A 57,671-nucleotide genomic window follows, 5' to 3' on the forward strand; every position below is an offset into this window, starting at 1 on the left:
CTCATGAAATACGGTATTCTGATGTGACAAAACCTGAATCCTGGTCGTTAAAGTGTTTGTTTGCACTCATATTTTAACTGTTAGGACTCAGGTTTTTTTATTTAAAGCAAACTATGGGACAGCAGTGGCGTCATGCTCCCTTTTTATACTGCTGAATAGCATTATTTTCGCTTTCTACGATTTAAAAAATCTTCGACTTGATCGGTTTTTTTCTCCACGATGACGTGATAAACCCATACTATCAATAACACCAATCCAATAAACCAAAGATAGCGCATTACACCGTATTGGCCACCTTTGCCTTGCCAAATTTGTAATTCAATACTTTGAAACTCCACATTCCTCGACTCAAATAAACTTAGTTGACTGGTCATACTATTTGGATCATTGGCAGCATTGACTGAAAAAGGCGCACCGTCCATAACAAAAGTAAATTCTTGTCCTGCATCCAATGTTTCTAATCGTTCAACCTGATCAATACCTGCATCCATTTGCATGAGATTGCTTGAGGTTTGTTGAATAGCAGCATTGTAGTTATCAATTTGAAATTTTACAGATACCTCACCACTGGTCATTGCCCTACCTCTGACCAACAAGACTGCACGATATGGGTTTTGGCTCGATGTCGCCGTGTAATCCACTGCAAAATTTTTAGTGTTTAATGCATTTGTATCGCTTTGACTTTCACTGAGTAATTGTTGAATTTCTTCGGTACTTAACACTGCTTGTTGGAACAAAATCTGCCCATACTCACCCGGTTTAGGCGCTTGATCCTGCGAACCACAAGCGGCGATAAAAGTGACACAGCAGAACAATGCTATGCGCTTTAGATGACTTAATATCGAATTGATCATCATTTTTATTATTTCAACATTTTATTTTATGCAGCTGATTTTAAATTAATTTCTGTTTGAATAATGGTACAGCCTTGCTGAGAATGAATTTTGAAATTTCCGCCTATACGCTCCACACGCATTTTCATACTTCTCATACCGATACTCATGCCATGATTTGAAACACTCTCAACATCGAAACCTACGCCATCATCTTCAATAGTTAATAACAATGCACCATTCTCGAATTGTGACAGCGTGACATTGACATGATTTGCTTGGCTATGTTTCACAATATTGGTCAGGCTTTCTTCAATTACTCGTATTAAAGTCAGGCACTGAATTGCCGTTGGTTTGATCGCCCACTGCGAAGGAATGCACCATTTGGCATTCATTTCCACTTCATCCATTAACTGGCTAAAGCGATGTCGAACTGGTGCGATCCAGAGCAAAGGTGAATCTGGCACTTTGCTGTCCAAAGATGATCCACTATCAATAATTTGCCTTAAATCATCGCGCAGTAATTTCAACATCGACAAGAACTGTCTATTTGGAATATTACTTTCACATTGGTCAATCAAGATCATCGAGCGCACAATAGATGCGCCCAGACCATCATGCAGATCATGTGATAATTTAATCCGTTCCTGTAAGCGTACATTACTCAGTTCAAGCTGATGTTTATCATTCAAGCTACTGCATAATTCATCACTGACTTTCTGAACTTCAAATGCCAGATCATCATTATATTTTTCAATTTTCTGTATATTCCGATTGAGTCTCGCCCCCAAGATCACCACGATAAATAAGGTAATAATCGGTGAGGTAAATGGAAATAACGGTGTAAAACCATGTTTTGGAAAGAGGGCCAGTACTGTGATGTCTGCAATGACCATCACAATAATCGCAGTCAAACAAAGTGCTAATAAAGTATAATCCCTTCTTCTTTCTTTAAAACTAATCCAGCAAAGATAAATGTAAGTGATAAAAAAGAGGCTGCAATATAATAAGAAAATGAGGCTCGAAATTTCCGCATTTTGTTCAAATGGCCAAATACACACTACACCAATCAGTGCAGCTGTCAGCATGGTAAACGACAGTTCAATGCGTGGAAATTTACGCCCAAGAAAGCGCAAGATATAGATACTAAAACACTGAAAGTACAGCATTGCAAAAATCAGATTGGCTTTGGTGGAAAATATTGAATCTGGGTACGGAAAGGTTTCAGTGGTCAGTGCATTACTGAGAAATAAAATCCACAACACCGTTGAAAGCGCAAACCAGCCAAAGCTCGTATCACTGCGACGCATCAACCAAATAATGAAGCAAATTAGACCCAAGACCCCAGAAAGAAAAATATTTAATTGTAATATGGTTCGACGAGTCCAAGTGGCTTCTTCGGCCTGCTCTATTGTTGCCATGACATTGTTAAATTTCACCGGACCCAAGCCAGCATTTAGACTCGAGTAGCCATAAACATAGATCAAGGTTTCATTATGATCATGCTTGATTCCACTTATCGGTAAAATCCAATAGCGTGCAACATTCCAACTTTTAGAGACCGGTTCTTGAAGATTTTTATTGGTCCACAGCAAGTCGCCATTCAGAAAGACTGAACCCGTATTAATAATGTAATCAACATATAGTGCGATGGGTTCTGCCAAACGCGCATTATTTTTACAGTACCAAGACCAGTCTAATTTATACCAAGCACCACCTTGATAACCCTCCCAGTCTTTATCTTCTTTCCAACGGTCAGGTAATTGCGTGGTTTTCCATCCAGTTCTGGGTAATTCTTGATTGGATGGTGTCTTCACCCGTGAAATGCTATTCACAGTTACATTACATTGATCATTTACAGGGAAAACTTGCTCTGCATGACTCAAGCTCCCCCATACTAAACAGAGGATAAATAAGAAAAAATATCCTCCTTTACGCATTATAGAATACCCATAGATCTTGCTGTACTCACGGCTTTGGTTCGTTTCGTTACGGCTAATTTGCGATAAATATGTTTAATATGGCTTTCTACCGTATAGCGAGAAACAAAAAGCTGTTCAGCAATCTCACGGTTACTCAAACCTTGAGCAACCAAACATAAAATTTCTTTTTCACGACTGGTCAAGAGGTTCAAGTCTGCTTCATCGGCGACTGTTTGTTCTGGACTTGGCGCTTCGGCTTCGGATATTTGTTTAAGGATTTCTCGTGCAATAAATGGGTCAATCGGCGCCCCACCACGTAAAATACTCCGAATAGATAAAAGTACTTCAGCATCATCACGTTCTTTTAATACATAGCCCGTTGCACCTGCTTTAATTGCGGCAAATAAGCTTTCTTGTGTACTCCATGCAGAGACAACCAAGATCATGGTATTACTTTCGAGGGAACGTATTTTTTCAATAATTTCGATACCACTACCATCAGGCAAACCTAAGTCAACTAAGGCTAAGGATATCGGTTGGGTCTCTACGGCTTGAATAGATTCTTTAACATTTTTGGTGAAGATAAGCTCTTCCCGCTTATAACCCAGCTCTGTCAAAATTTGACGTAAACGTAATTGAATAATTTCCTCATCTTCAACGACGAGCACCGGTACGGGTAGTATGACTTCTTGTGGTGACATGATTTACTTCCCCCGAAAAAATGAAATGTCCTTTACATTAATGAGTTTAATCCTTTTAGGATATCCCTATAATTAAGTAAATTTCTTATTTTTTAACAATTTATTCTAATTCAATTGATGCAGCTATGATGCATTTTTCTTCTAATTTTAAATCCATTTAACATTACAATATGTGTATAGCCATCAGTCTGACTATACACTGCACTTAGCTTAAACTTGAGTGTGATTAGCTCAAATATTGCTTCTTCAGATATTTTACAATTTTTTCAGATTCAAAAAGTTCTACACCAGTATTAGGATCTTTCAAATATGGCACTTGAATATTGTTCCCCATGATTTTTAACACTTGTTCACGCTTGCCACCTTTCAGGGGTACATATTTACCAGGTCTTAAGCGCATTACCGCTAATCCCTGATCTTGCCAACGTTCCTTAGCCACATTATGAAAGATATATGCCAATTCCATTTCAGACAATGCGCTACGTACGATACGTGTATATGGACTCGCTTCAAAACCCCATAGTTCTAAGAGTTGAGTTGGAGCATCACGATGAATAACTTTACGCTGCACCCACACCCCTTGAGCCCCATTAATTAAAGTTCCAACATAGGCAACATACGGAATTTTAGGATAATTGGCATACTTCTTAGGAGTCTGACCTGTTTTGCCATAATGTTTAAATAAATGATGAATAATTTGCTGAGATTCGTACAAACGATCCCCAGTATTGTCATCCACCAAGAAAGGAAATTGTTGTTTTCCACCCAATTTTTGTACCTCTAAACGGTACTTTTTAGCCCCTTTGGGACATGGGTAGACCTCATAATCCAAATTGAGTGTGGTTAGTACTTCTCGTACACGACGACAATAGGGAGACCCTTCAAATTCGTACAGTTTAAGGGCTTTTTCAGGTTGTTTCGGATAAGGCGTCCCATTTGTACCTCGTCCGCCTTCTGCTACGCCTGAGAGCAACGCTTGCGCCACTTTTAATTGATGCAACAACATACTTTTTCCTTTCTTTTTTTATTTCGTATTTTTATACAACAGCCGAGAGTCCTCAGCTGATGTTTGTATTTTCTTTTTCACATTTATATCGTCGTGTATGAGCAAGAATTACGCTTTCATTCCACGACTAAAAATTTAAACACGCTTATAAAGCAACCAATTGCTCTTTTGAAACAACGATGCCGTTATTATCAGCATAGATGAAATCACCAGACTGAATGTTTACACCACCAAAACTTAATGGAATATCTGTTTCACCCACGCCTTTGCGGTTACTTTTTTGTGGAATCGCAGCCAAAGCATGCACACCTAAATCAAGTTCGGCAATCGCATCGACATCACGCACACAGCCGTAAATAATGACACCATTCCAATGATTATTGACTGCAGATTCAGCAATCATATCGCCCATCAAGGCACAGCGCATCGACGCGCCACCATCCACAACCAATACTTTACCCGTACCATCGGTTGCCAATAATTCTTTAACACGAGAGTTATCTTCAAAACATTTGACCGTCATCACCTGACCGCCAAAACTTTTTCGTGCACCATAACTTTGAAAGAATTTACCATCCAACGACGGGATCACCACTTGTAATTCTTTATCTGGATGATCATCAAGTAAATCACAAGTGACGAATGGAACTGTAGACACGGTATTTCCCTCATTTAATTGTTAGTATGCATAAATTATCATAAATCTCGAACTTTTCAGTCTGAGTTTGTGCCGCCTCGACCATAGTATGAGCCACTTGCTGTGCTGTCACTGGCTTAAATTTAAAACGGTCAGGTACAAAATGCGAAAAGCGCATATAAAGTTTCTGTGTCGCATCTTCTAAACGTCGCGATTCATGACGTTCACCAAGTAGCAGCGAAGGCTTTAATATCGAAAGTTGATTTAACTTTAAGGTTTTTAAATAATATTCTAATTCACCTTTGACTCGATTATAAAAAAACGCGGAATTGGCTTCTGCACCCATAGCACTAACTATGATCAAATGGGTTTCTGTATATTCTAATAATTCAGCGAAATGCGCATTGATGCTAAAATCGATCTGATAAAAATGATCTTTAGACCCTGCTTTTTTAATGGTCGAGCCTAAACAACTAAAGGCATGACTATAATCTCGCACATCATCCTGAGTCAGGGAAAGAAAGTCACTGATCACCAATTGTTGAACTTTTGCCAGTCCATTCAGTTCATGGTCACGTTGACGTACCACAGCTGTAATATTCTTACATCCTGTATTTTGACTGAGCTGACGAACCAGCTCCCGCCCGACCAATCCTGTTGCCCCAATGACAATTGCATTCTCTATACTTTTAGTCATTTTTCATACAATCTCAATAACTTTAGACTAATCTAACGTTTTCTTTAAAATTTTTCTGCATCTAAAATGTTGTCAAAGCATGTCAAGACTTGACTTAAGCGCTTAGTTTAATCACAATATGGCACTTGTTTACGGGCTGGTGATAGTTCTTCTGATGTTGGTTTTCAGATGTAATTTCAGCCCGCCCAGACCAATCTATTTCAAGGAGTGCACGAGTGGCAAACTCTGCTCAAGCAAAAAAACGTGCTCGTCAAAACGTTAAAGCACGTCAACACAACGCAAGCTTACGTTCTATGGTTCGTACTTATCTTAAACGCACAGTAGCTGCTATTGCTGCTGGTGATTACGCTGTCGCTACAGAAGCTTACAAAAAAGCTGTTCCTGTAATCGACCGTATGGCTGATAAAGGCATCATCCATAAAAACAAAGCTGCTCGTCATAAGAGCCGTTTAAATGCACAAGTTAAAGCTTTAGCTAACTAATTTGTTGCGATGAAAAAAGCCCTTTTTAGGGCTTTTTTTGTGCCTATAGATTTTTTTAATTATAGGCTATTTATTAATCAGTTTCATATTCGTCGCTGATAAATATGTCCATAATAAGTTTTGGCTTGCTGTCAAATTTGTCCAACGTTGATTGCCACCATTGGTACAGCTATATCGAATTAAATCCGCACGGTTATTTTGCAAACGTCCCGTATTTAAATCCATACATTGACCACTTTGACGAATCGTTGTAGTCGCAGGGTCCATGGTCCAAATTTGATTGGTTTGGTTTAACATGCAGCGTTCTAGCGTCACTTTAGCTGAACCACCGTTGCCTGTAATACATTGATCTGGATTTGACTTGCTGTGTATACGACCAATCGCATCATATACCCACTGTTCCGATTCGTCCGCAGTACATCCGCTTGGACCACTAATATATAAGTTTAATTTTCCATCGGTTAATGTTTCTGCTTTCAAACAGTTATTACCATTTTTGATCAATGTTGCCTGATCAAACAAACCTTCCTGAGATACTGAAAGCTTTGTCATAAATGCGTCGAGTGCGCTTTGTGCCTCAGGAACTTGATTGGTTAGGTCTTGAGCATACACATTCATCCATCGATTTAGTCGGTATGCGGTGTTTTGTTGCGATTCATAACGGGTTAATTGCTGACGCGCCACACTATTCATCAATGACTTGTCATTTTTATATGACTCATACAGCATTTTTTCAGTTGGATTAAGAGCAACAACAGCATTTGCAGCTTGCGCTTCCAAAGCACTTTCTAATTGAGGAAGTTCGATAGCACGCAAAGCACTATAACCATGCTGACGTCCAATTTTGACGGCCGGCTTGATCGCTGTGCTGTAAACTGGAATATCAATATTTGCTAATAATTTGGCTTCTTCACCTGCTTTTTTACAATATAAATTGACCTTCTGTGGTTGATCTGCCAAAGCTAAATTGACATGCAGTTTATTGGCATTACTACCTAGTCGTACAGCTGCTAAAGCAATATTGTTGACTTTATTCGTGTATTGCACATTCAACCAACATGCCGCTTGATCCAAAGCGGTATTGGCAGCATTTAAGTCATACACATTACCCCAGTTTGAACGTGCCGCAGGATACAACAAACCAACTTGATTGACTGGATCATAGCCCCCTAAAATGGTAATTACGGGCTGACCAAAGACCCGTGGTCGTGGATAATTTTGATCTGCGTTATACCAAACCGGAGCCGTAGAATTTGGCATCTTCGGTTGAGCGACTTCCATTTCACGAGTGGTTTTATTCCACTTTTTGTAGCCGGTAGGTGATGTTTCATCCCAGACATAACGGTCAAAGTGCGGTTGAATTTTCAGGAATGTGCTGTAACCCGTATAGTGTGTGTAGCGTGATACATTACTATCAGGATACCCGCCGGACATGGCATCTTTTCCGTACGGGAACAAATTTTTAAAATTTGGGATACCATTCGCTCCATCCCACTTCCATGTCGCCGTCCATGATAGATTTCCGCGCATTATATTGCGATTGGCAATATAACCCCATCCACTGTCCGCATGATGTGCAGCCCAAAATAGATTGTCACCTACCTGACCAGGGTAATGTCCTAAACCATAGTGATGGCCAATTTCATGGCTAAATTCATTCCCTACAGAATCATAAAGCGTGAGCATGCCATTACCACCACTCAGTCCATGAGTATGCACACCATTGGCATAGTTCCCCTTCGTATGATGGACAACTACTGTTTGGGTTAATTGTGGCTGACTTTGATTGGCCATAGATGCACTGGTAATACCCCAGTTAGCAAGGTTTATACCAACACTAAAGGTTGATTTACCGACATCCTCACGCATGTCTCCTGCATAAACACCACCATCTCCGGCACTTTTACTGTCATAAATAACACCTGAGGAAACCATTGCACGTGTTAACTGCATATCATCATATTGTGCAACGGTCATTTCTGCTGCAGGAATGGTTTGGAAATAATCGGTACCCGCTTTTTCAGGCTCAAGCAGCATATAGTGACCGGTAGAATTTGGCTTATCTGCCAACATACCAACACGGATATTATTTAAAACCAATTCACCTGGTGCAGCAAAATCGATTTTATCTTCAGCCAATTCACCGCTGACTTTATTTGCGTCAATAAATTTTAATCTTAGACCGGGTTTAACTTCATCCCAATTGAGTTTCGTGGTCCACGCGCGTTTACTGTACCAAACATCTGGACGACCTCTTTGCCCACTCTGGTCTGAAACAGGCATTTGCGTCGGATCATCCAATGTCGCGGTACGAACTAAGCGATTGTTTTGATAGATTTCTACTTTGAGTTGCTTGATGTTTTGCATATCAAGTGTTGGCGTCACGATAAGCAGCGCTTCTTTTTCACTGGTTAACCGTGGCATTTTCTTGGCTTCGTTCGCATTCGGGTCAACGACATGACTTTGACCAAATTGAACTTGCGCGGAAAAGCTACCGACTAAATCATTACGTATTTCACGAACAGCATCATTGGCATCGTAGTCATAAAAACCAATGCTTGTTTCATCGACTATATCTTGGGTCGGTTCTGGATAACTGGCAGATGATGCAGTGCCACTTGAACTATCACCACCACCTCCGCCACCACAAGCAACTAACATTAATGACACAATACAAATTGATAATTTGTTATATGAAAAACCTATCACACTTTTCACTACTATTCCCCAATTAGCCACAAAAAAATCCAATTAAGAGACTTACATAAAATATATAAATCAATAAGTTACAACAAATATAATGCTATTTTCTTTTTATTAATCATTCAATTGCCGCGTTTTGTCACTTATTAACAATTCAAATTAAATCTAAATATTTAGTATTGGCTGAATCACGATTGCTGTGACAGGTACTTCACTTATCAACTAAAATTAAGGTGTAGTCCTTTAAATACAATCGTATATTCCCGACAAAAATTGTCAGGATATTTTTAGAAACTTTGTAAATAAAAATTTTTAGAAATGGTTTAATCCCATATATTTTTTATGGTATTTTAATTTTCATCCTAGGCAGCCATTGCTGTACAAATGAAAAGAGGGATAAAAATGTCGATTAACCAATTTTTGCCATCATTAGAGAAATTTGCAGAAGCAGAACATCAATATATTGAATATTTTACATCGAAAGGTGAAAAAGACATTTTAGGTAAAGTCATTTCAAATATGAAATCGACCGCTGAGATTCAAGCCTCTCAAGGTGTAGACTCATGGTTAGCATATGGCGTGTACTTACCAGCTGTAGAACGTATCTTTGCACTGCATCAAGGGGAAACAGAAGCTGAATTTTTTGAACGCACACAATATCCAGCTGAACTCGTGCAAGCGTATAGCATTAAAGATCATGACATTGCGACATTGATTGCCGCTGACAAATATAGTCGAATCCACCAACAACATCTCCCTGTCAATACTAGCCGCTGGCCTTATAGTGACGACGGTTCAAGTATTGATTTAAATCAATACCCTGCACGAATTAAAGCCAATATTTAATCTTTTATTTAATGAAATACTGAAACAGATAAAAAAGGCATCCGCACATGGATGTCTTTTATAAATTTTTTATTATTATCAAAATTTCTTAAAGTTGTTGTTCAGCTTGCTGAAATTCACGAATATTTAATTCATTTAGTTCACCACGCCAAATCCATTTCAGTTTTGACTCAAGGAATACATCTCCTTCAAACCAAACAAATAAACCTTCCATCATTTTCGGCCAGTCTTCGCGTGTCACGATATTTTTACCTGAAATAATGGCAAGAATTGCAGCCAAAATCGTATCATGACTCACCGCTAGACTCAGACCATAATCATTGGTTGGATGAGTGTTGTAAATCAACTCCAAAACATCTACCACCCCATGAATGGGCTGTTTCATACCCGGCAAAGCATTATTCACAAAACTATTGATAAAGCCTAAAGCACCTTGCTTTTGAAAGTATGGTCCTGCTTTTTTAATATCGAGCACAAAACTTCCCGGCTCGACCAATAATCCTTGTTCAATGATCTCGATATGGTGGGTATTCGGTTCAATCGTGACATTATCTGCACCTTGAATCATCAATGCCGCCGTATCCACACAGCGCTGAATTGGACTCGAAATACAGTGCTGAATAACACGATCGGTATTTTCAACCAAATAGCTGCCCCACGCTTCGGCTAAATCACGTCCTTGATGGGTCAGTTGCAAGTCATAACCGGCCAAGCCTTGTCCTTGTACAACTTCACGAATGGAATGACGTGTAAACAATGTTACAGGCGTCTTTTCATCCGGCAATAAGTCTATTGCTTTCAGCATACTAGGAGGGAGCAAATCTAGGGCCATAATTGACAGTTCTTAAATGCAGGAGATTTAACGGAGTGTGCTGACACTATAGCATGAACCCGATTTAGCTCAAGTTTTGTCAGGCATGTTTGCCAAAGCATTTAAGGCCAATTCTTTCATTTCGGCATTTTTAAATGCAATAAATCCACCATTTAATAAAGTCGTGCGTTGGTTATATAGAAATGCGCGACCTTTAAAATCAACCAAACCACCACCAATACGTTCGATTAAACATTGTCCAGCGCTGGTATCCCATTCACAAGTCGGATGAAAACGCGGATAAATATCCACTCGATCTTCTAACATCATACAAAACTTATATGCACTACCAGCATGGTAGGCCTGAAAATGAGTGAGTTTTTCTAAAGCGTCTAGATAGTCCGTATAAATCGGCTTATTTTTGGCACTTTGACTCAAGCCAACGTGTACGACACTCTCTGCAGAGGTTTGAACATATTCATACCATGCAGTGGACTGGCTATCATATTTCAGCGGCAGTCCCGCAAAGGGGCAAATATATACGCTATATTCCCCCGGGATCGCCAATATGGCAAAAGTGGTATTGGCCCCATCTACCAAACTCAGATTAATGGTAAATTCAGGTCTTTTATGTAAAAACTCTTTGGTACCATCCAAGGGATCAAGCAGCCAAAATTTTTGCCATTGCATACGCTCAGACTTATCACCTTCTTCTGACAATACAGGCAAGTTAGAAACTTTGGATAATGCTTGGGTAATATAGCTATTTGCACGATAGTCCGCCTGCGTTACCGGTGAATCATCACTTTTACGTTCCACATCAAAATTCGCTCCTGAGCAATAACGCTGATATTCTTCTCGCAAAATTTCGCAAGCTTGTGTCACAATGGGAACCAACTGCAAAATCAGTGGGTCTTGCGGTGCTGCTGTTGTTTTAAACATAGAATACCTTTATATGCCAAATTACTCAGAAAAGCCGACGATCATCTTTGATATGGACGGTACTTTACTCGATCTTGCTTATGATGATTTCATTTGGAATGAGCTGCTGCCAATTCGTTATGCTGAACAGCATCAATGCTCACTCGAACAAAGCAAGCAAACGCTATTTAGTTTTTATCAACAGCATAATCATACCCTAAAATGGTACTCATCTCGCTTTTGGACGTCACAAGTTGGCGTTGATGTTTTGGCAATGCAAATAGAACAAAAAGCCAAAGTGGCTAAACGCGAAGGCTGCATTAAGCTACTTACCTATCTAAAAGAAAATGGCTATCCTATTTGGCTTGCGACCAATGCCGACTTTGCAGGCTTACAATTCAAACTCAAAGAAACCGGTCTTCGTGATTTTTTCGATGTTATCGTCAGTTCAGAAACGCTCGGTCATGCCAAAGAGTTTATTGAGTTTTGGCAAATATTAGCAAGCAAACACCCCTTCGATGCAAAAAACTGTTATTTCATTGATGACACAGAAAAAGTGCTCAATGGTGCAAAACTTTTTGGGATTGAACAGCTCTATTCGATTCAGCAGCCTTCATCTGCCAAAGCGCCTCGCGAGACTTGTAATTATCCAATGCTGTCCGCATTAACAGATTTAATCCCTATTTTAGAAGCTCAAACGACTGAGCAAGCCGAGGAACAGAAAAAATATGCGTAAATCAAATCTAGCCGAAGATGCGGTTGGTATGCGTATAGACAAATGGTTGTGGGCTGCACGTTTTTTTAAAACACGCTCTATTGCCAAAAATGCGATTGAAGGCGGTAAAGTTCATCATAATGGCGAACGCGTTAAAGTTTCTCGTGAAGTTCGTGTAGGCATGGAATTAACCATTGCCCAAGGCCTTGAGAAAAAAACCGTGGTGGTGAAAGCACTGTCGGATGTTCGTGGGCCTGCCCCCACCGCTCAGCTGCTTTATGATGAAACTGAGGTCAGTATTGCAAAACGGGAATTGCTCGCATCCCAAAGAAAGTTGCATAATCTAGCTCGGCCAGATCATCGACCAAGTAAAAAAGATCGTCGAGATATTGGTAAATTTAAAAGAGAAAATGATCAACAGTTTGACCAGCAATGGTCTTATAATGATGATTAAGTTAAAGCGTCACAACATGTCGCACCTGTTGTGATTTTCATAGAACAAAAGGATGATTTCTGTCACTATACCCTCGTGGAACAGATCTAAACTGAATACATCCACTTGAGTATATTGTTTCGTGACATCGTATTGAGGTTGTAAGATGGATGATAATAAAAGCAAGGCGTTAAATGCGGCCTTAAGCCAAATTGAAAAGCAGTTTGGTAAAAACACCGTTATGCGTCTTGGTGATAATACTGTACAGGCAGTTGAAGCTGTCTCTACAGGTTCTTTAACATTAGATATCGCACTAGGTATTGGTGGTTTGCCTAAAGGTCGTATCGTAGAAATCTACGGTCCTGAATCTTCTGGTAAAACGACTATGACATTACAAGCTATTGCACAATGTCAGAAAGCTGGCGGTACTTGTGCATTCATCGATGCTGAACATGCATTAGACCCTCAATACGCACGTAAACTTGGCGTAGATATTGATAACTTACTTGTTTCACAGCCAGACAATGGTGAACAAGCACTTGAAATTGCAGACATGCTGGTACGTTCAGGTGCCATTGACCTGATCGTTGTCGACTCTGTAGCTGCACTTACCCCTCGCGCCGAAATTGAAGGCGAAATGGGTGACTCACACATGGGCTTACAAGCTCGTCTGATGAGCCAAGCACTGCGTAAAATTACCGGTAATGCGAAACGTTCGAACTGTATGGTGATCTTCATTAACCAAATCCGTATGAAGATTGGTGTAATGTTTGGTAGCCCAGAAACCACAACTGGTGGTAATGCACTTAAATTCTATGCATCTGTACGTTTAGATATCCGCCGTATTGGTCAAGTGAAAGAAGGCGACGAGATCATTGGTTCAGAAACCAAAGTGAAAGTTGTGAAAAACAAAATGGCTCCTCCATTCCGTGAAGCGATTTTCCAAATTCTTTATGGTAAAGGCGTGAACCATTTAGGTGAGCTTGTTGACCTCGCAGTACAACAAGAAATTGTTCAAAAAGCAGGTGCTTGGTATTCATACCAAGGTGACAAGATTGGGCAAGGTAAAAACAATACCATTCGCCACTTAGAAGAACACCCTGAACTTGTGCAAACTATCGAAAAACTGATTCGTGAACAACTTCTGACTACGGGTACAGCACCTGTAGAAGACAAAGACGAAGAAGAACCAGACTTTTTAGATGCTTAATTACAGCATACTTTAATAGCAGACGAAACGCCCTACGGGGCGTTTTGTTTTGCACTCAAAATTTGTATTAAAATGACCCCATGACTAAAGACCATTTTCCACTCTTGCTTGATTATGAAGCACTGAAACAACAGTTTGCAGAAGCTGAAGAAACTACCTGCGTAAATCATGCTGCACAAACTGACATTTCACATGACAATACTTCGGTGATCGATCACACTGCGTTGCATTTTGACACCAATGGTAAAGATGTTCATGCTGAAAAAAAATCGGGACTGCGCGGCTCTCGTCTACGCTCGTACGCTTTTGCAGTACTCACACGTAAAGAATACTCAAAAGCGGATTTAATCGAAAAATTAGCACTGTATGCGGATAGTCGTGAAGAAGTCATACACTTGGTGGAAGAACTCGCACGTGAGAACTATCAAAGCGATCAGCGTGTAGCAGAGATGGTGCTATCGAGTCAAAAACGTAAAGGTAAAGGCCCTAATCGCATAAAGCTCGCGTTAAAAAATAAAAAAGTAGACAGTGAATTAATTCTGGATGAATTAAAAGAAACAGATTGGGTCGCTGAAGCTTACCAGCTCAAAATAAAAAAATTTGGCAAAGCTGTTGAACGTGATCCAAAACAAAAAGCCAAACAAATACGTTTTTTGCAATATCGAGGCTTTGATCTCGATACGATTTTTAAAGTGATTGCACGTAAAGAATTTGATGACGAATAAAAAAGATATAAATCTAAATGAAAAATTAATAAAACTAAAATAAAGAAGAATATAGGATTGAAAAAATGAGAGGACGTTTAATTTATTATTATTGAAACTGGTGGCAACCCTACCAGCAAGACTTCGGCACATCATATTTCTACTACCGTTGCTACCTTCCGGTCCTGGCGGGGTTTATAGAGTACAATTGCGAAGTAACCAGCAGGGCTACCATTGCAAGAACAGAGTATAGTGATTTTTAATAAACATGCAAGCCTAAAACCAAGAATTCCTGAGTAGAAAACACTGTTTGATTATTTATAAATCAATATGATGGTCGATGATGTAGAAAACGTGAAACTTCATCACTATATTTTTACTTTAATACACAGCAAGATTGTAAAAGCTTATTGCAATTCAGATCTTTGGCGTTTTTAATGTGCTTATCGTTTTATCTAAAGCTGTCTGTAATAAAACTATTCTATACGGACATGCTTGTAACTACATGGAATTTTTATGATGTTTAAACAGCATGTATTGTGTGCCCTTACATTGACTTGCTCAGGTGCATTATTTGCCAATATTCCAATTGAATCTCGTGGTTTGAGTGGCGCTAATAATGGCACTGTGTATACAGCAAATAATACGGCCATTCAAACAGGTGCTGGCTCTACCTCTATTCCAACCAATTTGAATTGGCAGCTTATGCAGAAGAACCAACAGCTTGAAAATGAATTGCGTAGCTTACGCGGTAAAATGGAAGAGCAAGACAATATTATCGAACAATTAAAAAGTGAACTTACAAACCGCTATGCAGATTTAGATCAACGTTTAGAACTACTCCAACAAAAAGTAGATCCAAGTGAAGACACAGAGGCCGCGGAGGATAACCAACAAGGTACTGCACCCAGTAACAGCTAATACAGCGCCTACACCTGTTAAACAACCTACGACCCAATCAACATTAAGCTCATCTGCAAACCAACCTGTAAATGCAGGTGGTGACTCACTTGAGCTAGAGAAAGCAGCGTATACCGTTGCTTTAGACGCATACAAACAAGGTGGTGCAAAGAAAGCCATTGCACCAATGAAAAACTTTATTAAGAATAATCCTAACAGTGTTTATATTAGCAATGCATATTTTTGGTTAGCTGAGTTCAACCTTGCTGTTGAACCGACCAATTACGCAGAAGCGAAAAAGAACTATGGTATTGTAGTAGATCAATACCCTGAGTCGACTCGTGCACCTAGAGCGTTATATCAACTGTATAGCATTGCAAAAGACGTAGATCGAAACAGCAGTTTAGCAACGCAGCTCAAAACCAAGCTTACCCAAAAGTATCCAAAATCTGAAGAAGCAGGCTTTGTTAAAAAATAGGACTTTTTTAACGCAAAAAAAAGACACCTTATAAGGTGTCTTTTTTTATTCGCAGCATTTAGCGTACGATACCGCGCTTAGACTGCTCAAGTGAGTCAATCAACAATTGCGCTTCTGCCACTTCAGGCAAAATTTCAGTACGAATACGTTCAATCGCTTCATTCGTCGTTAATCCATCTTTATAGATCAATTTAAAGGATTCACGTAAACCTTGAATCACATTTTTAGACCAACCTTTACGACGCATTCCTTCAATGTTCATGGCAAAAGCATGGGCTGGATTACCAGATACCATGACATAAGCAGGTACATCTTTCAAAATAAGAGATGCACCACCAATCATACTGTAAGAATCGATTTTACAGAATTGATGAATACCAGAGTTACCACCTACGATGACATAATCACCAATGTGGACATGACCTGCAACGCCGACGTTATTAGCAAAGATATTATGATCACCTACCACACAGTCATGTGCAATATGTGTATTCACCATCAATAAATTGTGACTACCAACTTTAGTTAGACCCTGATCTTGAACAGTACCACGGTGTAAACTACAGTGTTCACGAATCGAGTTATGATCCCCGATTTCTAACCACGTTTCTTCACCAGCATATTTCAAGTCTTGGCAGACTTCACCAACACTGGCAAATTGAAAAATTTCGTTATGTTGACCAATACGGGTATAACCACCCACCACAACATGTGAATGCAGTTTAGTACCCGCTCCAATTGTGACTTGAGGACCAATAATACAATATGGTCCAATTTGCACATCCGGAGCAATTACTGCTGATGAGTCAATAATGGCGGTAGGATGAATTAATTCGTTATTGCTCATGCTGTCTCTGTTTTCTGATGCGAAACCATAATTTCCGCGGTTGCTGCGACTACGCCATCTACAGTGGCAACACAATTATATTTGTAAATGCCACGCTTTTGCATCACTAATTCTGATTTTAATACAAGTTGATCGCCTGCAACGACTTGTTTTTTAAATCGGACCTTTTCTGCACCAGCAAATAAGAACAACGAACCAGCTGAAGGTTTCTCATTATTCATAATGAAACCTAAGATACCCGATACTTGCGCCAATGCCTCAACAATCAGCACGCCCGGCATAATTGGGTATTCAGGGAAATGGCCTTGTAAAAATTCTTCGTTAATCGTTACATTTTTATAGCCTACAATCCCGTTGTCAGTCACTTCAACAACACGATCAACCAATAAAAACGGATAACGATGTGGCAAATATTCACGAATAGTCTGAATAGTCATTGGTAATTCAGGTTTTGTGAAAGCTGGGGTATTCGACTCTGTCATCATAATTATTTACGCAATTTAAATGTTGATTCAAGGGACTCAATTTGAGACTGCATATGATCAAGTCGTTTGACCAATTGGGTCAATGGCACATCTGCTAATTGTTTAAAGCGGATTGCTGCCTTTTTCCAAGAACCACTTTCAAGCATTGGCGTGCCTGAAGAATAACTTCCAGCAACGGAAATACTTTTTGTGACCATTGACATACCGGTAATTGTCACATTATCTGCAATATTAATGTGACCTACGATACCAACAGCCCCTGCTAGCACACAATTTTTGCCAATAGTTGTACTACCAGCAATGCCACATTTCGCAGCCATTGCTGTATTTGCACCAACTTTGACGTTATGCGCGATTTGCACAAGGTTATCAATAATGACACCATCTTCCAAAATTGTGTCATCTAAAGCACCACGGTCGATACTACAATTTGAACCAATACGCACATCATTCCCGATACGTACAGAACCTAATTGAGCAATACGATGCCATTTCCCTTGATAAGGTGCAAAACCAAATCCTTCACCACCGACCACCGTATTTGCATGGATACGTACACGATCACCTAACTTGGCTTCACCAGTAATCGTCACATGCGAATCGATAAAACAATCTTTACCAATTTCAACACCATGATCAATCTTCACTTGTGATTCAATGCGCGTTCCTTCACCCACCACACTATTCGCACCAATCACCACATAATGCCCAATATAAGCAGTATCAGAAATGATTGCGGAAGGATGAATTTGAGCAGTACTTTCAATACCTGTTTCTACAGATTTTTTTTCAAAAACATGCGTTAGAATAGCGAAAGCCAGATACGGATTGGGTACAACAATGAAGTTTTGCTGCGAAGAGATTTGTGACTGCATGTCTGCAGTCACAATCAGCGCACCAGCCTGAGACTGTTGAGCTTCATTCAGATATTTATCTGCGTTTAAAAATGCAAGCTGATGCGGTTGAGCACTCTCTAAACTTGCCATTCCGCTGAATTGCAAGTCTAGCTGGCCAATACATTGACCTTGAACAAGTTGAGCAAGCTTTTCTAAACTGAATTTTTGAGAATTCATTGATTATTTAATTGCATTAACCTTTTGAATCATTTTATCAGTTAAATCAAACTTAGGGTCATACGCAAGTGCTGAATTTTTATTCAAAACAACATCTAACTTATTTTCTGTGCGCAATTGTTCTGCAACTTGTTTGATTCGAGTATCCATTGTGCGATTTAAGGACTGAATATTCCCTTGAACCGAAGCTTGAACTTTTTGCTGTAAATCAGTCAGCTCTTTAAGTTTAGCTTGATACTGTTGACCCATTTGCTGCTTTTGCGCAGCAGTCAACTTATCACCACCCTGCTGAGCTTTTTGCTGCATTGCTTCCAGCTCTTTAGCCAGTGATTCAATTTTAGTGGTTTGTGGTTTTAACTGCTGTTGAATTTGAGCATTTTGTTGCTTTATATAAGAGCTTTGATCCACCACCTTTTCTAAATCAACCACACCGTAACCTGCTGCATGTACTGCAGCAGAACATGACATACCCAATACCGCCAAACCAGCAAATAATTTATTCATCTTATCAACCTGTAATTTTGTTATTCCCAGAAGGGTCGTACTTAGAACGTACGACCAATCTCGAATTGAATTTCTTTTGTTTCATCACCAGCTTTGTCATTAAGCGGGAATGCATAACTGAGTGAAATTGGACCAATCATCGTGATCCAAGTAAAGCCTGCACCAACGCTATAACGCATATTTTTCATATCAAAACCGAAGTTATCTTTACAGTATTTGCGATCTTCACTTGACTGAGATACATCACATTGGGTATCAAATACTTGCGCGCCTTCAGCAAACAATACTGGGCGTACTTGACGCGCCCAATCGCCTTTAAATGGCACAGGTAAAGCTAATTCAGTACCAAATTGAATTAAAGCATTACCACCAACTTCTTCCATATCATAATCAGTTTGATTGGTATCTTGGTAATAAACACCCGGATATTTTGGACCCAACGTACTGTTATCATAACCACGTACCGAACCAAAACCACCTGCATAGAAGTTTTTATAAAATGGTAAATCATTACCATAACCCAACTTACCATAGCCACGGAACACAAAGTCTTTACCTAATGGGAAGTAAGCCTGGGCATCATACGTAACTTTTTGATATTCAACATCACTACCAGGTAGCGCCACTTCGGCATTCACACGATGAGACATACCTGACGTTGGGAATACTGGACGGTTTAAGGTGTTATATGACCAACCTAAATTTAAATTATAAGTTAAAAAATCACCTTGATACTCAGCACCATATGGCAACGTATTAATCACATTACCTTTAGAGTCTACGCAACCTTTATCCACATCTGTTGTACCAGGACAATATTGACCTGTTTTTGTTTCCTTACCACCATGGCTCGTTAAATAATCAGCAACATATGTAGAAACATAAGGACCCGTAGTCACATCAGTTTTATCTACATTTAACCCCATACTGATACTTTGGTTTTCATCGATCGGATAACCAAAGTTAATACCACCACCAAAACTGTCAGTGACGTAGTTGTTAACGTTATAGTCGTCATCTAACTTGGTTTTACGGTAGTACATATTATAACCACGACGTACACCATCAATAGTGAAATACGGGTCAGTTACACTGAGGTTGTAGTAATCTTGAGTCTCAGAACGTGACAAATCGATAGAAACTGCATTACCTGTACCCAAGAAGTTGGTTTGACTCAAACCTGCTTGGAAAGTTACACCGCCACTTTGTGAGAAACCAACAGCCAAAGTACTTGTACCTGAATGCTGTTCTTCAACATTCACATTTAAATCAATTTGATCTGGCGTACCCGGAATACGTGCAGGTTTAACATCAACGGTTTTAAAGAAGCCTGTACGCTCTAAACGCACTTTAGACAAATCAATTTTTTCGTTACTTGCTAATGCGCCTTCCATTTGACGCATTTCACGACGTAGCACTTCATCAGCTGTTTTCGAGTTACCTGTAAAATTAATGCGGCGAACAGTGACTTGCTGACCCGGATTCACATAGTAATTTAAATCAACCAATTTGGTGTCTTTATTGATTTCAGGAACAATGTTCACTTCTGCAAAGTAGTAACCTGCGTTACCGTATTTACGAAGTAAAAGTTGTTTAACACCATTCACTTTTTCTTGTGAATATAAATCGCCATCTTTATAGAGTTTTAAAGCGTTTAAATCAGTTTGCGTATAAAGCGTATCACCTAAGAAATGGGTTTCACCAAACTTAAATTGTTCGCCTTCATCCACCGAAACTTCGATAAAGACATGTTTTTTATCTTCACTCAAATTCAGACTTGAGTTGGTAATGTTAAAGTTGATGTAACCTTTGTTGAGATACATCGCACGTAAAGCTTCTAAACTCGCAGCCATCTTTTCACGTGCGTAGCGGTCATTACGAGAAATGATCGAGTTCCAACCACTTTCTTTTAATGCAAAAATTTGTTTAATTTCGCTTTCTTTAAAAACCGTATTACCAATGATATTAATATCAAATACTTTGGCAGATTGACCTTCTTCAAACTCGATTAAGACATTTACACGGTTATTCGGTTGAGCGGTTGTAATAACTTTTACATCAGCATCGTAGCGACCTTGCTGCATATACTGTTGTTCTAATTCAGTTTCAACCGTTTGCAAAGATGATTTCTTTAAAACTTCACCTTCGGACAGACCCATTTTCTTTAAGCCTTCTTCCAAGGCTTCTTTAGGAATAAGTTTATTGCCTTTTAGCTCAACTTTAGAAATTACTGGGCGTTCAACCACTGTATATACAAGGGTATTACCGACTTGTGAAGACTTCACATCATCAAACAAACCCGACGCAAACATGCTACGAATTGAGTTTGAAATGATTTGATCATTGACACGATCACCAGCGGAGAATGGGATCATTCCGGCTACATTGTCAGGAGTTAAACGCACTAAGCCATCAACACGAATATCTTGTACTACAAAATCATCTGCTGCATATACTTGTTGTGCTACGGCCATAGCACTAACCAGTGCCAATGGCATAAATAAATGTTTGTGCTGCATGCCAGTCTTTTCCGCTGTTAATTTATTTCGTATAACGTTCTTATAAACGCATAATGTCATTGAATAGAGCCAGTAGCATCATGCTACCCAGCAATACCATACCAATTTTTAATCCAACCAATTGTATTTGTTCAGAAACAGGTTTACCACGAATTAATTCAATAAAATAGTAAATTAAATGACCGCCATCGAGCATAGGAATCGGTAGTAAATTTAAAATACCTAAACTCACACTCATCAGTGCCATAAATGAAATGAAGGTTTGCCACCCCATTTCGGCACTTTGTCCAGCCACTTTCGCAATGGTAATCGGACCAGATAAATTATCCAAACCCACCAAACCACGCACCATTTTTACAATAGAATTCAGGATCATACTAGATATCTGACCTGTTTTTTCTACCGCTTTTCCCATCGCCTCTACAGGCGTGTATTGAATGGTTTGTTTGTATTCGGCTGGAATATTGACTTTACCCGGATCGCTTTGTACACCTAAAAGCCCTGTGACTTTACCCATTTGATCATGCTTACCTTGCGGCATCACGTTTAAATGCACAATTTTATTTTGTCGTAAAACATCAATTTTAAGTAACTTTTCTGGAGAAGCTTGTACAACTTGTACAACATCAAACCAGTCTTTCATTTTTACGCCATCGATCGAAACAATTCGATCACCCACTTGCATCCCTTGGCGAATCGCTGCGCCATCTTCACTGAGTTTTGAAACCACTGCAGGAATTTCAGGACGATACGGTGTAAAACCAAGAACATCGAGTGGTGACTGAGTTTGATCGCGTAAGAAACTTTGAATCGGTAAACTGAAGTTTTGAATTTGCCCTGCTCGTTCAGCTTGAATTTGAATATTGCCAGTTTCACCTACACGATCAACCAAGGCATAATTCAAGCGCTCCCAAGTGGATACTTGAGTGCCATCTACGGCAGTAATTTTATCACCAGACTGCATTTGCGCAGCCGCTGCTGGCGTATTCGGTAAAATTTTACCTACGCGCGTATTGAGCTGTTCCTGAGCTGGTAAAAATAAAATCCAAAACAACACCACAGCAAAAGCCAAGTTGATGAGTGGCCCTGCAGCAACAATTGCAATACGTTTCCAAGGGTGTTGTCTGTTAAATGCTTTCGGTAAGTCTTCTGCTGCGACATCACCTTCTCGTTCATCCAACATTTTGACATAACCACCCAGTGGTAATGCAGACAGTTGATATTGAATACCCGACTTCTTTGACGTCCACTTAAGTAGTGTTGGGCCAAAACCAATCGAATACACCAAAACTTTTACGCCCAGTTTACGTGCAACGAAATAATGCCCAAATTCATGAATCGCTATCAGCGGTCCAAGTAGCAATATTGCTGCAATAATCATAAACAAGGCATTCATGTCTTAACTTCCTGAATTCAATACTGCTTTTTCAGCAACCATACGTGCCGATTTATCTGCATGCAAAATAACATCAATATTATTTGCAGCTGAGTTTTCAACTTGCCCCAACACATGTTCCACAATTTGAGGGATTTGAGTAAAGCCAATTTTCTCATGCAAAAATGCTGCCACGGCGATTTCATTGGCTGCATTTAAAATCGTAGGAGCTAAGCCCCCAGCCTTCATGGCTTGACGTGCTAATTTTAGTGCTGGGAATCGCTGTATATCAGGCTGTTCAAAGTTTAACTGTGAATGAACAAATAAATCTAATGGAGGCACATGTGTTTGAATACGCTTTGGCCACGCTAATGCATGAGCGATAGGCGTACACATATCAGGATTTCCCATTTGTGCCAAAGTCGAACCATCTACATATTGAACCATTGAATGAATGATACTCTGTGGATGGACAACAACTGTTACAAATTGTTCTTCAACTGCAAAAAGATGACAGGCTTCGATTAATTCCAAGCCTTTATTCATTAGCGTTGCAGAATCAACTGAAATTTTTTGCCCCATCGACCAATTTGGATGCTTACAGGCTTGGGCCGGCGTTACACTTTGCAATTGTTCTAAACTATGATGTAAAAATGGACCACCAGAAGCGGTAAGTAAAATTTGTTTGACACCTAGCTTTGGCTGACCATGACGCTCACCTTGTAGATAAGTTTCAGGTAAGCATTGGAAGATTGCATTGTGTTCAGAATCGACTGGCAGCAACAAAGCATTATTTTCACGTGCGGTCTGAATCATGATGTCACCCGACATCACCAGCGCTTCTTTATTTGCAAGCAACACGCGTTTACCTGCTTTCGCAGCAGCCAATGTAGGTAGCAACCCTGCCGCACCAACAATAGCTGCCATGACCACATCAACCTGTGGATGTTCTGCTACTGCGATTAATCCTTCTTCATCATGCAGGATTTCAATATCAGTTAATTTTTCAGCTACGAGTAATTGGCGCAGTTCATCCACTTTATTGAATGGAACAACTGCGATTTTCGGTCGATATTGTTTGCATATTTCGACAAGTTCTACAATTCGGCTATGTGCAGTGACTGCAAAAACTGAATACTCTTCGGGATGCTGTTGCAGAATCTTTAAAGTACTTTGACCAATGGATCCTGTTACACCCAATATACAAACAGATTGTGACATCTATAAATCTACGCCAATTAATTTTAAAACATACATACCTGCTGCAAAGATAGGTGCTGCAGCAAGCAACGAGTCAATACGATCCAGCACACCACCATGTCCGGGAAGAATACGACCAGAATCTTTGATCCCTGCACGACGCTTGATCATCGATTCAAATAAATCACCAAGTACTGAACTAAATACTGTTATTACTGAAAGTATTAAAAATAAAATATGTTCAGCGATGCTTAAATCAAGATAAATAATTTCAACAACAATAACTATTAGCATTGCAGTGAATAGACCGCCATATAAACCTTCGATCGATTTATTTGGGCTCACATCTGGTGCAAGTTTTTTCTTACCAAATTTACGTCCCACGAAGTATGCACCACTGTCTGCACCCCATACCAACAGGAACAGATACATGAGCCACCACGGTGAGTTCATCCACACAGAAAAAATAGCAGTTACCGCAGCAGGAACTAAGACTAAACCAATACCACTCAGACTCGGGTTATACCAGTTATCGTAATCAGGATAAGACTTCACCCAATAGACACTTAAGATCCAAGTAAAGATCGAAGCCGCCCAAAGCAGTAATGCAACATCTGTAAAATGCAATGCTAGTGCTGAAAGAATAGCAGTGACTAGACCATAGCCCCAAGCGAAAGGTTTAATCACATTTTGTGTATTCCGCGGCATGAGTTTGAACCACTCATAACCCGCGACAGCTGATGCAATAATCATCAGCACAAGCATTGGGTATTTAGACTCGGTTGCAAACATGCAACTCAGTACAACTGAAACCAGTACCAATGCGGTTATTATCCGCTCTAACATTTATTTATTCTCAAACTGCTCTTGTTGAATCTGCTCTGAAGTCTTACCAAAACGACGTTCACGACCACCAAATACCGCTAGTGCGTCGTCAAATTCTTCAATGGTAAATTCAGGCCATAATGTCTGGGTAAAATAAAGTTCTGCATACGCAGCTTGCCAAAGCAAGAAGTTCGAGAGACGGAAATCACCACCTGTACGAATTAACAAATCTACCGGAGGTAGATCACTTAAACTGACATATTGACCAAAGACTTCAGCATCCACTGCTTCAAGATCTATTTTGTTAGTTAAAACATCTGCTGCGATTTGTTTTGCAGCCTGTGCCATATCCCACATACCACCGTAACTAATTGCAATAGTTAAAGTCATGCTGTCGAAATTAGCAGTCCTTTGTTCGGCTTGCAACATTAAGTCACGTAAGTTAGGAGATAAACGAGAACGATCACCAATAAAACGTAGGGAAATGTTAAATTTTTCCATGCGTGGCAACTGCTCATGAATGGTTTCTTCGAGAAGAGCCATCAACAGATCAACCTCAAACTGAGGACGATTCCAATTTTCACTCGAAAAAGCAAAAACCGTCAGTGCTTGGATATTTCTTTTACGACAATGTTCAACGATGGGATCTAGGATGTCCTTTCCAGAACGATGCCCTTCACCTTTTTGCATTTGATTCTTTTTGGCAAAACGATTGTTGCCATCCATAATGATGGCAACATGTTTTGGAAGACGGGAAGTTTCTTCAGATGAGGTCATTAAAACTTAGACCTTCATCAATTCAGCTTCTTTTGCAGCCAGACGTTTTTCAACTTCAGCAACGAATTTGTCTGTGATTTTTTGAATGTCATCACCCGCACGACGCTCATCATCTTCAGAAATTTCTTTTTCTTTCAACAATGCTTTGATATCACCCAAAACATCACGGCGGATGTTACGGATCGCAACTTTTGCATTTTCAGCTTCGTTACGTGCAACTTTCTGCATGTCTTTACGTGTTTCTTCTGTTAATGCAGCCATAGGAACACGGATGGCATCAGCAGTAATCGGGTTTAAGCCTAAGTCAGATTCACGGATTGCTTTATCAATTGCAGCAACCATTGAACGTTCAAAAGGCTGAACAAGTAAAGTACGAGAGTCTTCTACACCCACGTTCGCTACTTGGTTTAATGGCACATCAGAGCCATAGTAAGGAACCATAACACCATTTAAAATTGATGGGTGCGCGCGCCCTGTACGAACTTTAGCAAAACCATGCTCTAGAGAATCTAGAGATTTGTTCATACGGTCTTCTGCGTCTTTTTTAAGATCGTTAATCATGTGATCTTCCTTACTTAATTCGAAAAGATGTAAATTCTAAAATAGCTTGTAGTATAAAGAGCTTTAGGGCCCACGTACATTAGTTCGTAACGTGAGTACCCTCTTTTTCACCCATTACCACTGAAAGTAATGAACCTGATTTGTTCATATCAAATACTTGAAGTGGAACGTTGTGGTCACGGCACAAGCAAATCGCTGTTAAATCCATCACACCCAGTTTTTCATCTAAAACTTGGTCAAATGTTAATGCATCGTATTTCACTGCATCTTCATATTTGCTTGGATCTTTGTTGTATACGCCATCAACCTTCGTTGCTTTAAGGATAAGATTGGCTTCAATCTCGATACCGCGTAAGCATGCTGCTGTATCTGTCGTAAAGAATGGGTTACCCGTACCTGCGACAAATACACATACTTCGCCACGTGTTAAATGACGAATTGCATCACGGCTAGAATATGATTCAACTACTGCACCAATGGGTAAAGCTGACATTAGACGAGTTTTGATATTACGACGTACCAAAGCATCACGCAGTGCCAAACCGTTCATCACAGTGGCCAACATACCCATTTGGTCACCTGTTACACGGCCAACCAAACCATCTTTTTGTAATTGGCTACCACGGTAAAGGTTACCACCACCGACAACGATACCCACTTGAACACCCAAACCAACAAGGTGCGCAATTGCGAGTGACATTTGATCGAGCACTTGTGCATCGATACCCATCTCTTTATTGCCCGCTAAAGCTTCACCTGAAAGCTTAAGCAGGATGCGACCAAAACGTGGTTTTTTAGAATCAAGCATCATCAACTCCGAATTATTTAATTTCAATTATTTTTAATGAATCGTTTAAGCAGACTTAACCGAGATCAGTTTTGCAAATAAGTCATATTCATCTGCATCTGTGATTTCCACTTCAAGTAAATCACCTGCTTTAATCACTGACTTATCGATATCTTCAACAAATACATTACCGTCAATTTCAGGTGCATCTGCATAAGAACGCGCAACAGCAACTGGGAACTCTTCTTCAAGATCATCCACCAGTACTGTCATTTTCTGACCGATACGGCTTTGCAATTTCGCAGCAGAGATTTCTTGCTGAACTTGCATGAAACGTTCATAACGCTCTTGTTTGATTTCTTCAGGCACATGATCTGGCAAATCATTTGCAGTCGCGCCTTCAATTGGTGAGTAAGTAAAACAACCCACACGATCAAGCTGCGCTTCTTTTAACCAATCAAGCAACATTTGGAAGTCTTCTTCAGTTTCACCCGGGAAGCCCACAACAAATGTAGAACGAATCACAAGATCAGGACATTTCTCACGCCAAACTTTTAAACGCTCTAGTGTATTTTCACTGTGCGCAGGACGTTTCATGAGTTTCAAAATCTTAGGACTTGCATGTTGGAATGGAATATCCAAATACGGCAGGATTTTGCCTTGTGCCATTAAGTCAATCACAGCATCCACATGTGGATATGGATATACATAGTGCAGACGCACCCAGATACCCAATTGACCCAATGCTTCACACATGTCATAGAATTTGGTTTTAACGGGCTGACCGTTCCAGAAGTCCAATTTGTATTTGGTGTCTACGCCATAAGCCGATGTATCTTGAGAAATCACAAGGACTTCTTTTACGCCTGCTTTTTTCAGCGCTTGAGCTTCAGTCAATACTGAACCTACTGGACGAGAAACCAAATCACCACGCATGCTTGGGATGATGCAGAATGTGCAACGGTGATTACAACCTTCTGAAATCTTCAAATAAGCATAATGTTTTGGTGTTAATCGAATACCTTGTTCAGGTACTAGATCAATAAACGGATTGTGTTTTGGTGGCTCAGGCACGTATTCGTGCACAGCTTCCATCACTTCTTGATATGCCGCAGCACCTGTTACTTTTAAGACATTTGGGTGCATTTGGCGAATTTTATCTTCGTCTTTACCTAAACAACCAGTCACAATTACGCGACCGTTTGAACTCATCGCTTCGCCAATGGCATCTAGCGACTCTTGTACTGCAGATTCAATAAAACCACAGGTATTTACAACTACTAAATCTGCACCATCATAATCTGATGCTACATCATAACCTTCAGTCTTTAACTGAGTTAAAATTCGTTCGGAATCTACCAATGCCTTAGGACAACCTAAAGAAACAAAACCGACTTTGGGGGATTTCATGAATCTGCGCTCCACTATAATCCGCGTATTGTATGTCTTTTCAAAACATAAAAACAGGTGAAAAGACCACTCTTTATATCACGCACCAAAATAATGCTATAAATTCATCCATATAATTTCATTTGCACCATTTTAATGCATTTTTGATTTACAGCCTGTTTTTAATCGGCTATACACTTTATTTAAAGTCTTAAATAAGCGCATTTATTCAAATAAGCATCAAAACTTAGCGTATTTCTGAAATAGTTGGCTTATATCTTGCATAACTTGCATCAATTCGAACCTTATTAGATTGAACGATTTGCTTTATGAAGATGCCATTGCGCCATTTTAAGACAGGAACCTCTCGCTAATGGATCAGACTATGACGATTGATTACCGGCTTTTAGTGGATAATTTAACCACTGCCATTTTATTGGTCGATAGCAACCTAAATATTTTTTATTTAAATTCATCTTGTGAAGCGCTTTTTGACATCAGCTTACTCCGTGCATCAGGTCAGCCTGTATTAAATTTACTCCATATGCCCGATGATGAGTTCAATACGCATGATGCATTAATGAATACACTAACTTCCGGTCAGCACTATACGCGCCGAGAAGCAACGATTAATGTCAACTTTAAAGACATTCATGTTGATTACACCGTGTCACAGCTCAACTCTGGCAAACCCTACCACCCGTTGCTATTGATTGAACTCAATCAAATCGACCGGATGTTGAAAATCTCTAAAGAAGAAAACCTGATTCAACAACATCAAGTTGCACGACAACTGATTCGTGGCGTTGCCCATGAAATTAAAAATCCACTTGGTGGTATCCGTGGGGCGACACAACTTTTAGCGCGTAGCTTAAATGATCCGAAGTACAGTGAATTCACCGACATTATTATTAGTGAAGTGGATCGATTAAGAAATCTTGCTGACACCATGCTGGGTTCAAGACAATTGCCAAGTTACGAGCCAGTCAATGTGCATGAACCACTTGAACGTGTCCGTTCACTGATCGTCAACCAAACTAAAAAGAAAATTAAGATCACCCGTGATTACGACCTTTCTTTACCGGATGTTCTGGCAGATCGTGATCAATTGATTCAGGTCATGCTGAATATCAGCGTCAATGCCGTTCAGGCGATGACTGAAAATAAAGAGTTCTTTGTTGAGCATCAACCAGAACTGACCTTGCGCACACGTATTCAACGCTTAGTCACCATCAATGGTGTATTAAAACGTTCTGCGGTACGCATTGACATTGAGGACAATGGACCGGGTGTCCCACAAGAAATATTAGAATCCGTATTTTATCCTTTAGTGACAGGACGAGCGAAAGGCACAGGTCTCGGCCTGAGCATTGCACAAAATATTATGCATCAACATAACGGAATGATTGAATGCCAATCAGTTCCTGGAAAAACAGTATTTAGCCTATATTTACCTTGGGAGTCAGATCATGTCGCGTAATAAGATTTGGGTCATCGATGATGATCGCGCCATGCGTTGGGTACTGGAAAAAACATTCAAAGAAGAAGGTTTTGATGTTACCAGTTTTGAAGAAGCACAATCCGCTTTAGATCAGTTAAGTGTCGATGCGCCAGATGTTATTTTGACAGACATCCGTATGCCGGGTATTGATGGACTGACCTTTTTAGGTAAAGTCAAAGGCAACTACCCTGACTTACCTGTGATCATTATGACTGCACATTCAGATTTAGAATCTGCTGTGTCGAGCTATCAAACGGGTGCTTTTGAATATCTACCAAAACCTTTTGATATTGATGAAGCCTTAGCACTTGTAAACCGTGCAATTTTGCATATTACCAAATTGCAACAACAAGAATCTGCTAAAACCGCTCAACCGATTCAATCTACAGAGATTATTGGTGAATCACCTGCTATGCAGGAAGTCTTCCGTGCCATTGGTCGTCTTTCTCAATCACACATTACTGTATTAATTAATGGTGAATCAGGCACGGGTAAAGAATTGGTTGCGCATGCGTTGCACAAACACTCACCACGTGGTAACAAACCTTTTATTGCGCTCAACATGGCGGCAATTCCAAAAGATTTGATCGAAACTGAATTATTTGGTCATGAAAAAGGCGCGTTCACCGGTGCCAATACGCAGCGTCAGGGTCGTTTCGAACAAGCCAATGGCGGGACTCTTTTCCTTGATGAAATTGGTGACATGCCATTTGAAACCCAAACACGTTTACTGCGTGTTTTAGCGGATGGCGAATTCTACCGCGTTGGTGGTCACATCCCAGTCAAGGTGGATGTCCGTATCGTTGCTGCAACACACCAAGACTTAGAAAAATTAGTACATGAAGGTCGCTTCCGTGAAGACTTGTACCACCGTCTAAACGTGATTCGTATTCATATTCCAAAACTTGCACATCGTAGTGAAGATATTCCGATGCTTGCACAGCACTTCCTAGCAAGTGCAGGCAAAGAGCTTGGGGTAAGCCCGAAAATTCTGCGTCCTGAAACGCAAGAATACATGCAAAAATTGCCGTGGCAAGGTAATGTGCGTCAGCTTGAAAATACCTGTCGCTGGCTCACCGTGATGATTACAGGACGTGAAGTTTATCCAGAAGATTTACCGTCTGAATTAAAACAGATTCCAATTCAAGGCACAGATGGCAACCCTGCTGCTCAAGGGATTGATCGTATTGGTGTGCATCATTGGGATGAATTACTTGGTCAATGGGCCGTACAAAAACTTAAAAATGGTGAGATGAAAATTCTCGACATTGCCACACCAATGTTTGAACGCACCCTCATCAATGCAGCACTACAGCAAACACGTGGGCGTAAGCGCCATGCAGCAGAACTTTTAGGTTGGGGTCGTAATACCTTAACCCGTAAACTTAAAGAACTCGGTATGGACAGTGCCGAAGATGATGTCGAAGAAGAATTAGAAAGTTAATTTTCTGATTTACATTAAAAAAGCCAGTCACTTGACTGGCTTTTTTATTTTGAGATTTTTTAGCAATATTTTATGCCGTAAAGCCGACATAGCGTGAATAACCTTCCACACCTAAATCAGACTTATAAATCAGAAACTCAGGGAAGCTCGAGGCGGTAATTTCAGTAAACATATGATACTGATCATCATTGGCATGCAAGTCATCGACTGTATGCTGCATGGTTTGCTCAAATTCATCTGTAATAAACTCAAAACCAATATCCATTGCAATAAACAGCACATGCTCACAAGGCTGCACATACTGCTCTTCTGACCAATCAATCACTTGCTGCTGACAATGTGGACACTGAATGTTATCCGAAGGAGAAATATCAAGTTCGATCAATTGATAAGACATAGAAGTAAATTTATTCATGAATATTAGATTCATTCTAACAAAACTTAGTTTCAGCTAAAGGTATTTATTCAATAAAAAAGGAGCCGTAGCTCCTTTAAATATGACTGATTTCGATTATTTCTTAAGGGATGACTTATAGGCCGACAATGCAGCCACTGCGATAGCCGACAAAGCAATACCCGGCGCACTTGCAATTAAAATACCTGTCGTTCCTAGACCTAGCGCCAAAATCTTACCTGTGAGTAATGGACCCGTCATTGCACCCAAACGACCCCATGAAATCGCACTCCCCACACCTGTTACTTTCCCAGCTGGTGTATAGAAAATTGGAGAGATCCCGTACAAAATCGATTGACCACCTGTAGAGAAAATTCCGCCCATGATGCCTGCTGCGATAAGTACAGGAATGGAATTTGTTGTAAACAGCACAAACAATGCCACAAACAAACCTGAATAGATAATCACTGCCATTTGCCATAATTTTAGCCGATCAAGCAAGTAGCCTAAACCCAGCGTACCAATCACTGCGCCCACTTGGAACATCAACATGATCATGAAAGCTTGTTGCTTTTCCAGCCCTTGCTCCATAAGCAAGTTAGGCAACCAACTGATCAGAATATAGTTCACCATTAAGGTAAAGAAGAAACTCAACCAAAGCGGCAATGTATATTTATAACGCTGCTCAGCAAAAAGGATTTGCCCCATCGCTGGAACAGCTTCTTTGGTTTCTGCCTGAACTTTTTCAGTACGCTTATCTTTTAAGATAATCGCCATGAATGGAATCAGGATTAAAGGCGTTAAACCACCAATTAAAAACAGTGTATGCCAAGAGATATCTTTAAAGATAATACCCAAGCCAGCAACAAAGATTGCACCTACAGGTAAGCCACAGTACATCAAACTATTTAAGCGTCCACGGTTAGCATCCGTCGCTTCATCACCCACCACCGAGATCATCGTTGGCATCGCAGCGCCCAAACCTAAACCTGTAAAGAATCGTGCGATATATAAAATTTCAATGCTTGGTGCAACTGCCGTGATCAACATAAATACACCGAAGATAAAAATCGACAACATCAGGACTTTCTTCTGTCCCAAATAGTCAGCGACACGCCCCCCAAAGAACGCGCCAAATAACATACCAAACACACCTAAGCTAAACACATAGCCCATTTGTACCTGATCTAAGGAAAATGTCGCTGCGATTCCTTTTGCTGCGATACCGGGTGCTTGTAGGTCAAAACCTTCAAAAAATGCCACCCAGAAACACAAAAATACTGTTAGAAATTTTTGCATTTTTCCCGATTGTTGATTTGCCATAATCGAACTCCATTCATGTAGCGTAAACCCACTTGTACGCCATGCCCTGAAGTTTCGGCTTTATTGGGTAGAATAAATACCACTACAAAGGTCGGAATTCACACGACCAAAAGCCCATCATTAAGACTTAAAACTTTGTATATCAATAGTTTTTAGATCTTATTTTTTGTATTTATAATTCATTATCAATCACTTAAGTTTATGAAAGGTTTTAATAATCAAACCATAGCTAAAACTAATGATGATCAAAATATTCATTTAATCCGATCAAATACCAACAGCCAATAATTTATTGGCAATAAAAAAACCCGCTCAGTTGCGGGTTTTTTATTTAACTCAAAATCTTATGCAGATTTTTTCGCTTGGTTATTCTTACGAATCGTAATCATCACCAATTGAACAGCCGCAGGTGTTACACCTGGAATACGACTTGCTTGTGCCAATGTTTCAGGCAATACATTTTTCAGCTTCATGGTGATTTCACGTGAAAGACCAGAAACGACATCATAATCAAAATCAGCAGGAATACGTGTATCTTCCAAACGCTTCATTTGCGCAACGTCTTCTTGCTGACGGTTAATATAACCCGCATATTTCACTGCAATTTCAATTTGCTCACCCACAAATGCTGAAACTTCTGAACCCGTCAATTCAGCAATTTGCGCAAAGTTGATATTTGGACGTTTTAACAAATCAATTGCATTGGTTTCTTTAGACAGGTCATCACCAGTCATTTCAACGAATTTTTTGCCTAGTGGATTGTTTGGCGCTGCCCAAAGGTGTTGTAAACGTCCTTTTTCAGTTTCAACTGCTTCCATTTTTTGGCAGAACGAATCCCAACGCGCATCATCCACCAGACCCATTTCACGGCCAATCGCAGTTAAACGCTGATCCGCATTGTCTTCACGCAACATCAAACGGTATTCCGCACGCGAAGTAAACATACGGTACGGTTCTTTAGTACCCAAAGTAATCAAGTCATCAACCAATACACCCATGTACGCTTCATCACGTTTTGGTGTCCATTGCTCTTGATCCCATGCACGACGTGCTGCGTTTAAGCCTGCAAGCAAACCTTGCGCACCCGCTTCTTCATAACCCGTTGTACCGTTAATTTGACCTGCAAAATACAGGTTATTAATCGATTTAGTTTCTAAAGAGAATTTCAATGATTGTGGGTTGAAATAATCGTACTCAATCGCATAACCCGGACGCAAAATGTGCGCATTTTCCATACCACGAATCGAGCGAACCAATTCAAACTGAACATCGAATGGTAAAGAAGTTGAAATACCGTTTGGATAAAGCTCATGTGTGTCCAAACCTTCAGGTTCCAAGAACACTTGATGCGAATCTTTATCGGCAAATTTATGAATTTTATCTTCAATCGATGGGCAGTAACGTGGACCCACACCTTCAATCACACCAGTATACATTGGTGAACGGTCTAAGCCACCACGAATGATATCGTGAGTTTTCTCATTGGTATGTGTGATATAGCAATTGATTTGCTCAGGATGCATCGACGCATCACCCATGAACGACATAGTCGGAGATGGGAAATCACCCGGCTGTGGCGTCATCACAGAGAAATCAACTGATCGTGCATCGATACGTGGTGGTGTACCAGTTTTTAAACGACCTACAGGTAAGTTCAATTCACGTAGGCGCGCAGCCAATGAAATTGAAGGAGGATCGCCCGCACGACCGCCTGAAGCATTATTTAGACCTACGTGGATTACACCACCCAAGAATGTACCTGTAGTTAATACAACAGTTTTCGCATCAAAGCGAATACCCATTTGGGTGACTACACCTTTAACGGTATCGCCTTCAACAATAAGGTCATCAGCTGCTTGTTGGAAAATATCCAAGTTAGCTTGATTTTCGAGGGTTTCACGAATCGCAGCTTTATAACGAATACGGTCAGCCTGTGCGCGAGTCGCACGAACAGCCGCACCTTTACGTGAGTTTAAAATACGGAATTGAATACCACCTTTGTCGGCAGCCAATGCCATAGCACCGCCAAGCGCATCAATTTCACGTACTAAATGTGATTTACCAATACCACCAATGGCTGGGTTACAGCTCATCTGCCCTAAAGTCTCAATATTATGAGTTAAGAGTAAAGTCTGTCGACCCATACGTGCCGCAGCAAGAGCTGCCTCAGTACCCGCGTGACCGCCGCCGATAACAATGACATCGTAAACTTTAGGATAATGCATAGTGGTAAGGAGATTAAAAAAGAATGACGGAAGATTATAGCAAAAATTCACCGATAAGTTGACTGATTAACTCGATTTTATTGTTATTGACTACCGTTTTATGCCTATATATTTCTTTATGAACATACATACTTTGCAAATTCCACATAAAAATATACATTTCTCAAGCAAATGTTACTCGAAGATAGTTGTTTTATTCTGATGATTTTTTATTCTGTTATAGATCCCATGAGAATCATAAGGACTATAAGTATGAATAAGAATATTTTGCTATCCACGGTTTTATGCGGTTTATGTTTATCACCACTTGCTGCCTCAGCCAACGATAAAGTTGATAAAGTGTATGATGCACAGCGATATCAACAAGTCTGTAAAGGTAAAAGCCAAGGCGCTCAAGTATCATTTGCCTATCGCGGTATTATCTGGAATGGTACCTGCGAACCACAATTTTTTAGTTCTTCCAAAAATGCAAATCTTCATGGCGAAGAAGCCGAATTATTAAGCACATGTAGTGCAGATGCAAAAGCCACCACTGCAACGATTAATGGACAAGAAATTAAAGGAAAATGTGCTTTAGGGTTCACTCCTCCTCGTCCTAAATAAACAGTTGTCGATAAAAATATCGACCAATTAACAGATCAAAAATAAAGCGGGTAAAACATCAGTTTTTACTCGCTTTTATTTATTGCTTATTTATTAAACTGAGATAAACTCAAAAATACTATAAGGATAAAAATATCAGGAAATTCCATGGATTCGGGATTATTTGCATTTTTTCTACCCATCGCTTTAGCCATTATGATGATGGGTTTGGGGCTTGAACTTTCTGTCAAAGACTTTTTACGCGTTGGACGCTATCCAAAAGTTATTTTCATCGCTTTATTTACTCAGCTTATTTTACTGACCAGTATTGCTTTTTTCCTGTGTAAGTTGCTTGAGTTACCCCCTTTACTCGCGGTCGGGCTCATGTTGCTTGCGGCTTCACCCGGCGGCCCCACTGCTAACCTTTTTAGCTACCTATATAAAGGTGACGTTGCATTAAACATTAGCTTAACAGCCATCAACTCAGTTGTTTCGTGCTTTACATTGCCTTTTATCGTCAACCTATCCATTTTGCATTTTGTTGGTGAAAGCACTAGCATTGGTATGCCTATCGACAAGATCACCCATGTATTTCTGATTATTTTGATACCGGTATGTTTCGGTATGTTTATTCGCAACTCCTTTCCGACCATTGCGTATCACATCAACAAACCGATGCGAATGTTGTCTATTTTCTTATTAATTCTTATCTTTACACTCGCAGTTTTGCGTGAACAATCCAACATTATTACGTATTTTGCCAGCGTCGGCATTGCAACCTGTTTACTCTGTTTCAGTGGCTTATTTTTGGGTTACCTAATTCCATTCCTCGCGGGCGTGCCGGAAAAACAGGCACGTGCGTGTACTTTTGAAATTGGCATTCATAACACTAGTATCGCCCTAACCATCGCACTGAGTGTGCTTGAAAACACCACAGTGGCGATACCTGCCGGTGTTTATTCTATTTTTATGTATTTATTGGCGACCTTATTTGGTTTTATTTTGACGCGCCGTGGCAGTCACCTGATTCAACAAGTGAAAACCTAAACTATTTTTTCTAACGCAATCACCATAAGGACTTTGGTGAAAAACCATTAAATATGCTCAAGGAGAATAAATAATATGGATTCTGAAATTATTACAGTTCTTTTGCCATTAGCACTGGCCTTTATTATGATCGGGCTTGGGCTAGAACTTACCCCCAAAGATTTCGCACGTGTCACCAAGCACCCTAAAGCCGTGTTGATTGCATTATTTTGCCAGCTCGTGTTGCTTGTCGGCATTGCCTTTTTATTATGTAAACTGCTGGCTTTACCACCACTGCTTGCAGTTGGCTTGATGCTACTTGCAGCCTCACCCGGTGGTAGTACAGCGAACTTATTTAGCTATCTATTTAAAGGTGACTTGGCTTTAAATATTACCCTGACCGCCATCAACTCAGTCATTGCAGCATTAACCCTTCCATTGATCGTGAATTTTTCGATCATGCACTTCATGCAAGAAGGCCAACAAATCAGCCTACAATTTGGAAAAATCCTCCAAGTTTTCGGCATCATTATCATCCCAGTCTGTATAGGTATGCTGCTTCGTCACTATGCACCTAAACTGACTGAGAAACTGCATAAACCACTCCGCATCTTTGCTGTAGTCTTTCTCATCTTAATTATTATCGGTGCTATTTACTCTGAACGACATAATATTGCGGCTTATCTAACTCAAGTTGGCTTAGCAACGGTTCTATTCTGTATTTTCAGCTTATGCATTGGTTATTTTGTTCCGCGACTGTTCGGCATCAATAGTGCTCAGGCACGTGCATGTGCATTTGAAATCGGGATTCATAACAGCACATTAGCCATGACCATCGCCTTAACAGTGATGGCAAGCTCGGCCGTTGCAATGCCTGCGGCGGTTTATTCAATCTTTATGTATATCTTTGCCGCTGTATTTGGCTTCCTAATTACACGTTTTGCACCGATTTCGACAACAGCTTCCGAAACAATTAAAAGTTAAGTCGCTGAAAACTTAAAAGGATGCCACGTGCATCCTTTTATTTTTTGTCAATTTTGATAATCGCTAGCTGCATGTTGCCGAGTTCCGTTACAATAGCTTTTTATAAAACTCATTTAGGTTATGTCCGTGAAGTGGTTACAAATTCATATTACTGTTGAAAAAGCTCAAGTTGATTACACTGAAACGCTGCTCAGTTCTTTAGGTGCAGTCAGTGTCACGCTAGATGATGCAGAAAATCAGGATTTACTTGAACCACTTCCAGGTGAAACACCACTTTGGAATAAAGTGATCGTTACTGGTATCTATGCACAAGAAGATGATGAAGAAATTGATGTTGCTGCATTAAAAACATTTATTAAAGCTCAACTTCCTGAAGCACTAATGCGTAGCGAATTCATTGAAGACCAAGAATGGGAACGCACATGGATGGATGCTTACGAGCCTATTAAAATTGGTGAAAAATACTGGATCGTACCAGAATGGATGGAAGCACCAGAAGCAGACGCCGTAAACATCAAACTAGACCCAGGTCTGGCATTTGGTACTGGTAACCATGCATCAACATTCTTATGCCTACAATGGTTAGGTAAAGTTGATCTTAAGGATAAAATCGTAATCGACTACGGTTGTGGTTCTGGTATTTTAGGTGTTGCCGCTTTACTTTTGGGTGCCAAAAAAGTTTATGCCACTGATATTGACCCACAAGCCGTTTTAGCAACACAACAAAATGCAGAATTGAATGGTGTACTGGAAAATCTGTATGTAGGCCTACCTGAAGAGTTCAACCAAGAGCTCGCTGGACAAAAAGCCGATGTGTTTGTTGCTAATATTCTTGCAGGCCCTCTAATGGCCTTGGCTGCAGAATTCTCAACTTTAATTAAATCTGAGGGCGAGTTCGCACTTGCAGGTGTAATTGAAGAGCAAGTTTCTGATGTTTCTAGTGTTTATTCTGAATTTTTTGATATATTAGACGTAGAAAAACGTGACGAAACATGGTGCCGAATTTCGGGTAAACGCCAACAGTATTAAAATTTAAAATGTGTACTTATGAGCGACAAATTAACTAACTGCCCAACTTGTTTTACAACATATAAAGTAACTGTTCCGCAGCTTACTGTCGCTCAGGGCATGGTTTGTTGCCCAAAGTGCTCTACATCTTTTAATTCACTGTCTCATTTGGTGGTAGATAAAGCGTTGTCTTTTTCTACCCCTGAGCAAGAAAATGCACCTCAAAAAAACTCCAATACTATTATTAATGTCAGCGAATTTAATAATACGCTTACACCAGTGACTGTTGAAGAAACACCAACCCACCATTTATTAAAACTATTTGATCAAAAAGTCGAAAACTCTAATATCGATCTAAAAACTTATTTAAATAACTTAAATTATTTCAGCACCGAACCGATCGGCAACCTTCCTGCTGTAAATTGGGCAGAACAGGCTGAAAAGGATAAAAAACGTACCCCACTGAACTATTTTATGTGGTTCTGTATTAATGTCTTCTTATTTGGTGCACTTATATTCCAGTTTTTCTGGTTCAATCCTCAATATTTAAAAAACAGCCCAGTAATGGGTGCTGCATTCACAGCAGTGTGTGATGTCTTTAATTGTTCACGTCTCGAAGAACACTACAGTTTAATTAGTACCAAAAAAGTCAAAATTCGTAGCATTGGAAATAATGAAACACGTTTTACTGGTGAAATGATCAATTTTCATGACCGTAGCCTTGCCTTACCCAATATGAAAATTTCACTAAAAGAAAATGGTACTGAAATAGCAAACTATACGCTTTTACCTGAAGAGTATTTGGACGAAAGTCTGCATGGCATCCAACGGATCCCAAAAAGTAGTCCTTTTAAATTCCAATTTAGCCTACCAATTGCACGCAAAAGCTTCGATAATTATTCAATTGAGTTGATTCGCCCCTAATATTGAAAAAAACTATTAAAAAAGTAAAAAAAACATAAAAAAAATGCAGTTTTCTTGCTCACTTTTTCCTAGACAATGGTATGATACGCGCCACGAAAGCTTTGTGCTGCAAACTCCTCGCTAATTTTTCACAACAAATACAATCCCAACCGTGCGCTTTAATATTTATTGCGTATTGAGTAGATTTTTTGTTTGTTTTTTAGGCTGTAACAATTATTAATCTATTGTTACGCTTATTTTTCGAACAATTTTGCGAGTTGTGTCAAGCTACAAGTAATGTACAAGTTTTAGAACTCCGCATTAGGAACTAAAACGGAGTTCATTCAAGTTTATAGACCACTTTTAACAAATCACTTTACCCAAGTGATATTTGATTTTTCGGATTAATTCGCATGAATAGCAAATCTCCTATTTTTACTGCACAATCTGATGTCGCTCTTCGTATTCACGTAGATCGCGCAGTTCGCCATTACTTTGCACAATTGCAAGGCGAGCAACCATCTCAGGTATACGATATGGTGCTGGCGGAAATGGAGAAGCCTCTTCTATCTGTAGTTCTTGAATATACACGTGGTAATCAAACCCGTGCTGCTGAGATTCTCGGCTTAAACCGTGGTACTTTACGTAAAAAGTTGAAAGCTCACGGTTTAATGAGTGAATAAATGATAAAATGCTTGCGGCTTCCGCAGGCATTTTTTTTAACCTGCATTTTGCTAATTTTGTTTTAATCTGTTCCTTGAAAACTGTGACGAAGATCATGACTATTAAACGCGCTTTAATCTCTGTGTCTGACAAGACTGGAATTGTTGAATTTGCACAAGAACTTGCTGCTCTAGGGGTAGAAATTTTATCTACTGGCGGAACATACAAATTGTTGAAAGACAATAATGTTGCCGTAGTTGAAGTTTCAGAGCACACAGGTTTCCCAGAGATGATGGACGGCCGTGTAAAAACGCTACATCCGAAAATTCATGGTGGTATCTTAGCTCGTCGCGGTCTAGACGAAGCTGTGATGGCTGAACACAACATCGATGCAATCGATCTTGTAGTTGTTAACCTTTATCCGTTTGCTGCAACTGTTGCAAAACCAAACTGTTCACTTGCTGATGCGATTGAAAACATCGATATCGGTGGTCCGACTATGGTTCGTGCTGCTGCGAAAAACCATGCTTCTGTTGGTATCGTGGTAAATGCTGCTGACTATGCAACTGTCGTTGCTGAGCTTAAAGCTGAAGGTTCACTTTCACATGCAACTCGTTTTGACCTTGCGGTTAAAGCATTTGAACATACTGCTCAATACGACGGTATGATCGCTTCTTACTTAGGCGCTCGCGTAGGTAAGGAAGAAGGTCAAGCAGATAAATTTGCGCGTACTTTCAATACTCAATTGAACAAAGTTCAAGACTTACGTTACGGTGAAAACCCGCATCAATCTGCTGCTTTCTATGTAGAAGACACAGCGACTGAAGCTTCAGTTTCAACTGCGAAACAGCTTCAAGGTAAAGAACTATCTTATAACAACATCGCAGACACTGACGCAGCACTTGAATGTGTTAAATCATTCGCTAAACCTGCTTGTGTAATCGTTAAACACGCAAACCCATGTGGCGTAGCAGTATCTTTAGACGGCATCCAAGCGGCTTATGACCTTGCTTATGCAACTGACCCTGAATCTGCATTCGGCGGCATCATTGCATTTAACCGCGAATTAGATGTTGCAACTGCGCAAGCCATTGTTGACCGTCAATTTGTTGAAGTGATCATTGCTCCAAGCGTTGCTGAAGGCGTGCTTGAAGTTACTGGCGCGAAGAAAAACGTACGTGTACTCGTATGCGGCGAGCTTCCTGCAATTACTGAACGTAAAGCTCAGTTAGATTACAAACGTGTGAATGGCGGTTTGTTGGTTCAAGACCAAGACTTAGGCATGATCACGAAAGATGACCTTAAAGTTGTGACTAAACGTGCACCAACTGAAGCAGAAATTGATGACTTGATCTTTGCTTGGAAAGTTGCGAAATACGTTAAATCTAACGCGATTGTTTATGCGAAAGGCCGTCAAACGATTGGTGTTGGCGCAGGTCAAATGAGCCGCGTTAACTCTGCTCGTATTGCTGCAATCAAAGCTGAACATGCTGGTTTAGTGGTTGAAGGTGCGGTAATGGCATCTGACGCATTCTTCCCATTCCGTGATGGCATTGATAACGCTGCAAAAGCGGGCATCAAATGCATTATCCAACCGGGTGGTTCTATGCGTGATGAAGAAACGATTGCTGCAGCTGATGAAGCTGGTATTGCAATGGTCTTCACTGGCATGCGTCATTTCCGTCACTAAGTTGGCAACTTGATCATGACAATTAAGCACAGTCTTTTGCTTAATACACTAGATTTCTAATCTTGCATAAAGTCCTCTCCTGCTTTCAGGTTGAGGACTTTATGTCATTTTCGATTCATGGAGTATGAACCGATGAATATTTTAGTTTTGGGTAATGGCGGTCGTGAACATGCATTGGCATGGAAAATCGCACAAGATGACAAAGTTGCAAAAGTATTTGTAGCACCGGGCAATGCGGGTTCTGCAACTGAAAATAAATGCGAAAATGTTGCCTTAAATATTTTAGACAACGCTGCGATCATCGACTTTGCTAAAAACAATGCGGTGGATTTAATCGTGGTTGGCCCTGAAGCACCGCTTGTAAATGGTGTTGTGGATGCTTGCCGTGAAGCGGGTGTAAAAATTTGGGGCCCAACTCAATTTGCTGCACAGCTTGAAGGCTCTAAAGCATTTGCGAAGCACTTCTTAAAACGCCATAACATCCCAACTGCTTTCTATGATGTATTTACAGAAGTAGATGCTGCAAAAGCATTTGTTGAAAAAAATGGTGCGCCGATTGTAATCAAGGCTGACGGTCTTGCTGCGGGTAAAGGCGTAATTGTTGCCATGACCAATCAAGAAGCATTTGATGCGATTGATGACATGCTGGCTGGCAACAAATTTGGCGATGCCGGCTCACGTGTGGTGATCGAAGAATTCCTTGCGGGTGAAGAAGCGTCTTTCATTTGTATGATTGATGGCGACAACATCTTGCCGATGGCGACTTCACAAGATCATAAACGTATCTTTGAAGGTGACCAAGGTCCAAACACTGGCGGTATGGGTGCTTACTCTCCTGCGCCTGTTGTGACTGCTGACGTATTTGAAAAAACCATGAATGAAGTGATGCGTCCTACGGTTGAAGGTATGAAAAAAGACGGTCATGTTTATACGGGTTTCTTATACGCAGGCTTAATGATTGATGAACAAGGTCAACCAAAAGTGATCGAGTTCAACTGTCGTTTTGGCGACCCTGAAACTCAACCAATTATGATGCGTTTAAAATCATCTTTAGTTGATTTGGTTGAAGCTGGTATCGCTGGTAACTTACCTGCGGAAGCTGAATGGGATGAGCGCAAGACTGTAGGTATCGTACTTGCATCTAAAGGCTACCCAGAAACTTCTAGCAATGGTGATGTGATTTCTGGTTTAGACACAGAAATGGCTGATGCAAAAGTATTCCATGCAGGTACAAAAGCGCTTGAGAATGGTGACATTGTGACTGCTGGTGGTCGTGTACTTTGTGTGACTGCGCTAGGCAACACCATTGGCGAAGCGCAAGCGAAAGCTTTAGAGCTGTGCCAAAAAGTAACGTTTGACGGCGTTCAATACCGTAAAGATATTGGCTACCGCGCAATTGCACGTGAAAATGCTTAATCATTCATTTGATTAAGTAAAAACCCCGCTAAGTGCGGGGTTTTTAACACTTAAACTAAATTAAATTTTTTCAAATAACTCTGTAGCAATTTTTCGCGCTAAATTATCCTTATCATCCGATATTTCAGCTAAGTTTATAACATACTGAATTGCTTCACGGCCTGCTATTTCCAATGGCCCATAATCATCGTATTCTTCTCCTGTATATGCATTATAAGCTTTCAAATCATCTTGGGTAAAATCAGTTCCACACATTTGAGCCAAGTAAATATAGAGCCATGCTTCCCCACTATTTTTAAATAATTTTTGGTAAAGAAAATACTCAATAGCTTCTAAATTACCTTGATTACACAAATAGAGAACTTGGTTATAAACTGTCTCAGAATCTGCATCAAAGTTGATTTCATTAAGACTTAATGGACTGTCTTTGATATATGATTCAAACTGTTCAGCTTGTTTTATATATTCCTCATACTTTTCTTTATTTTTTTTAGTTTGATCAGAACTAATATATTTTTGTTTATCATTATCCCAATAGCTACCAAAATTTGAACCCCTACCATAAGGGGCTATTTGATTTGCTAAATAACGATAATAACCACCTAAAACAGCGTAAGCATCAGGATTTTTACGGTCTTTAGCATAAGATAATATTTTTTCTAAATTATCTCCTATTGATTCAAAATCTAACTCATCTGAATCAAAGTAATTATCATCAATTTCGCTAAGAACTTCAAATGTTTGAACTAGACCATTATTAAAATCAACATAACTCAAAGAGTTTCGTATGTCCCTAAAGTTTATCACTTCGATATTGAACCATAAAAGTTCTCGATAAATAGTTTTAGCAATCGATAAATATAAAGCCTCTTCAGCATCTAATTTCAATAAAGCCTGAAGTTTTACAATAATTTTTTTAATATTTTCTAAAAATTCACGACCTTCATAATCATCCCAATGAAGATCATCTTCATTAAAATTTGAATAATCTATTTTAGGCGGATTTTTAAGTATTTCTAGTGTTAAAGCACTCATCAATTCATGCTGATAATATTCTTCGGAATCATCATATTCAGCATCAAGTAAAAGATTCTGAGCAACTAAGGAATTATAAGTTTTATAACCTAGATCCAAAGCAATTAGTTCATAAATATGTGAACGACTAATTTTTACAGAATGTTGATCTTGAATTTTTTTAGATAATTGAAATGCGAATTCTTGAATAGACATAATTTTCCCTACTGCCAACTCTAAACTCTTTATACAAAGAATCTTTGGTGTCATAAGACTTTTAGCAACGCATGTTTAAATGCTAAGAACCAAACGAGTTGATACTTAAGAAAATTAAATTTCGGTATGACTTAAAACTAAGACATTAAATTTTTGAATCCTTTTTCTACTCATGCGTAAGTACGGTAGGCGACCTTAAACCAATACTATCCAATCTCATATTTCTTTGCAATCATATTTCTAAGGAATCATAAATTTTAATATCACCTAAAATAAAACCTGCTAAATTTTTCTATAATTAAAATTCAATCCTAATTTATGACAAATTTGATCCAAACCCCTCGCCTCATTCTCCGCCAATGGCAAGACTCCGACACTGCTCCATTCATCCACATGTGTGCAGATGATGAGGTCATGCGTTATTTCCTCAAAAAGCTCAATGCTGAGGAAGCCACTGCATTTCTGCAACGCTTAAAAGATGCTATCGAAACACGTGGTTGGGGCTTATACGCTGTAGAGCTAAAAGCCACAGGTGAATTTATTGGCTTTATCGGTTTACACATACACCCGTCCGAATTTGAAATAGCCGATGCCCCTGAAATTGGTTGGCGCTTACTGCCGCAATATTGGCATCAAGGTTATGCCACCGAAGGTGCAAAAGCTGTACTTAAACATGCTTTTCGAAACTTAAGATTAGATAAAGTTATTTCCTTTACAGCAAGTTTGAACACACCATCAGAACATGTCATGCAACGCATTGGTATGCAAAAAGTCCGTGAATTTAATCATCCGCATGTACCAGCGGATCATCCATTAAACCGTCATGTACTCTATGAAATTCAGCGCAGTGATTATTTGCACATCCCCTTTTGCTAATTCAATAATTATTCACGGCAAAACTAAAGTACATTAACTCTGCCAAACAGTGGTTATAGGTGATGTTAAATACTTTAATTTTAGTTACCGCAGGATTTCGTATAAGACAGCAAAATCATTCATGTAATCATATAAAAAACCCCGCTAAGTGCGGGGTTAAGAAAAAATATCAATATCGATCACTAGCAATTAAAACATCTTGATGTGTAAGCTGAAGCAACTCCAACCTGTTTAAGCATGCTTAATCAAAATGTCATACATAATCAACGACATCAGTACATTGCACTTTAAAAATAGAATCTTGTGGAACAATAAAGCTTTCGCCAAAAGTATATTGAAAAAACTCGCCCTGCTCCCCAATTTGCACAACACTACCCCGATGTGATTTCAACACGTTCTTTCACATGCACCTCAAACGTCATAGGTTGTTCTGATATCAAAAATACACCTATAGTTTTTTGGCTACCATCTTCCATTTTTAAAACATGGCTCACCGATCTACCGCGATAATGAACCGTAGGCTTTTTACAACTGAGACGAAATCAAACTGATTTGACATAGTGTGCCTCACATAGCAATTTATTATGATTAATTATTAAGCAGTTTATATTAAACAATATAGTGGATTCAATCTTCCTCAGATTTAGATCTAAAATTTTGAAAAACCATGAATCAGAGTTGAACTTCAAATATATCAATAAAGATTTCAACTCAGCTTAGATTGAGGCTCTTCGTTATTTTCACATATGAATGTTACAAATTTTGTGTATGACAGGACTTATTTCATTTTTATCATTTTTTCAGCAATACATTTTAAAATTTGTTATATAGACCTAAACATATACAAATGACGTACTTAAATAGTTTAATTATAAATAATATATTGTTTTTACTTATTAAATTATTTAATTAAACATATTCCATTTACATTTTTGGTGCTAAGCATAACTTTTTAAATCACTATATTGAATAATAAAAAATTGATATGATGCCTAGCGAAATATAGAGATTTGCTTTATTAAATCTTTTGTTTACAGCAGCTTGCAATGGCTATCTTTTCCCATTTGGAAATAGACTCAGATCTAATTGTATAAGTCTGTGTAGCATTTTAAATTATTAAGCATCTATCAGCCTGTCTGATAAAAGACTTAAGTAAATCTCTCCATAATATGATTTGTGAATTTATTAATTTTATAAATTTACTCGGGTGAATATATGAAAAAGCTCCTAGGATTAGTTCTCGGTTTATCTGTGGGCCTTTCAGGCTGTGGTAAACAAGAAGCTCCTGCAACTGACGCCGCACAACAAAAAGACACTGCAGAAGTGCAAACTGTTACCATGGCTTCGACTGGTTCAGATGCTGATATTTGGCGCTATATTGCTACGCTTCCTGAAACCAAAGAAGCTGGCATTAAACTTGAAGTGAAAAACTTTACTGACTATGTGTCTATGAACACTGCTGTAGCGAACAAAGAAATTGATGTTAATGCATTCCAGTCATATGCCTATATGGTTGCGTTTAATGACAACAATAAAGATAAAATTGCACCGCTTTCGACAACTTATTTAGAACCAATGGGTATCTATTCAAGCAAAGTCAAAAAACTTGAAGAGTTTAAAACAGGTGCAACCATTGCGATTCCAAATGATGGCGCAAACGAATCACGTGCATTGTTACTACTTCAATCTGCTGGCTTAATCAAACTTAAAGCTGATTTTGACGATGTAAAAGGTACACCTGCTGACGTCACTGAAAATGCGAAGAAAATCGTAATCAAGCCAATCCAAATGGCGACTGCGGTTCGTGTTAAAGACGAAGTTGATGCGATTGTTTTGGGTAATACCCTTGCAATGGAAGGTGGTTTAAACGTACTGAAAGATGCGGTTTACTATGAGCCAATCGATCAAAGTACAAAAATGAACGTGAATATTCTTGCTGTTGCTGCTGACCGTCAAAATGACCCAGTTCTACAAAAAGTGGGCGCGCTTTACCACACTCCAGCAGTTAAAGCTTACATCGATGAACATTTTGGTGGTACTAAAATTGATGTAAACAAACCAACTAGCTACCTCACTGAAGCAAAATAGTAATATAATTTCTTCAAATAAACAGGCAAAGTTTACTTTGCCTGTTTTTTCATTTTTGAACCCTTTTTTGACGCTATGATCCAATTTAAAAATATCTCCAAGCATTTTGAGCTAAAAGGCCAAACCGTTACAGCACTGGATCAGATTAATCTGGACATTCCAGATGGCTGTATTTTCGGTTTAATTGGCTACAGTGGTGCAGGCAAAAGTACCTTAATCCGTTTAATTAATTTGCTAGAACGTCCGAGTGAAGGGCAAATTATTATTCATGATAAAGACTTTACTGCTTTAAATTCGGCAGAGCTGCGTCAAGAAAGAACCAATATTGGCATGATCTTCCAGCACTTCAATTTACTGCAAACCAAAACAGTTGCAGAAAATATTGAAATGCCGCTTAAACTTTTAGGTGTGTCTAAAGCTGAACGCCAAAAACGTTTAGAAGAGTTGCTCGAATTTATTGACCTAAAACATAAGAAAAATGCCTATCCAGATGAGCTCTCTGGTGGCCAAAAACAACGTGTCGGGATTGCCCGTGCGCTAGCCAATCATCCTAAAATTTTACTGTGTGATGAAGCAACATCTGCTCTCGATCCGCAAACTACCAAATCGGTATTGGCGTTATTAAAGAAAATCAATCAAGAACAAGGCATTACTATTGTGATGGTCACCCATGAAATGGATGTGATTGAATCCGTTTGTGATTATGTTGCGGTAATGGAACAAGGGAAAGTCATCGAACATGGCTCAACTTTAGAGATTTTTAGTCAGCCAAAACACAATACAACGAAAAACTTTATTCAAACTGTATTACAGCAACAGCTCCCTGTTAATATTTTAAATAATTTAGAAAATCAAAATCATAACAGTATTTATTGTTTAAAATTCCTCGGCAGTTCGGCACAAGAAACTGTGATTCAGGCGGTAATTAAACAGTTTGATATTAGCCTGAATATTTTGTTTGCCAATATGACTGAAATTAATGGTGCGGTGATTGGACAAATGTTCGTTCAGCTATTAGGTGATACAGCATTGATTCAACAAGCGGTGGCGTTCTTAGAACAACATGGTGTTGAAGTCACTCAAGCAGGAGTTCAGCAATGAGAGATTTAATTGTTCAATGGCTGACTCAAATTACAGCACCCTTTTGGAAAAGTTCTTTGTCTATGGATCAGTTCGTCACTGCCCTACAAGAAACTTTTCACATGGTGTTCTTTGCCATGCTCTTCGGCTGTATTTGGGGTTTTATCCAGGCCGTGATCTTATATGTCTCACGTCCACAAGGCATTTTGCCTAACCGTGTCATCTACCATGGTTTGAACCCGATTGTGAATGCGCTGCGTTCATTGCCATTTATTATCCTCTTGATTGCGGTCATCCCTTTGACCAAAGTCATTGTGGGTACTTCAATTGGGACTTGGGCTGCAATTGTTCCTCTCACAATCTATGTTGGTCCTTACATTGGTCGTCTGATTGAAACTTCGTTGCTTGAAGTGAATGACGGCATCATTGAGTCTGCTCAAGCGATGGGTGCATCTCCGCTGCAAATCATTACTAAATTTGTCCTACCAGAGTCTCGTAGCTCTTTAATTTTAAACTTAACGACTGCAACGATTAGCTTAATTGGTGCAACAGCCATGGCGGGTGCAGTAGGTGCAGGCGGTATCGGTGACCTTGCTATTTCTTATGGTTATCAACGTTTTGATAGTAGCGTGGTGATCATGACCGTGATCGTCTTATTGATCTTGGTGCAAATCGTACAAAGTCTGGGTGACTGGTTATCAAAATTACGCTAGGCCTGCGCAATTCATATCTTTAAGCTCTCTTCGGAGGGCTTTTTTGTTTATAAAACTTAGTTTTAATGCCGTAATTAAACCAAAATTTCTTTAACTCTAAATTATTTTGACGGAAAATTAGCAACACCATAAAATTTAAAATATGACCCTTAATATTAAGTTTCCAAAAACTTGAATTAGTACAAAATATCAAAAGAACAGGATTATTTATTCCACATGCAAACAACACTGCCAGCACAAATTTTCCGCTTAACTTTTTTCACAACTGAGATATTGATCACTTCAGCAGCATCTGCATCCATTGCTGATTATGACTATGTGACAAGTATTAAGGTAAATGATGTTGACTTAGCCTTACCCTTGCCTGCATCAAAAGCAAATGAATTAATCAGCAAAAATCCAGTGAAGCTTAAATATGAATATTCAGAATGTACCGGCAATACTGAATTTCATGTCACATCAAAAGGTAAATTTCTAAAATTTGAAATTTATGCTGAGGACAATCCTCAAGTTAAAAATGATTCATTCTATAAAAATAAAAGCAGCTTCGCCCAACTTGGACAAACCAAAGGGGCTGTTTGGATGGAATGGCATAACTCCATGCAAATACGCGATAAAATTCAAATTGGGTCAAAACATCTGACAAGCCAATATAACTATCAACAATTTGTAAAAGACTTTCCCAAAAGTGCAAAATTAGCCAATCCAAATGAAGTGGCTTATGTGATTTTACTCTCACCGACTCATGCAAAATCCGTGCTGAAAGAGCCGCATAACTATGATTTACCCTATATTGGCAATCTAGCCTTCAACTTTAAAAATGGCAAATTAACTGCCTTTTCAGTGAATCAAGGTATTGCTTGCTAAATGGTGCTTGTCATACAGCGTTTATTGATTAAACAGTGAATTTATAAATCTGCATAAAGCCATGCAATAAACGCAAGTTTGATCTCAGAGCATGCTAAAATCAGCAGCTGTTTTCGCAGGGACTCATCTATGCACTTTGTACATCTTGGTATTTTTACAGAATTTTCCATTACTGAATCTATTGTACGTATACCTGATCTTGTAAAAGCTGCAGCTGCAGATGAAATGCCCGCTCTGGCCATTACTGACCTTTCAAATCTACATGCTGCTGTAAAATTCTATAAAAAGTGCTTAGATAAAGGCATTAAACCCATATTTGGTTCAACCATTCGTTTGAATGATGCTGAACACAAAGCTACTCTTCTAGCGATGACCAATAAAGGTTGGCGCAGTCTAACAGAGTTGGTTTCTGAAGGTTATATTTCAGGTCAACAGCTTGATATTCCTTGCGTAAAAAAAGATTGGATTTTAAATCAACATCAAGACTTGATTGTTTTACTGGGTATGCAAAGTGATGTCGGCAAAATGCTTTGCTCTTCCAACCCGCAAAAAGCTGAACCTCTGTTAGCTGAATGGGTCGAAAAATTTGGCAATCGTGTTTATCTAGCGATTACACGGACTGAGCGCTCGGGTGAAGAAGACTTTATTCACGAAGCAGTAAAACTTGCGAAGAAATTTAACATTGGTGTGGTTGCTCATAACGATGTGCATTTTATACGTAAAGAAGATTTCGAGGCACATGAAGCACGCGTTTGTATTGCCGATGGCTATGTCCTCGGTGACAATCGTCGCCCTAAAAATTACAGTCCTGAACAGTATTTTAAAACTGCCGAGGAAATGACGGAGCTGTTTGCAGACATTCCAACGGCTATAGAAAATACCTATCACATTGCGCGACGGTGTAATGTGTCATTACGTTTAGGCTTCCATGACCTTCCCGATTATCCAATTCCTGAAGGTCATACCATCGATACCTATTTTGAACATTTATCAAAAGAAGGTTTAGAAGAACGTTTAGCACATTTATATCCTGTCGAACAGCGTGGTGACGACTGGCCAGAAATTCGTAAGCCTTATGATGAGCGTTTGGCTTATGAAGTCGGGATTATCCTGACCATGCAATTCCCAGGGTACTTCCTGATTGTCATGGACTTTATTCAATGGTCTAAAGGTAATGGCGTCCCTGTTGGTCCAGGCCGTGGTTCGGGTGCAGGTTCATTGGTTGCCTATAGTTTAAAAATTACCGACCTTGATCCACTGCGTTATGACCTACTTTTCGAACGTTTCTTAAACCCAGAACGTGTATCGATGCCCGACTTTGACGTCGATTTCTGTATTGCAGGTCGTGACCGTGTTATTGACTATGTAGCACGTACCTATGGTCGAGATGCGGTCTCTCAGATTGCAACTTTCGGGACCATGGCAGCAAAAGGTGCGATTCGTGACGTAGCCCGTGTCTTGGGTAAATCTTATGGTTTGGCTGACCGTATTTCTAAAATGATTCCGACCAAGCCTTTAGGTTTAAGTTTGGAAGAATCGATTGAGGCTGAGCCACAGCTCAAAGACATTGTCACCAATCCATCTAACCCAGATAACGACGATGCAGCCGAAATTTGGGAAATGGCACTCAAACTTGAAGGCATTACCCGTAATACAGGTAAACATGCCGGTGGTGTGGTTATTGCACCAACTAAGTTAACTGACTATTCGGCTGTCCTATGTGATGCAGATGGAACTAACCGTGTAGCCCAATTCGATAAAGACGATGTGGAAGCTGCAGGTCTAGTTAAATTCGACTTCTTGGGCTTACGTAACTTAACGGTAATTGAAGATGCCATTAAGCACATTAATGCCCGTCCAGATATCACTACACCTGTCGACATTTCCTTGATTCCTTTGGATGACAAACCTGCCTATGCTGTGTTCGCAGATGCAAACACCACAGCAGTCTTCCAGTTTGAATCCGTCGGCATGAAAAAAATGCTGAAAGAGGCACGTCCAAGTAAGTTCGAAGAAATTATTGCTTTCGTGTCTTTATACCGTCCAGGCCCCATGGATCTGATTCCTGACTTTATTTACCGTATGCATGGTGGCGAGTTTGAATACTTACATCCATTACTAGAAAGTGTCCTTGAACCGACATACGGCATTATGGTGTATCAGGAACAGGTAATGCAAGCAGCGCAGTTCTGTGCTGGCTATAGCTTGGGTGGCGCGGATTTACTTCGTCGTGCCATGGGTAAAAAGAAAGTCGAAGAAATGATTAAGCACCGTCAGATCTTTACTGAAGGTGCTGCAACCAAAGGTATTGATGCAGATACGGCCAACCATATCTTCGACTATATGGAAAAATTCGCAGGCTATGGTTTTAACAAATCCCATGCCGCTGCCTATGCCCTTGTTGCATATCAAACTGCTTGGTTAAAAGCACATTTCCCTGCTGAATTTATGTCAGCGGTAATGACTTCGGAAATGCAGAACACTGACAACGTAGTGTTCTTGATCGATGACTGTCGAATTAACGGTCTTGAAGTTTTACCTCCATCGGTCAATATGTCTTTGTACAACTTCCATGCCAGTGATCCAGAAACGATCGTATACGGTTTAGGTGCGATCAAAGGTGTCGGTGAAGCTGCCATGCAGTCTGTGATTGACTCACGTATCCAAGATGGTCCCTATAAAGACCTGTTCGACTTCTGTCATCGTATTGACCTGAAAAAAATCAATAAACGTACCCTTGAAGCATTGATTCGTAGTGGCGCACTGGATTGTTTAGGTTTAGAACGTGCTGACTTGATGGCACAGCTCCCTGAAGCCGTTCAAGCGGCGGATCAAGCACGCACTAACCGCGAAACAGGCATGATGGACTTGTTTGGCGAAGTGGAAGAAGTTCAGCGTAAACCTGCCAAACCTGTCAAACCGTGGTCAGATGAAGTTCGTCTCAAAGGTGAAAAAGACACACTCGGCCTTTATTTAACAGGTCACCCGATTGATGTGTATCGCCCAGAGTTAAAAGCCTTTATTTCACAGCGTATTAATGAACTTACGCCTACACGTCGCGGTGTCACTACAGTATTTGCAGGCCTAGTCGTCGATGTAGCCAACTTCCCGAACCGTATGATGGTGACACTCGATGATGGTACAGCACGTATTGAAGTGTCTGCGAATCACGAACGTTTTAACCGCTTCAAAGACGTGATTCAAAACGAAAAAGTGGTGGTGATTGAAGGTGAAATTTATGAACGTGAAGGTTTTGACCGCCCTATGGGTCGCTTAACTAAAGCCTTCAGTCTGAACGAAATCCGTCAAAAACGTGCCAATGCGATTCAAATCAAATTAACGCCGGAACATTTTAGTAAAACGCTCTCACGCGACATCCAAAATATTCTACTGCCTTTCTGCAATGTCGATATGTGTACGCATATTCCTGTGCAGTTATATATTGACTATCCATATGCGACGGCTGACATTCATTTGGGCTTAAACTGGAAAGTTGCCCCGCTAGATGAGCTACTGTCTAAGCTGCGTGACTACTTTGGTAAAGAATCTTTGCATGTTGAATATCATGTCAAATCCAAAGCAGCCAAGGCGGTGAGTTATGAACAAGCCTCTATTCCTGCGCAAGTTCCTCCACCGCCAGATGGAATGAGCATGGATGATGCCATGGATTTATACCAAGCAGAAGCCAATCAATTTTCTTAAAGTTTAAACGCTGTTTGAACTGCTTTTTTAAATAAACAAATTGGAAATATCATGAATCAAACTGACAATGCTGCGGTTTCAGCACATCTCTCTCATGTGCGTATTGTCATGGTGAATACAACATTACCCGCAAATATTGGTAGTGCATTACGTGCCATGAAAACCATGGGACTTTCAAAGCTGGTCTTAGTTGCACCTAAGACTTACCCGCATCCAGACATTAATGCCTTGGCTGCCGGAGCTGTCGATTTAATAGATCAAATTGAAATTGTTGAATCATTAGAAGATGCCATTAAAGATTGTCATATTGTCTTTGGTACTAGTGCGCGTAGTCGTACCATCCCATGGCCTTTACTTGACGCTCGCCCTGCTGCCGAAATGTCTCTCAAAGCGGTCTGTGAACAACAGCAAGAAATTGCCGTGGTGTTTGGCCGTGAAGACCGTGGTTTGACCAATGAAGAATTGGCAATGGCCAACTACCACGTCACTATTCCAGTAAATACTGAATATGGCGTCTTAAACGTTGCCCAAGCGATTCAAGTCATTTGCTATGAAATGCGCATGGCCGCCCTTGCACATACTGAGTTAACTGCAAATCCTGATGCCAAGATGCATGTTACCAATGACATCGATATGGAATGGGATGAGCCTTTGGTGACCCATGAAATGATGGAACAGTTCTACCCGCATATTGAAAAAATGCTGGCAGAGATTGAATTTATGGATCCAAAAAATCCAAGATTATTACCTTTACGCTTGCGTCGCTTATTTGGACGTATACAATTAGATCGTATGGAATACCACTTATTACGTGGCATCTTTAGCCGAGTACAGGCTTTAAATAACGGAACATGGAAAAAATCTACAGACAATGAGGATCAATCTAATGCTTAAGCAGCTCAAAGAAGATATACAAGCTGTATTCGCGCGCGATCCTGCTGCACGAAATACGCTCGAAGTCTTAACGACTTATCCAGGAATTCATGCCTTAATCATGCATCGTATGGCACATGAACTTTGGAAAAAAGAGTGTAAAGGCTCAGCTCGTCTATTATCTTCTTTTAGCCGCTTTGCCACAGGCATTGAGATTCATCCGGGTGCGAAAATCGGTCGTCGTTTCTTCATTGACCACGGTATGGGTGTGGTGATTGGTGAAACAGCTGAAATTGGTGATGATGTCACCCTTTACCATGGTGTGACCTTAGGGGGCACAACTTGGAATAAAGGCAAACGTCACCCCACCTTGGAAGATGGCGTAGTGGTTGGCGCTGGTGCAAAGATCTTAGGCCCATTTACGGTAGGTAAAAATGCCAAAGTCGGCTCAAATGCCGTGGTGACTAAAGAAGTTCCTGCGGATACTACCGCTGTAGGTAATCCAGCACGCTTTATCACGAAAGATAAGCCAAAAGATGAAGCTGAAAGCCGTCGTCGCGATTATGCAGAAAGTATTGGTTTCCAACCGTATGCTGCAACACAAGACCAAACTGACCCAATGTTAGAAGGTATGCGTGTGTTGTTAGATCGTATTCAGCACAATGAAAAACGTATGAATAATTTGTGTCAGCGTTTGTCTCTCCTTGACCCAACGTTCAAAAAGCAACAGCTCAATGAACAACCTTTTAGTCAGGAAGAACTTAAAATCATTGAAGATGTGCGCCGCGAATGCGAAGCTCAAAGTAATCAATCTAAAGCTTAACCAAAAGCAATCATAATAAATTGCCTTTAACTTGCATGTTGTTCAGAGTTTTTTTAGACTGACCAACATGCTTTTTTGTATAAAATAAATTAATGGATGAATCATATGACGCTTAAGCCCTTGGCAGTTGCTTGTATTGCTTTAACCCTTGCCGCTTGTGGAAGCGCCCCAACTAAAAATAATGCACCTAAAGATGCCATGATTTTTGTAGAGCCTGAACTGACTCCACCGTTCTACGCACTCAACCCATTCAACTACGATGCGCCACCTCCTTTTGAATTAAATTTACAAAAAGCTGCAGCTCAGCCTGTGACTAAGATGGTGGTAACTAGCCCGACCGACCCATCTAAGCAACTGACACTTGAAGAAAACCGTCTGATTATCCCAATTGTAGACAGCAAAGTACGTTCAATGAAATTTGCTGCTTTAGCGGGTGATAATGAGATCGACATTACTGAAATTGATGATTTCTTACAGCTCGTTGAAGGTAAAGCACGTCACTATCCACCACGTTTTGTTCAACGCCAAGAACGTAAAGGGTTTGAACTTAAACTTAAAGAAGTGACGCAAAAATTAGATACCCTTGCATCTAAAGACAACGCTTCTTTTGATGTTTTAGTACGTGCATTTAAAGCCAGTGTGATGGCACGTAACCTCGACTTAGGTTCTGTATACACCACTAAATCTTTAACTTACGCTCAGCGTATTTTAAAAATCAACCAAGATGATGCTGAAGCAAACTTCTGGTTCGGTTTTGGTTTATCTGAAGGTGGTGGTCAACGTGAAGCGATTCCATACTTAGACAAAGCGATGAAAGCAGGTGTTCAAGAAGCCTATCTTTCTGCAGCAAATAACTATATTGCGATGGAACAAAAAAAGAACGCGATTCAGGTCTTAAAGAACTACAAAGTGAAATACCCACAAGAAGGCGAAGTCGCTGACCGCTTAATTCAAGAAATTGAAAAGCAAGGTCGCTGGAATGTTTGGCAAGTTTTAAATCCACCTAAAGCTGCGTCTTAAATCTGACGATTTAAAAAATTCTTTTGAAAAAGACCGTTCTAACGGTCTTTTTTCATTTAAGGTGAATTGAAAATCCTGACAATTATCGTATGATTTGAAAATATTCAACCCAATGTGCGACCCCTTTATGCAGCTAAATACTAAAACAATACTGCTCCTTGGAATCATGAGTACCAGCGTACTGAGTGGATGTCAGGTCGTCAGTGTCAAAAACCAAAAACTCAACGTTTCTATTGCCAATGAACGTGAAAGTATTATTTCTCGAAACAAACTCAGCGAAGCCAGTTTAAATGTCTTGTCGATGACAGGTCGTGAAGCCAAAGCGTGTATAGAAGACCCGAAAGCCTGTGTTGATGAACTACAACAGATCCCTCAAATTCAAGATGAACAATTATTGTCTACGGCAAGTGAATTATATTTAGCCAAAGCCATCGAATATGAGTCTTCTTCAGCCTGTAAATTAGGTCTTCTCAGTAGCCACAAATCAGAAGAAAAACAAAAAATTGAACAAGACACTTATAACAAATGTTTAGATCAACAGCTGACGCTACTGGATAAAAGTATTCGCTATAGCTACGCCTATATGTTTAAAACCAAACGTGCGCCTGCTGACCGTATTTTTGATAACCGCCAAGTTCAAATCCGAGATTTCTTTAATCAAGGGATTGCTAAACTGGTTAGCAGCTATGCACTACGTTATAAACCGCAAGAAGTCACCCAACAGATCAAAGTCGGACAAACCACCTATCATATTGACTTCAGCCATTACCCAGAACTCAAAAATCGTAAAATTGAACAATTGATGTCAACCTATAACCTCAACTTCTCAGGTTTACGTTCAATTACCCGCCGAGATGGTTTTGGTTCCGAATTCCTTGTGGTTTTACCCGAAGAACATA

Annotated in this window: 51 protein-coding genes, 1 other RNA gene and 2 pseudogenes (1 of these 54 running past the window's edge); 27 read left to right on the forward strand and 27 right to left on the reverse strand. The window is 39.8% G+C overall.

What is annotated here, in order from left to right; genetic code table 11:
• Nucleotides 1-161: 161 nt before the first annotated feature.
• From FTT72_RS11675 to FTT72_RS11700, 6 genes are all read right to left on the reverse strand, one after another.
• Nucleotides 162-857 (reverse strand): hypothetical protein, encoded by a 696-nt coding sequence (locus FTT72_RS11675; protein WP_180178422.1) that lies wholly within the window; start codon nucleotides 855-857, stop codon nucleotides 162-164.
• Nucleotides 858-880: 23 nt separating this feature from the next.
• Nucleotides 881-2,719 carry an ATP-binding protein gene (locus tag FTT72_RS11680; protein ID WP_257233424.1) on the reverse strand — a complete coding sequence of 613 codons (1,839 nt, stop codon included), beginning with the start codon at nucleotides 2,717-2,719 and terminating at the stop codon, nucleotides 881-883.
• Between the two features lie 53 nt (nucleotides 2,720-2,772).
• Nucleotides 2,773-3,456 carry a response regulator transcription factor gene (locus FTT72_RS11685; protein WP_078188703.1) on the reverse strand — a complete coding sequence of 228 codons (684 nt, stop codon included), beginning with the start codon at nucleotides 3,454-3,456 and terminating at the stop codon, nucleotides 2,773-2,775.
• 226 nt (nucleotides 3,457-3,682) lie between these two features.
• Nucleotides 3,683-4,462 (reverse strand): glutathione S-transferase N-terminal domain-containing protein, encoded by a 780-nt coding sequence (locus tag FTT72_RS11690; RefSeq protein ID WP_180041097.1) that lies wholly within the window; start codon nucleotides 4,460-4,462, stop codon nucleotides 3,683-3,685.
• A 145-nt stretch (nucleotides 4,463-4,607) separates the two neighbouring features.
• Entirely contained in the window at nucleotides 4,608-5,120 is a 513-nt protein-coding gene (gene rraA, locus FTT72_RS11695) for a ribonuclease E activity regulator RraA (RefSeq protein ID WP_180059082.1), read from the reverse strand.
• A gap of 10 nt (nucleotides 5,121-5,130) precedes the next feature.
• Complete coding sequence (locus FTT72_RS11700; RefSeq protein ID WP_180178424.1) at nucleotides 5,131-5,796, reverse strand: NAD(P)H-binding protein; 666 nt, start codon at nucleotides 5,794-5,796, stop codon at nucleotides 5,131-5,133.
• Nucleotides 5,797-6,011: 215 nt separating this feature from the next.
• On the opposite strand from FTT72_RS11700, the gene rpsT reads away from it, so the two are divergent.
• The gene (gene rpsT, locus FTT72_RS11705; RefSeq protein WP_078188707.1) at nucleotides 6,012-6,278 is read left to right on the forward strand and encodes a 30S ribosomal protein S20; all 267 of its coding nucleotides are present in this window, start codon (nucleotides 6,012-6,014) and stop codon (nucleotides 6,276-6,278) included.
• 66 nt (nucleotides 6,279-6,344) lie between these two features.
• Here the strand turns inward: rpsT and FTT72_RS11710 are convergent, their stop codons facing one another.
• On the reverse strand, nucleotides 6,345-8,939 hold the full coding sequence (locus tag FTT72_RS11710; RefSeq protein ID WP_180178425.1) for a M66 family metalloprotease: 2,595 nt from the start codon (nucleotides 8,937-8,939) through the stop codon (nucleotides 6,345-6,347).
• 444 nt (nucleotides 8,940-9,383) lie between these two features.
• On the opposite strand from FTT72_RS11710, the gene FTT72_RS11715 reads away from it, so the two are divergent.
• On the forward strand, nucleotides 9,384-9,827 hold the full coding sequence (locus tag FTT72_RS11715) for a hypothetical protein (RefSeq protein ID WP_180178426.1): 444 nt from the start codon (nucleotides 9,384-9,386) through the stop codon (nucleotides 9,825-9,827).
• Between the two features lie 88 nt (nucleotides 9,828-9,915).
• Here the strand turns inward: FTT72_RS11715 and FTT72_RS11720 are convergent, their stop codons facing one another.
• Together FTT72_RS11720 and FTT72_RS11725 are read right to left on the reverse strand one after the other, a co-directional pair.
• Nucleotides 9,916-10,659 carry a histidine phosphatase family protein gene (locus FTT72_RS11720; protein WP_078188709.1) on the reverse strand — a complete coding sequence of 248 codons (744 nt, stop codon included), beginning with the start codon at nucleotides 10,657-10,659 and terminating at the stop codon, nucleotides 9,916-9,918.
• Nucleotides 10,660-10,728: 69 nt separating this feature from the next.
• Nucleotides 10,729-11,580: a 3'(2'),5'-bisphosphate nucleotidase CysQ gene (locus FTT72_RS11725; RefSeq protein ID WP_180178427.1), complete on the reverse strand. Its 852-nt coding sequence runs from the start codon at nucleotides 11,578-11,580 to the stop codon at nucleotides 10,729-10,731.
• A gap of 13 nt (nucleotides 11,581-11,593) precedes the next feature.
• On the opposite strand from FTT72_RS11725, the gene FTT72_RS11730 reads away from it, so the two are divergent.
• From FTT72_RS11730 to FTT72_RS11745, 4 genes are all read left to right on the forward strand, one after another.
• The gene (locus tag FTT72_RS11730) at nucleotides 11,594-12,295 is read left to right on the forward strand and encodes an HAD-IA family hydrolase (protein WP_180178428.1); all 702 of its coding nucleotides are present in this window, start codon (nucleotides 11,594-11,596) and stop codon (nucleotides 12,293-12,295) included.
• A complete protein-coding gene (locus FTT72_RS11735; protein ID WP_168377604.1) occupies nucleotides 12,288-12,728 on the forward strand; it encodes an RNA-binding S4 domain-containing protein in 441 nt (146 codons plus the stop codon). Before FTT72_RS11730 ends, FTT72_RS11735 begins: the two co-directional genes overlap by 8 nt.
• A 145-nt stretch (nucleotides 12,729-12,873) precedes the next feature.
• Entirely contained in the window at nucleotides 12,874-13,917 is a 1,044-nt protein-coding gene (recA, locus tag FTT72_RS11740; RefSeq protein ID WP_078193524.1) for a recombinase RecA, read from the forward strand.
• An 80-nt stretch (nucleotides 13,918-13,997) separates the two neighbouring features.
• Nucleotides 13,998-14,642 (forward strand): regulatory protein RecX, encoded by a 645-nt coding sequence (locus FTT72_RS11745; RefSeq protein WP_180106514.1) that lies wholly within the window; start codon nucleotides 13,998-14,000, stop codon nucleotides 14,640-14,642.
• Nucleotides 14,643-14,749: 107 nt separating this feature from the next.
• Here the strand turns inward: FTT72_RS11745 and ffs are convergent.
• Nucleotides 14,750-14,846: signal recognition particle sRNA small type (gene ffs / locus FTT72_RS11750), an RNA gene on the reverse strand.
• 291 nt (nucleotides 14,847-15,137) lie between these two features.
• Here ffs and FTT72_RS11755 point away from each other — a divergent pair.
• A pseudogene (locus FTT72_RS11755) lies at nucleotides 15,138-15,999 on the forward strand (YbgF trimerization domain-containing protein).
• A gap of 58 nt (nucleotides 16,000-16,057) precedes the next feature.
• Here FTT72_RS11755 and lpxA read toward each other — a convergent pair.
• The 12 genes from lpxA to rimO form a co-directional block, all read right to left on the reverse strand.
• Nucleotides 16,058-16,846: an acyl-ACP--UDP-N-acetylglucosamine O-acyltransferase gene (gene lpxA / locus FTT72_RS11760; RefSeq protein WP_168377606.1), complete on the reverse strand. Its 789-nt coding sequence runs from the start codon at nucleotides 16,844-16,846 to the stop codon at nucleotides 16,058-16,060.
• A complete protein-coding gene (gene fabZ, locus FTT72_RS11765) occupies nucleotides 16,843-17,328 on the reverse strand; it encodes a 3-hydroxyacyl-ACP dehydratase FabZ (protein ID WP_171263789.1) in 486 nt (161 codons plus the stop codon). Before fabZ ends, lpxA begins: the two co-directional genes overlap by 4 nt.
• Nucleotides 17,329-17,333: 5 nt before the next feature.
• Complete coding sequence (gene lpxD, locus FTT72_RS11770) at nucleotides 17,334-18,404, reverse strand: UDP-3-O-(3-hydroxymyristoyl)glucosamine N-acyltransferase (protein WP_180117408.1); 1,071 nt, start codon at nucleotides 18,402-18,404, stop codon at nucleotides 17,334-17,336.
• A gap of 3 nt (nucleotides 18,405-18,407) precedes the next feature.
• The gene (locus FTT72_RS11775; RefSeq protein ID WP_180117410.1) at nucleotides 18,408-18,908 is read right to left on the reverse strand and encodes an OmpH family outer membrane protein; all 501 of its coding nucleotides are present in this window, start codon (nucleotides 18,906-18,908) and stop codon (nucleotides 18,408-18,410) included.
• A gap of 41 nt (nucleotides 18,909-18,949) precedes the next feature.
• Nucleotides 18,950-21,427, reverse strand: coding sequence for an outer membrane protein assembly factor BamA (gene bamA / locus FTT72_RS11780; RefSeq protein ID WP_180065064.1), 2,478 nt, complete (start codon nucleotides 21,425-21,427; stop codon nucleotides 18,950-18,952).
• Nucleotides 21,428-21,467: 40 nt separating this feature from the next.
• Nucleotides 21,468-22,823 (reverse strand): RIP metalloprotease RseP, encoded by a 1,356-nt coding sequence (gene rseP / locus FTT72_RS11785; RefSeq protein ID WP_180007769.1) that lies wholly within the window; start codon nucleotides 22,821-22,823, stop codon nucleotides 21,468-21,470.
• A 3-nt stretch (nucleotides 22,824-22,826) separates the two neighbouring features.
• A complete protein-coding gene (ispC, locus tag FTT72_RS11790) occupies nucleotides 22,827-24,023 on the reverse strand; it encodes a 1-deoxy-D-xylulose-5-phosphate reductoisomerase (protein ID WP_180007768.1) in 1,197 nt (398 codons plus the stop codon).
• The gene (locus FTT72_RS11795) at nucleotides 24,024-24,848 is read right to left on the reverse strand and encodes a CDP-archaeol synthase (RefSeq protein ID WP_078193533.1); all 825 of its coding nucleotides are present in this window, start codon (nucleotides 24,846-24,848) and stop codon (nucleotides 24,024-24,026) included.
• On the reverse strand, nucleotides 24,849-25,604 hold the full coding sequence (uppS, locus tag FTT72_RS11800; protein ID WP_078188723.1) for a polyprenyl diphosphate synthase: 756 nt from the start codon (nucleotides 25,602-25,604) through the stop codon (nucleotides 24,849-24,851).
• 6 nt (nucleotides 25,605-25,610) lie between these two features.
• Nucleotides 25,611-26,165 (reverse strand): ribosome recycling factor, encoded by a 555-nt coding sequence (gene frr, locus FTT72_RS11805; RefSeq protein ID WP_078188724.1) that lies wholly within the window; start codon nucleotides 26,163-26,165, stop codon nucleotides 25,611-25,613.
• Between the two features lie 79 nt (nucleotides 26,166-26,244).
• The gene (gene pyrH, locus FTT72_RS11810; protein WP_078193535.1) at nucleotides 26,245-26,973 is read right to left on the reverse strand and encodes a UMP kinase; all 729 of its coding nucleotides are present in this window, start codon (nucleotides 26,971-26,973) and stop codon (nucleotides 26,245-26,247) included.
• A gap of 45 nt (nucleotides 26,974-27,018) precedes the next feature.
• On the reverse strand, nucleotides 27,019-28,362 hold the full coding sequence (gene rimO / locus FTT72_RS11815) for a 30S ribosomal protein S12 methylthiotransferase RimO (protein WP_180178429.1): 1,344 nt from the start codon (nucleotides 28,360-28,362) through the stop codon (nucleotides 27,019-27,021).
• 352 nt (nucleotides 28,363-28,714) lie between these two features.
• On the opposite strand from rimO, the gene glnL reads away from it, so the two are divergent.
• On the forward strand, nucleotides 28,715-29,821 hold the full coding sequence (glnL, locus tag FTT72_RS11820; RefSeq protein WP_078188727.1) for a nitrogen regulation protein NR(II): 1,107 nt from the start codon (nucleotides 28,715-28,717) through the stop codon (nucleotides 29,819-29,821).
• Complete coding sequence (gene glnG / locus FTT72_RS11825) at nucleotides 29,811-31,286, forward strand: nitrogen regulation protein NR(I) (protein WP_180007766.1); 1,476 nt, start codon at nucleotides 29,811-29,813, stop codon at nucleotides 31,284-31,286. The genes glnL and glnG overlap by 11 nt, the downstream gene beginning before the upstream one ends.
• Nucleotides 31,287-31,356: 70 nt before the next feature.
• Here the strand turns inward: glnG and FTT72_RS11830 are convergent, their stop codons facing one another.
• The 3 genes from FTT72_RS11830 to mnmG form a co-directional block, all read right to left on the reverse strand.
• A complete protein-coding gene (locus tag FTT72_RS11830; protein WP_078193710.1) occupies nucleotides 31,357-31,683 on the reverse strand; it encodes a hypothetical protein in 327 nt (108 codons plus the stop codon).
• 114 nt (nucleotides 31,684-31,797) lie between these two features.
• A complete protein-coding gene (mhpT, locus tag FTT72_RS11835; RefSeq protein WP_180178430.1) occupies nucleotides 31,798-33,003 on the reverse strand; it encodes a 3-(3-hydroxy-phenyl)propionate transporter MhpT in 1,206 nt (401 codons plus the stop codon).
• A gap of 344 nt (nucleotides 33,004-33,347) precedes the next feature.
• Nucleotides 33,348-35,228, reverse strand: a complete 1,881-nt coding sequence (mnmG, locus tag FTT72_RS11840) for a tRNA uridine-5-carboxymethylaminomethyl(34) synthesis enzyme MnmG (RefSeq protein WP_180003879.1) — start codon at nucleotides 35,226-35,228, stop codon at nucleotides 33,348-33,350.
• Between the two features lie 252 nt (nucleotides 35,229-35,480).
• Here mnmG and FTT72_RS11845 point away from each other — a divergent pair, with 252 nt between their 5' ends.
• The 8 genes from FTT72_RS11845 (at nucleotide 35,481) to purD (ending at nucleotide 43,500) form a co-directional block, all read left to right on the forward strand.
• Nucleotides 35,481-35,831 carry a hypothetical protein gene (locus tag FTT72_RS11845; protein ID WP_180178431.1) on the forward strand — a complete coding sequence of 117 codons (351 nt, stop codon included), beginning with the start codon at nucleotides 35,481-35,483 and terminating at the stop codon, nucleotides 35,829-35,831.
• 147 nt (nucleotides 35,832-35,978) lie between these two features.
• Nucleotides 35,979-36,857 carry a bile acid:sodium symporter family protein gene (locus tag FTT72_RS11850; RefSeq protein WP_078188732.1) on the forward strand — a complete coding sequence of 293 codons (879 nt, stop codon included), beginning with the start codon at nucleotides 35,979-35,981 and terminating at the stop codon, nucleotides 36,855-36,857.
• 75 nt (nucleotides 36,858-36,932) lie between these two features.
• Nucleotides 36,933-37,820: a bile acid:sodium symporter family protein gene (locus tag FTT72_RS11855; protein WP_180178432.1), complete on the forward strand. Its 888-nt coding sequence runs from the start codon at nucleotides 36,933-36,935 to the stop codon at nucleotides 37,818-37,820.
• A 126-nt stretch (nucleotides 37,821-37,946) separates the two neighbouring features.
• Entirely contained in the window at nucleotides 37,947-38,849 is a 903-nt protein-coding gene (gene prmA / locus FTT72_RS11860) for a 50S ribosomal protein L11 methyltransferase (RefSeq protein ID WP_168377617.1), read from the forward strand.
• A gap of 18 nt (nucleotides 38,850-38,867) precedes the next feature.
• Entirely contained in the window at nucleotides 38,868-39,752 is an 885-nt protein-coding gene (locus FTT72_RS11865; protein ID WP_180178433.1) for a DUF3426 domain-containing protein, read from the forward strand.
• 392 nt (nucleotides 39,753-40,144) lie between these two features.
• Nucleotides 40,145-40,414, forward strand: coding sequence for a DNA-binding transcriptional regulator Fis (fis, locus tag FTT72_RS11870; protein WP_001086304.1), 270 nt, complete (start codon nucleotides 40,145-40,147; stop codon nucleotides 40,412-40,414).
• 95 nt (nucleotides 40,415-40,509) lie between these two features.
• A complete protein-coding gene (gene purH, locus FTT72_RS11875) occupies nucleotides 40,510-42,084 on the forward strand; it encodes a bifunctional phosphoribosylaminoimidazolecarboxamide formyltransferase/IMP cyclohydrolase (RefSeq protein ID WP_180003874.1) in 1,575 nt (524 codons plus the stop codon).
• Between the two features lie 132 nt (nucleotides 42,085-42,216).
• A complete protein-coding gene (gene purD / locus FTT72_RS11880; protein WP_120365368.1) occupies nucleotides 42,217-43,500 on the forward strand; it encodes a phosphoribosylamine--glycine ligase in 1,284 nt (427 codons plus the stop codon).
• 60 nt (nucleotides 43,501-43,560) lie between these two features.
• Here the strand turns inward: purD and FTT72_RS11885 are convergent, their stop codons facing one another.
• On the reverse strand, nucleotides 43,561-44,784 hold the full coding sequence (locus tag FTT72_RS11885; protein WP_180178434.1) for a hypothetical protein: 1,224 nt from the start codon (nucleotides 44,782-44,784) through the stop codon (nucleotides 43,561-43,563).
• Nucleotides 44,785-45,048: 264 nt separating this feature from the next.
• Between FTT72_RS11885 and FTT72_RS11890 the strand changes: the two genes are divergently transcribed.
• The gene (locus FTT72_RS11890; RefSeq protein ID WP_180178435.1) at nucleotides 45,049-45,606 is read left to right on the forward strand and encodes a GNAT family N-acetyltransferase; all 558 of its coding nucleotides are present in this window, start codon (nucleotides 45,049-45,051) and stop codon (nucleotides 45,604-45,606) included.
• A 253-nt stretch (nucleotides 45,607-45,859) separates the two neighbouring features.
• Here FTT72_RS11890 and FTT72_RS11895 read toward each other — a convergent pair.
• Nucleotides 45,860-46,165, reverse strand: a pseudogene (locus tag FTT72_RS11895) (pyrimidine/purine nucleoside phosphorylase).
• 656 nt (nucleotides 46,166-46,821) lie between these two features.
• Here FTT72_RS11895 and FTT72_RS11900 point away from each other — a divergent pair.
• The 9 genes from FTT72_RS11900 to FTT72_RS11940 all read left to right on the forward strand — a co-directional run.
• Nucleotides 46,822-47,694 (forward strand): MetQ/NlpA family ABC transporter substrate-binding protein, encoded by an 873-nt coding sequence (locus tag FTT72_RS11900; protein ID WP_180007758.1) that lies wholly within the window; start codon nucleotides 46,822-46,824, stop codon nucleotides 47,692-47,694.
• 75 nt (nucleotides 47,695-47,769) lie between these two features.
• Nucleotides 47,770-48,795: a methionine ABC transporter ATP-binding protein gene (locus tag FTT72_RS11905; RefSeq protein ID WP_168377623.1), complete on the forward strand. Its 1,026-nt coding sequence runs from the start codon at nucleotides 47,770-47,772 to the stop codon at nucleotides 48,793-48,795.
• Nucleotides 48,792-49,487, forward strand: coding sequence for a methionine ABC transporter permease (locus tag FTT72_RS11910; RefSeq protein WP_078188742.1), 696 nt, complete (start codon nucleotides 48,792-48,794; stop codon nucleotides 49,485-49,487). The genes FTT72_RS11905 and FTT72_RS11910 overlap by 4 nt, the downstream gene beginning before the upstream one ends.
• Nucleotides 49,488-49,703: 216 nt before the next feature.
• Nucleotides 49,704-50,354: a hypothetical protein gene (locus tag FTT72_RS11915; protein ID WP_180178436.1), complete on the forward strand. Its 651-nt coding sequence runs from the start codon at nucleotides 49,704-49,706 to the stop codon at nucleotides 50,352-50,354.
• 129 nt (nucleotides 50,355-50,483) lie between these two features.
• Nucleotides 50,484-54,056: a DNA polymerase III subunit alpha gene (gene dnaE, locus FTT72_RS11920; protein WP_180178437.1), complete on the forward strand. Its 3,573-nt coding sequence runs from the start codon at nucleotides 50,484-50,486 to the stop codon at nucleotides 54,054-54,056.
• 51 nt (nucleotides 54,057-54,107) lie between these two features.
• On the forward strand, nucleotides 54,108-54,950 hold the full coding sequence (locus FTT72_RS11925) for an RNA methyltransferase (RefSeq protein WP_180117646.1): 843 nt from the start codon (nucleotides 54,108-54,110) through the stop codon (nucleotides 54,948-54,950).
• Nucleotides 54,943-55,752: a serine O-acetyltransferase gene (gene cysE, locus FTT72_RS11930; protein ID WP_180003858.1), complete on the forward strand. Its 810-nt coding sequence runs from the start codon at nucleotides 54,943-54,945 to the stop codon at nucleotides 55,750-55,752. The genes FTT72_RS11925 and cysE overlap by 8 nt, the downstream gene beginning before the upstream one ends.
• Nucleotides 55,753-55,857: 105 nt before the next feature.
• On the forward strand, nucleotides 55,858-56,772 hold the full coding sequence (locus FTT72_RS11935) for an ABUW_2363 family tetratricopeptide repeat lipoprotein (RefSeq protein ID WP_180054454.1): 915 nt from the start codon (nucleotides 55,858-55,860) through the stop codon (nucleotides 56,770-56,772).
• A 166-nt stretch (nucleotides 56,773-56,938) separates the two neighbouring features.
• Nucleotides 56,939-57,671, forward strand: partial view of an esterase/lipase family protein gene (locus FTT72_RS11940; RefSeq protein ID WP_373686917.1) — the 5' portion only. The gene runs 1,235 nt beyond the window's last position; 733 of the gene's 1,968 nt are visible here — the first part of the coding sequence; the start codon lies at nucleotides 56,939-56,941; its stop codon lies beyond the right edge, outside the window.

The organism is Acinetobacter sp. YH01005 (assembly GCF_013420465.1).
Taxonomy (GTDB): domain Bacteria; phylum Pseudomonadota; class Gammaproteobacteria; order Pseudomonadales; family Moraxellaceae; genus Acinetobacter; species Acinetobacter amyesii.

Bases quoted from the DNA above. Each gene is read 5' to 3' on its own strand.
- purH (WP_180003874.1), top strand. From the start codon at position 40,510: ATGACTATTAAACGCGCTTTAATCTCTGTGTCTGACAAGACTGGAATT.
- FTT72_RS11925 (WP_180117646.1), top strand. From the start codon at position 54,108: ATGAATCAAACTGACAATGCTGCGGTTTCAGCACATCTCTCTCATGTG.
- fis (WP_001086304.1), top strand. From the start codon at position 40,145: ATGAATAGCAAATCTCCTATTTTTACTGCACAATCTGATGTCGCTCTT.
- FTT72_RS11720 (WP_078188709.1), bottom strand. From the start codon at position 10,659: ATGGCCCTAGATTTGCTCCCTCCTAGTATGCTGAAAGCAATAGACTTA.
- FTT72_RS11735 (WP_168377604.1), top strand. From the start codon at position 12,288: ATGCGTAAATCAAATCTAGCCGAAGATGCGGTTGGTATGCGTATAGAC.
- FTT72_RS11905 (WP_168377623.1), top strand. From the start codon at position 47,770: ATGATCCAATTTAAAAATATCTCCAAGCATTTTGAGCTAAAAGGCCAA.
- FTT72_RS11685 (WP_078188703.1), bottom strand. From the start codon at position 3,456: ATGTCACCACAAGAAGTCATACTACCCGTACCGGTGCTCGTCGTTGAA.
- recA (WP_078193524.1), top strand. From the start codon at position 12,874: ATGGATGATAATAAAAGCAAGGCGTTAAATGCGGCCTTAAGCCAAATT.
- FTT72_RS11730 (WP_180178428.1), top strand. From the start codon at position 11,594: ATGCCAAATTACTCAGAAAAGCCGACGATCATCTTTGATATGGACGGT.
- rseP (WP_180007769.1), bottom strand. From the start codon at position 22,823: ATGAATGCCTTGTTTATGATTATTGCAGCAATATTGCTACTTGGACCG.
- cysE (WP_180003858.1), top strand. From the start codon at position 54,943: ATGCTTAAGCAGCTCAAAGAAGATATACAAGCTGTATTCGCGCGCGAT.
- FTT72_RS11745 (WP_180106514.1), top strand. From the start codon at position 13,998: ATGACTAAAGACCATTTTCCACTCTTGCTTGATTATGAAGCACTGAAA.
- mnmG (WP_180003879.1), bottom strand. From the start codon at position 35,228: ATGCATTATCCTAAAGTTTACGATGTCATTGTTATCGGCGGCGGTCAC.
- FTT72_RS11855 (WP_180178432.1), top strand. From the start codon at position 36,933: ATGGATTCTGAAATTATTACAGTTCTTTTGCCATTAGCACTGGCCTTT.
- glnL (WP_078188727.1), top strand. From the start codon at position 28,715: ATGGATCAGACTATGACGATTGATTACCGGCTTTTAGTGGATAATTTA.
- dnaE (WP_180178437.1), top strand. From the start codon at position 50,484: ATGCACTTTGTACATCTTGGTATTTTTACAGAATTTTCCATTACTGAA.
- uppS (WP_078188723.1), bottom strand. From the start codon at position 25,604: ATGACCTCATCTGAAGAAACTTCCCGTCTTCCAAAACATGTTGCCATC.
- bamA (WP_180065064.1), bottom strand. From the start codon at position 21,427: ATGCAGCACAAACATTTATTTATGCCATTGGCACTGGTTAGTGCTATG.
- FTT72_RS11690 (WP_180041097.1), bottom strand. From the start codon at position 4,462: ATGTTGTTGCATCAATTAAAAGTGGCGCAAGCGTTGCTCTCAGGCGTA.
- purD (WP_120365368.1), top strand. From the start codon at position 42,217: ATGAATATTTTAGTTTTGGGTAATGGCGGTCGTGAACATGCATTGGCA.
- FTT72_RS11885 (WP_180178434.1), bottom strand. From the start codon at position 44,784: ATGACACCAAAGATTCTTTGTATAAAGAGTTTAGAGTTGGCAGTAGGG.
- FTT72_RS11795 (WP_078193533.1), bottom strand. From the start codon at position 24,848: ATGTTAGAGCGGATAATAACCGCATTGGTACTGGTTTCAGTTGTACTG.
- pyrH (WP_078193535.1), bottom strand. From the start codon at position 26,973: ATGCTTGATTCTAAAAAACCACGTTTTGGTCGCATCCTGCTTAAGCTT.
- FTT72_RS11890 (WP_180178435.1), top strand. From the start codon at position 45,049: ATGACAAATTTGATCCAAACCCCTCGCCTCATTCTCCGCCAATGGCAA.
- fabZ (WP_171263789.1), bottom strand. From the start codon at position 17,328: ATGACAGAGTCGAATACCCCAGCTTTCACAAAACCTGAATTACCAATG.
- FTT72_RS11910 (WP_078188742.1), top strand. From the start codon at position 48,792: ATGAGAGATTTAATTGTTCAATGGCTGACTCAAATTACAGCACCCTTT.
- FTT72_RS11715 (WP_180178426.1), top strand. From the start codon at position 9,384: ATGTCGATTAACCAATTTTTGCCATCATTAGAGAAATTTGCAGAAGCA.
- FTT72_RS11915 (WP_180178436.1), top strand. From the start codon at position 49,704: ATGCAAACAACACTGCCAGCACAAATTTTCCGCTTAACTTTTTTCACA.
- FTT72_RS11675 (WP_180178422.1), bottom strand. From the start codon at position 857: ATGATGATCAATTCGATATTAAGTCATCTAAAGCGCATAGCATTGTTC.
- mhpT (WP_180178430.1), bottom strand. From the start codon at position 33,003: ATGGCAAATCAACAATCGGGAAAAATGCAAAAATTTCTAACAGTATTT.
- ispC (WP_180007768.1), bottom strand. From the start codon at position 24,023: ATGTCACAATCTGTTTGTATATTGGGTGTAACAGGATCCATTGGTCAA.
- FTT72_RS11725 (WP_180178427.1), bottom strand. From the start codon at position 11,580: ATGTTTAAAACAACAGCAGCACCGCAAGACCCACTGATTTTGCAGTTG.
- lpxA (WP_168377606.1), bottom strand. From the start codon at position 16,846: ATGAGCAATAACGAATTAATTCATCCTACCGCCATTATTGACTCATCA.
- frr (WP_078188724.1), bottom strand. From the start codon at position 26,165: ATGATTAACGATCTTAAAAAAGACGCAGAAGACCGTATGAACAAATCT.
- glnG (WP_180007766.1), top strand. From the start codon at position 29,811: ATGTCGCGTAATAAGATTTGGGTCATCGATGATGATCGCGCCATGCGT.
- FTT72_RS11775 (WP_180117410.1), bottom strand. From the start codon at position 18,908: ATGAATAAATTATTTGCTGGTTTGGCGGTATTGGGTATGTCATGTTCT.
- FTT72_RS11935 (WP_180054454.1), top strand. From the start codon at position 55,858: ATGACGCTTAAGCCCTTGGCAGTTGCTTGTATTGCTTTAACCCTTGCC.
- FTT72_RS11830 (WP_078193710.1), bottom strand. From the start codon at position 31,683: ATGTCTTATCAATTGATCGAACTTGATATTTCTCCTTCGGATAACATT.
- FTT72_RS11900 (WP_180007758.1), top strand. From the start codon at position 46,822: ATGAAAAAGCTCCTAGGATTAGTTCTCGGTTTATCTGTGGGCCTTTCA.
- lpxD (WP_180117408.1), bottom strand. From the start codon at position 18,404: ATGAATTCTCAAAAATTCAGTTTAGAAAAGCTTGCTCAACTTGTTCAA.
- FTT72_RS11710 (WP_180178425.1), bottom strand. From the start codon at position 8,939: ATGTTAGTTGCTTGTGGTGGCGGAGGTGGTGGTGATAGTTCAAGTGGC.
- rimO (WP_180178429.1), bottom strand. From the start codon at position 28,362: ATGAAATCCCCCAAAGTCGGTTTTGTTTCTTTAGGTTGTCCTAAGGCA.
- FTT72_RS11700 (WP_180178424.1), bottom strand. From the start codon at position 5,796: ATGACTAAAAGTATAGAGAATGCAATTGTCATTGGGGCAACAGGATTG.
- FTT72_RS11865 (WP_180178433.1), top strand. From the start codon at position 38,868: ATGAGCGACAAATTAACTAACTGCCCAACTTGTTTTACAACATATAAA.
- FTT72_RS11850 (WP_078188732.1), top strand. From the start codon at position 35,979: ATGGATTCGGGATTATTTGCATTTTTTCTACCCATCGCTTTAGCCATT.
- FTT72_RS11845 (WP_180178431.1), top strand. From the start codon at position 35,481: ATGAATAAGAATATTTTGCTATCCACGGTTTTATGCGGTTTATGTTTA.